The sequence below is a fragment of the Ruegeria sp. ABV3_008 genome, from assembly GCF_056161185.1.
Genome location: NZ_JBSWYP010000006.1, coordinates 168434 through 222812, shown reverse-complemented (window position 1 = coordinate 222812; position 54379 = coordinate 168434). Strand labels below are relative to the sequence as shown.

The 54379-nt window shown below is 59.7% G+C and carries 64 protein-coding genes (2 of these 64 cut by a window edge); 34 read left to right on the top strand and 30 right to left on the bottom strand.

Features of this window, described 5'->3' with window-relative positions; genetic code table 11:
• Together ACXAH8_RS12725 and ACXAH8_RS12720 are read left to right on the top strand one after the other, a co-directional pair.
• Positions 1-2391 carry the 3' portion of a chromosome segregation SMC family protein gene (locus tag ACXAH8_RS12725; protein WP_475218935.1) on the top strand. 1065 nt of this gene lie to the left of the window's left edge, so 2391 of the gene's 3456 nt are visible here — the last part of the coding sequence; its start codon lies beyond the left edge, outside the window; its stop codon occupies positions 2389-2391.
• A gap of 55 nt (positions 2392-2446) precedes the next feature.
• The gene (locus ACXAH8_RS12720; protein ID WP_475218933.1) at positions 2447-2803 is read left to right on the top strand and encodes a hypothetical protein; all 357 of its coding nucleotides are present in this window, start codon (positions 2447-2449) and stop codon (positions 2801-2803) included.
• Positions 2804-2827: 24 nt separating this feature from the next.
• On the opposite strand, the gene ACXAH8_RS12715 is transcribed toward ACXAH8_RS12720, so the two are convergent.
• The 4 genes from ACXAH8_RS12715 to cobD all read right to left on the bottom strand — a co-directional run bounded on the left by ACXAH8_RS12715 (position 2828) and on the right by cobD (position 6496).
• Positions 2828-3313, bottom strand: a complete 486-nt coding sequence (locus tag ACXAH8_RS12715; RefSeq protein WP_475218931.1) for a LysM peptidoglycan-binding domain-containing protein — start codon at positions 3311-3313, stop codon at positions 2828-2830.
• 132 nt (positions 3314-3445) lie between these two features.
• Positions 3446-4609: a lytic murein transglycosylase gene (locus tag ACXAH8_RS12710; protein WP_475218929.1), complete on the bottom strand. Its 1164-nt coding sequence runs from the start codon at positions 4607-4609 to the stop codon at positions 3446-3448.
• A 10-nt stretch (positions 4610-4619) separates the two neighbouring features.
• On the bottom strand, positions 4620-5540 hold the full coding sequence (gene cbiB, locus ACXAH8_RS12705; RefSeq protein WP_475218927.1) for an adenosylcobinamide-phosphate synthase CbiB: 921 nt from the start codon (positions 5538-5540) through the stop codon (positions 4620-4622).
• The gene (cobD, locus tag ACXAH8_RS12700; RefSeq protein ID WP_475218925.1) at positions 5537-6496 is read right to left on the bottom strand and encodes a threonine-phosphate decarboxylase CobD; all 960 of its coding nucleotides are present in this window, start codon (positions 6494-6496) and stop codon (positions 5537-5539) included. The genes cbiB and cobD overlap by 4 nt, the downstream gene beginning before the upstream one ends.
• Positions 6497-6677: 181 nt before the next feature.
• Between cobD and ACXAH8_RS12695 the strand changes: the two genes are divergently transcribed.
• Positions 6678-7040 carry a response regulator transcription factor gene (locus ACXAH8_RS12695; protein ID WP_170556374.1) on the top strand — a complete coding sequence of 121 codons (363 nt, stop codon included), beginning with the start codon at positions 6678-6680 and terminating at the stop codon, positions 7038-7040.
• Here the strand turns inward: ACXAH8_RS12695 and ACXAH8_RS12690 are convergent.
• Entirely contained in the window at positions 7022-8011 is a 990-nt protein-coding gene (locus tag ACXAH8_RS12690; protein ID WP_475218921.1) for a glutathione S-transferase family protein, read from the bottom strand. The genes ACXAH8_RS12695 and ACXAH8_RS12690 overlap by 19 nt on opposite strands.
• A gap of 212 nt (positions 8012-8223) precedes the next feature.
• Between ACXAH8_RS12690 and ACXAH8_RS12685 the strand changes: the two genes are divergently transcribed.
• A complete protein-coding gene (locus ACXAH8_RS12685; RefSeq protein ID WP_170380466.1) occupies positions 8224-8577 on the top strand; it encodes a hypothetical protein in 354 nt (117 codons plus the stop codon).
• A 96-nt stretch (positions 8578-8673) separates the two neighbouring features.
• Here ACXAH8_RS12685 and ACXAH8_RS12680 read toward each other — a convergent pair whose 3' ends face one another.
• On the bottom strand, positions 8674-9201 hold the full coding sequence (locus tag ACXAH8_RS12680; protein WP_475218919.1) for a L,D-transpeptidase family protein: 528 nt from the start codon (positions 9199-9201) through the stop codon (positions 8674-8676).
• Between the two features lie 3 nt (positions 9202-9204).
• Entirely contained in the window at positions 9205-10377 is a 1173-nt protein-coding gene (locus ACXAH8_RS12675) for a MalY/PatB family protein (RefSeq protein ID WP_475218916.1), read from the bottom strand.
• 94 nt (positions 10378-10471) lie between these two features.
• On the opposite strand from ACXAH8_RS12675, the gene def (ACXAH8_RS12670) reads away from it, so the two are divergent.
• Genes def (ACXAH8_RS12670) through speB form a run of 6 tightly spaced genes read left to right on the top strand, consistent with a single transcriptional unit; the run spans position 10472 to position 13802 of the window.
• A complete protein-coding gene (gene def, locus ACXAH8_RS12670) occupies positions 10472-10990 on the top strand; it encodes a peptide deformylase (RefSeq protein WP_475218913.1) in 519 nt (172 codons plus the stop codon).
• Positions 10987-11481 (top strand): peptide deformylase, encoded by a 495-nt coding sequence (def, locus tag ACXAH8_RS12665; RefSeq protein ID WP_475218910.1) that lies wholly within the window; start codon positions 10987-10989, stop codon positions 11479-11481. Before def (ACXAH8_RS12670) ends, def (ACXAH8_RS12665) begins: the two co-directional genes overlap by 4 nt.
• A gap of 44 nt (positions 11482-11525) precedes the next feature.
• Entirely contained in the window at positions 11526-12440 is a 915-nt protein-coding gene (gene fmt, locus ACXAH8_RS12660) for a methionyl-tRNA formyltransferase (RefSeq protein ID WP_475218908.1), read from the top strand.
• Between the two features lie 6 nt (positions 12441-12446).
• Positions 12447-12683, top strand: coding sequence for a hypothetical protein (locus tag ACXAH8_RS12655; RefSeq protein WP_170380460.1), 237 nt, complete (start codon positions 12447-12449; stop codon positions 12681-12683).
• A 1-nt stretch (position 12684) separates the two neighbouring features.
• The gene (locus ACXAH8_RS12650) at positions 12685-12921 is read left to right on the top strand and encodes a GlsB/YeaQ/YmgE family stress response membrane protein (RefSeq protein WP_475218906.1); all 237 of its coding nucleotides are present in this window, start codon (positions 12685-12687) and stop codon (positions 12919-12921) included.
• Positions 12922-12980: 59 nt separating this feature from the next.
• Positions 12981-13802 (top strand): agmatinase, encoded by an 822-nt coding sequence (speB, locus tag ACXAH8_RS12645; protein WP_475218904.1) that lies wholly within the window; start codon positions 12981-12983, stop codon positions 13800-13802.
• 2 nt (positions 13803-13804) lie between these two features.
• On the opposite strand, the gene ACXAH8_RS12640 is transcribed toward speB, so the two are convergent.
• From ACXAH8_RS12640 to ACXAH8_RS12610, 7 genes are all read right to left on the bottom strand, one after another.
• Complete coding sequence (locus ACXAH8_RS12640; protein ID WP_475218902.1) at positions 13805-14395, bottom strand: COG3904 family protein; 591 nt, start codon at positions 14393-14395, stop codon at positions 13805-13807.
• Positions 14396-14443: 48 nt separating this feature from the next.
• On the bottom strand, positions 14444-15067 hold the full coding sequence (locus ACXAH8_RS12635) for a trimeric intracellular cation channel family protein (RefSeq protein WP_475218900.1): 624 nt from the start codon (positions 15065-15067) through the stop codon (positions 14444-14446).
• Complete coding sequence (gene rnhA / locus ACXAH8_RS12630) at positions 15064-15531, bottom strand: ribonuclease HI (protein ID WP_170380455.1); 468 nt, start codon at positions 15529-15531, stop codon at positions 15064-15066. Before rnhA ends, ACXAH8_RS12635 begins: the two co-directional genes overlap by 4 nt.
• Positions 15524-16117, bottom strand: coding sequence for a class I SAM-dependent DNA methyltransferase (locus tag ACXAH8_RS12625; RefSeq protein ID WP_475218898.1), 594 nt, complete (start codon positions 16115-16117; stop codon positions 15524-15526). The genes rnhA and ACXAH8_RS12625 overlap by 8 nt, the downstream gene beginning before the upstream one ends.
• On the bottom strand, positions 16114-16566 hold the full coding sequence (locus ACXAH8_RS12620) for a DUF3429 domain-containing protein (RefSeq protein WP_475218896.1): 453 nt from the start codon (positions 16564-16566) through the stop codon (positions 16114-16116). The genes ACXAH8_RS12625 and ACXAH8_RS12620 overlap by 4 nt, the downstream gene beginning before the upstream one ends.
• Positions 16563-17513 carry a 4-hydroxy-3-methylbut-2-enyl diphosphate reductase gene (gene ispH / locus ACXAH8_RS12615; protein ID WP_475218894.1) on the bottom strand — a complete coding sequence of 317 codons (951 nt, stop codon included), beginning with the start codon at positions 17511-17513 and terminating at the stop codon, positions 16563-16565. Before ispH ends, ACXAH8_RS12620 begins: the two co-directional genes overlap by 4 nt.
• Before the next feature lie 187 nt (positions 17514-17700).
• Positions 17701-18276 (bottom strand): LabA-like NYN domain-containing protein, encoded by a 576-nt coding sequence (locus tag ACXAH8_RS12610; protein ID WP_039541714.1) that lies wholly within the window; start codon positions 18274-18276, stop codon positions 17701-17703.
• A 138-nt stretch (positions 18277-18414) separates the two neighbouring features.
• Here ACXAH8_RS12610 and folK point away from each other — a divergent pair, with 138 nt between their 5' ends.
• The 9 genes from folK to rnc all read left to right on the top strand — a co-directional run bounded on the left by folK (position 18415) and on the right by rnc (position 25656).
• The gene (folK, locus tag ACXAH8_RS12605; protein ID WP_475218891.1) at positions 18415-18984 is read left to right on the top strand and encodes a 2-amino-4-hydroxy-6-hydroxymethyldihydropteridine diphosphokinase; all 570 of its coding nucleotides are present in this window, start codon (positions 18415-18417) and stop codon (positions 18982-18984) included.
• A gap of 96 nt (positions 18985-19080) precedes the next feature.
• Complete coding sequence (gene rpoZ / locus ACXAH8_RS12600) at positions 19081-19434, top strand: DNA-directed RNA polymerase subunit omega (protein WP_475218889.1); 354 nt, start codon at positions 19081-19083, stop codon at positions 19432-19434.
• 26 nt (positions 19435-19460) lie between these two features.
• Entirely contained in the window at positions 19461-21593 is a 2133-nt protein-coding gene (locus ACXAH8_RS12595; RefSeq protein WP_475218886.1) for a RelA/SpoT family protein, read from the top strand.
• 16 nt (positions 21594-21609) lie between these two features.
• Positions 21610-22308, top strand: a complete 699-nt coding sequence (locus ACXAH8_RS12590; protein WP_170641414.1) for a DUF2062 domain-containing protein — start codon at positions 21610-21612, stop codon at positions 22306-22308.
• Positions 22301-23047, top strand: coding sequence for a pyridoxine 5'-phosphate synthase (locus ACXAH8_RS12585; protein ID WP_425085635.1), 747 nt, complete (start codon positions 22301-22303; stop codon positions 23045-23047). Before ACXAH8_RS12590 ends, ACXAH8_RS12585 begins: the two co-directional genes overlap by 8 nt.
• Entirely contained in the window at positions 23044-23667 is a 624-nt protein-coding gene (locus tag ACXAH8_RS12580; RefSeq protein WP_475218884.1) for a LysE family translocator, read from the top strand. Before ACXAH8_RS12585 ends, ACXAH8_RS12580 begins: the two co-directional genes overlap by 4 nt.
• Positions 23664-24083 carry a holo-ACP synthase gene (gene acpS / locus ACXAH8_RS12575; RefSeq protein WP_170641408.1) on the top strand — a complete coding sequence of 140 codons (420 nt, stop codon included), beginning with the start codon at positions 23664-23666 and terminating at the stop codon, positions 24081-24083. Before ACXAH8_RS12580 ends, acpS begins: the two co-directional genes overlap by 4 nt.
• Before the next feature lie 56 nt (positions 24084-24139).
• On the top strand, positions 24140-24979 hold the full coding sequence (gene lepB / locus ACXAH8_RS12570) for a signal peptidase I (protein WP_475218881.1): 840 nt from the start codon (positions 24140-24142) through the stop codon (positions 24977-24979).
• Positions 24976-25656 (top strand): ribonuclease III, encoded by a 681-nt coding sequence (gene rnc, locus ACXAH8_RS12565; RefSeq protein WP_170662543.1) that lies wholly within the window; start codon positions 24976-24978, stop codon positions 25654-25656. Before lepB ends, rnc begins: the two co-directional genes overlap by 4 nt.
• A gap of 128 nt (positions 25657-25784) precedes the next feature.
• Here rnc and ACXAH8_RS12560 read toward each other — a convergent pair whose 3' ends face one another.
• Positions 25785-27161: a multicopper oxidase family protein gene (locus ACXAH8_RS12560; RefSeq protein WP_475218878.1), complete on the bottom strand. Its 1377-nt coding sequence runs from the start codon at positions 27159-27161 to the stop codon at positions 25785-25787.
• A 157-nt stretch (positions 27162-27318) separates the two neighbouring features.
• Here ACXAH8_RS12560 and era point away from each other — a divergent pair, with 157 nt between their 5' ends.
• The 3 genes from era to ACXAH8_RS12545 all read left to right on the top strand — a co-directional run bounded on the left by era (position 27319) and on the right by ACXAH8_RS12545 (position 28980).
• On the top strand, positions 27319-28227 hold the full coding sequence (gene era, locus ACXAH8_RS12555; RefSeq protein WP_170681249.1) for a GTPase Era: 909 nt from the start codon (positions 27319-27321) through the stop codon (positions 28225-28227).
• Positions 28224-28553 carry a DUF1491 family protein gene (locus tag ACXAH8_RS12550; RefSeq protein ID WP_170474105.1) on the top strand — a complete coding sequence of 110 codons (330 nt, stop codon included), beginning with the start codon at positions 28224-28226 and terminating at the stop codon, positions 28551-28553. Before era ends, ACXAH8_RS12550 begins: the two co-directional genes overlap by 4 nt.
• A 103-nt stretch (positions 28554-28656) precedes the next feature.
• Positions 28657-28980 (top strand): SemiSWEET transporter, encoded by a 324-nt coding sequence (locus ACXAH8_RS12545; protein WP_170662549.1) that lies wholly within the window; start codon positions 28657-28659, stop codon positions 28978-28980.
• 7 nt (positions 28981-28987) lie between these two features.
• Here ACXAH8_RS12545 and trhA read toward each other — a convergent pair whose 3' ends face one another.
• Positions 28988-29656, bottom strand: coding sequence for a PAQR family membrane homeostasis protein TrhA (gene trhA / locus ACXAH8_RS12540; RefSeq protein ID WP_475218875.1), 669 nt, complete (start codon positions 29654-29656; stop codon positions 28988-28990).
• Between the two features lie 122 nt (positions 29657-29778).
• A complete protein-coding gene (locus tag ACXAH8_RS12535; RefSeq protein WP_475218872.1) occupies positions 29779-32076 on the bottom strand; it encodes a fatty acid cis/trans isomerase in 2298 nt (765 codons plus the stop codon).
• 114 nt (positions 32077-32190) lie between these two features.
• Here ACXAH8_RS12535 and recO point away from each other — a divergent pair, with 114 nt between their 5' ends.
• On the top strand, positions 32191-32916 hold the full coding sequence (gene recO, locus ACXAH8_RS12530; protein ID WP_475218870.1) for a DNA repair protein RecO: 726 nt from the start codon (positions 32191-32193) through the stop codon (positions 32914-32916).
• Here the strand turns inward: recO and ACXAH8_RS12525 are convergent.
• From ACXAH8_RS12525 to ACXAH8_RS12515, 3 genes are all read right to left on the bottom strand, one after another.
• Complete coding sequence (locus tag ACXAH8_RS12525) at positions 32900-33292, bottom strand: META domain-containing protein (RefSeq protein WP_475218865.1); 393 nt, start codon at positions 33290-33292, stop codon at positions 32900-32902. The genes recO and ACXAH8_RS12525 overlap by 17 nt on opposite strands.
• 43 nt (positions 33293-33335) lie before the next feature.
• A complete protein-coding gene (locus ACXAH8_RS12520; RefSeq protein WP_475218863.1) occupies positions 33336-33884 on the bottom strand; it encodes a hypothetical protein in 549 nt (182 codons plus the stop codon).
• A 208-nt stretch (positions 33885-34092) separates the two neighbouring features.
• Positions 34093-35784, bottom strand: a complete 1692-nt coding sequence (locus tag ACXAH8_RS12515; RefSeq protein ID WP_475218861.1) for an acyl-CoA dehydrogenase family protein — start codon at positions 35782-35784, stop codon at positions 34093-34095.
• 144 nt (positions 35785-35928) lie between these two features.
• Here ACXAH8_RS12515 and ACXAH8_RS12510 point away from each other — a divergent pair, with 144 nt between their 5' ends.
• Positions 35929-36693 carry a sulfite exporter TauE/SafE family protein gene (locus ACXAH8_RS12510; RefSeq protein ID WP_475218859.1) on the top strand — a complete coding sequence of 255 codons (765 nt, stop codon included), beginning with the start codon at positions 35929-35931 and terminating at the stop codon, positions 36691-36693.
• A gap of 4 nt (positions 36694-36697) precedes the next feature.
• Here the strand turns inward: ACXAH8_RS12510 and ACXAH8_RS12505 are convergent, their stop codons facing one another.
• The 3 genes from ACXAH8_RS12505 to ACXAH8_RS12495 all read right to left on the bottom strand — a co-directional run bounded on the left by ACXAH8_RS12505 (position 36698) and on the right by ACXAH8_RS12495 (position 39506).
• A complete protein-coding gene (locus ACXAH8_RS12505) occupies positions 36698-37195 on the bottom strand; it encodes a hypothetical protein (protein ID WP_475219038.1) in 498 nt (165 codons plus the stop codon).
• A 78-nt stretch (positions 37196-37273) separates the two neighbouring features.
• Positions 37274-37564, bottom strand: a complete 291-nt coding sequence (locus tag ACXAH8_RS12500; RefSeq protein WP_170380432.1) for a hypothetical protein — start codon at positions 37562-37564, stop codon at positions 37274-37276.
• 343 nt (positions 37565-37907) lie between these two features.
• Positions 37908-39506 (bottom strand): phosphoenolpyruvate carboxykinase, encoded by a 1599-nt coding sequence (locus tag ACXAH8_RS12495; protein WP_475218857.1) that lies wholly within the window; start codon positions 39504-39506, stop codon positions 37908-37910.
• A 348-nt stretch (positions 39507-39854) separates the two neighbouring features.
• Here ACXAH8_RS12495 and ACXAH8_RS12490 point away from each other — a divergent pair, with 348 nt between their 5' ends.
• The 7 genes from ACXAH8_RS12490 to ACXAH8_RS12460 are packed head-to-tail and all read left to right on the top strand — an operon-like array spanning position 39855 to position 45277.
• Positions 39855-40559, top strand: coding sequence for a response regulator (locus tag ACXAH8_RS12490; protein ID WP_475218855.1), 705 nt, complete (start codon positions 39855-39857; stop codon positions 40557-40559).
• Between the two features lie 32 nt (positions 40560-40591).
• Complete coding sequence (locus ACXAH8_RS12485) at positions 40592-42310, top strand: ATP-binding protein (RefSeq protein ID WP_475218852.1); 1719 nt, start codon at positions 40592-40594, stop codon at positions 42308-42310.
• A gap of 3 nt (positions 42311-42313) precedes the next feature.
• Positions 42314-42784 (top strand): HPr kinase/phosphorylase, encoded by a 471-nt coding sequence (locus ACXAH8_RS12480; protein ID WP_475218850.1) that lies wholly within the window; start codon positions 42314-42316, stop codon positions 42782-42784.
• Complete coding sequence (gene rapZ, locus ACXAH8_RS12475) at positions 42781-43662, top strand: RNase adapter RapZ (RefSeq protein WP_475218848.1); 882 nt, start codon at positions 42781-42783, stop codon at positions 43660-43662. The genes ACXAH8_RS12480 and rapZ overlap by 4 nt, the downstream gene beginning before the upstream one ends.
• Positions 43659-44051 carry a PTS sugar transporter subunit IIA gene (locus ACXAH8_RS12470; RefSeq protein ID WP_170474049.1) on the top strand — a complete coding sequence of 131 codons (393 nt, stop codon included), beginning with the start codon at positions 43659-43661 and terminating at the stop codon, positions 44049-44051. The genes rapZ and ACXAH8_RS12470 overlap by 4 nt, the downstream gene beginning before the upstream one ends.
• Before the next feature lie 16 nt (positions 44052-44067).
• A complete protein-coding gene (locus ACXAH8_RS12465; RefSeq protein WP_170380425.1) occupies positions 44068-44337 on the top strand; it encodes an HPr family phosphocarrier protein in 270 nt (89 codons plus the stop codon).
• 40 nt (positions 44338-44377) lie between these two features.
• Entirely contained in the window at positions 44378-45277 is a 900-nt protein-coding gene (locus tag ACXAH8_RS12460; RefSeq protein ID WP_170768407.1) for a lysophospholipid acyltransferase family protein, read from the top strand.
• A 74-nt stretch (positions 45278-45351) separates the two neighbouring features.
• Here ACXAH8_RS12460 and ACXAH8_RS12455 read toward each other — a convergent pair whose 3' ends face one another.
• The gene (locus tag ACXAH8_RS12455; RefSeq protein ID WP_170380423.1) at positions 45352-46227 is read right to left on the bottom strand and encodes a 3-hydroxybutyryl-CoA dehydrogenase; all 876 of its coding nucleotides are present in this window, start codon (positions 46225-46227) and stop codon (positions 45352-45354) included.
• A gap of 173 nt (positions 46228-46400) precedes the next feature.
• On the opposite strand from ACXAH8_RS12455, the gene ACXAH8_RS12450 reads away from it, so the two are divergent.
• Positions 46401-47228, top strand: coding sequence for a DUF6473 family protein (locus tag ACXAH8_RS12450; RefSeq protein WP_475218842.1), 828 nt, complete (start codon positions 46401-46403; stop codon positions 47226-47228).
• Positions 47229-47287: 59 nt separating this feature from the next.
• Here the strand turns inward: ACXAH8_RS12450 and ACXAH8_RS12445 are convergent, their stop codons facing one another.
• The 6 genes from ACXAH8_RS12445 to ACXAH8_RS12420 form a co-directional block, all read right to left on the bottom strand.
• Positions 47288-48217, bottom strand: a complete 930-nt coding sequence (locus ACXAH8_RS12445; RefSeq protein WP_170380422.1) for an electron transfer flavoprotein subunit alpha/FixB family protein — start codon at positions 48215-48217, stop codon at positions 47288-47290.
• Positions 48217-48975: an electron transfer flavoprotein subunit beta/FixA family protein gene (locus ACXAH8_RS12440; protein WP_170556409.1), complete on the bottom strand. Its 759-nt coding sequence runs from the start codon at positions 48973-48975 to the stop codon at positions 48217-48219. Before ACXAH8_RS12440 ends, ACXAH8_RS12445 begins: the two co-directional genes overlap by 1 nt.
• Positions 48976-49322: 347 nt before the next feature.
• On the bottom strand, positions 49323-49895 hold the full coding sequence (locus ACXAH8_RS12435) for a cob(I)yrinic acid a,c-diamide adenosyltransferase (protein WP_170380420.1): 573 nt from the start codon (positions 49893-49895) through the stop codon (positions 49323-49325).
• Positions 49896-49897: 2 nt separating this feature from the next.
• Positions 49898-50098 (bottom strand): twin transmembrane helix small protein, encoded by a 201-nt coding sequence (locus tag ACXAH8_RS12430; RefSeq protein ID WP_170380419.1) that lies wholly within the window; start codon positions 50096-50098, stop codon positions 49898-49900.
• A gap of 79 nt (positions 50099-50177) precedes the next feature.
• Positions 50178-51005, bottom strand: coding sequence for an SDR family NAD(P)-dependent oxidoreductase (locus tag ACXAH8_RS12425; protein ID WP_475218839.1), 828 nt, complete (start codon positions 51003-51005; stop codon positions 50178-50180).
• Between the two features lie 69 nt (positions 51006-51074).
• Complete coding sequence (locus ACXAH8_RS12420; protein ID WP_475218837.1) at positions 51075-51701, bottom strand: SH3 domain-containing protein; 627 nt, start codon at positions 51699-51701, stop codon at positions 51075-51077.
• Between the two features lie 202 nt (positions 51702-51903).
• Here ACXAH8_RS12420 and parC point away from each other — a divergent pair, with 202 nt between their 5' ends.
• Together parC and ACXAH8_RS12410 are read left to right on the top strand one after the other, a co-directional pair.
• A complete protein-coding gene (gene parC, locus ACXAH8_RS12415) occupies positions 51904-54252 on the top strand; it encodes a DNA topoisomerase IV subunit A (RefSeq protein WP_475218835.1) in 2349 nt (782 codons plus the stop codon).
• Positions 54253-54349: 97 nt separating this feature from the next.
• Positions 54350-54379, top strand: the start of a protein-coding gene (locus tag ACXAH8_RS12410; RefSeq protein WP_170380416.1) for a hypothetical protein. It continues 561 nt past the right edge of the window; only the first 30 of its 591 coding nucleotides appear in the window; it begins with the start codon at positions 54350-54352; the stop codon falls past the right edge of the window.

Genomic DNA, 54379 nt, shown 5'->3' with positions numbered 1-54379 from the left:
GCGGAAGGTCATGATGAGAAGGTTACCGAGGCCGCTAATGTGGCGCGCGAAGCGGCCTCCATCCTGCAGGAACGCGAAGACTACCTGTCTCAACAGACCGAGGATATGGCCCGCCTGGTCGCACGCCACCAGTCTGCGCAGCGATTGGTTGAGGACAGCCGCAAGACCCTAGCCCGTTCTGAGGGCGAAGAGCAGAAAGCGCGGCTGGCGGTGGACGAAGCCAAGTCTGCCCTGACGCGCGCGGATGACGCTTTTGAGGCGGCGCAAGAGGGTGAGGAAGAGGCTCGCGAGGCTGCCGAAGCGGCCGAGGAAGCGCTGGCTGCCGCTGATGAGATGCGGACCGAGACGCAGGCGCGTGAGGCCGAGGCACGGGCCCAACGCTCCGAGGCCGAGGGCGAGTTGGGGGCCATCCGGGCCGAAACCACCGCGCTGGCCAAGCTGGTCGAACGGGACACCGCCGAAGGCGGGCAGGTGCTGGACCTGCTGCGCGTCGCGCCGGGCTTTGAAAAGGCGCTGGGGGCGGCTTTGGCCGACGACTTGCGCGCGCCGTTGGTTGAGGGCGATGGGCCATCGGGTTGGGTTAAGGTCGCGGGCTACGACGCGGATCAGCCTCTGCCAGAAGGGGCCGAACCTTTGGCGCTGCATGTCTCGGGGCCAGATCGCCTCAGCCGCCGGATCGCGCAGATCGGCTTGGTGGATGCAGAGCTTGGCGCGCGGTTGCAGGCGTCCTTGAAACCGGGGCAGCGGCTGGTGTCGCGTTCGGGTGATCTGTGGCGCTGGGACGGATTCCGCGCCTGGGCCGAAGATGCCCCCAGCGCTGCCGCCCTGCGATTGGAGCAGCTGAACAAGCTGGAAGCCCTAAAACAGGAACTCGCCCGCACCGAGGCACAGGCCGAAGGGGCCCGCGCCGCGCATGAGGCCCTGTCGCAGCAATTGGCCGATGTCACCGAAGCCGACCGTCGCGCGCGTGAGGCACGCCGCGCTGCCGATCAGCGGATGGCCGAATCCGCCCGCGCCTTGTCGCGCGCCGAAGCGGATCGCAATCTGGCGCAGGGTAAGCTGGAAACTCTGACCCTGTCTGTGGATCGCCACAAAGACGACGCCATGTCTGCCCGCGCGCAACTGCGTGAAGCCGAAGCGGCGCTGGCCGAACTGGGCGACCTCGACAGTGCCCGTGCGCAGGTTGAAGACATCAAGCAAACGGTCGAGGCCGCGCGGATCACCATGCTGACACACCGCTCGACCCATGATGAACTGCGCCGCGAGGGTGAGGCTCGGACACGTCGCAGCCAGGAGGTGACGAAAGACCTCAGCGGTTGGAAGCACCGGTTGGAGACCGCCGAAAAGCGGATTTCTGAACTGGCCGACCGCAAGGAGGGGTCCGAGGAGGAACTCTCTGAGGCCATGGCTGCGCCCGCCGAGATCGCCGAAGCGCGGGAAGAGCTGAATGAGATGATCGAAGCCGCCGAAGCCCGCAGGGCCGAAGCGGCCGACAAGCTGGCTCAGGCGGAAACCCAGCAGCGAGAAGTGGTTCTGGCCGAGCGCGAAGCCGAACGTCTGGCCTCGGAGGCGCGTGAAACCCGTGCGGCGGCCGAGGCGCGCTGTGATGCGGCCAAGGAAAGCGTCACGGCTGCGGCGGAACGGATTGCCGAGGATCAGCAGCTGACCCCGAACCAGTTGCTGAACCAGTTGGACGTGAACCCCGATCAGATGCCCGCCGCCGACGCGCTGGAGGCCGAAGTCAATCGCCACAAACGCCAGCGTGACGCGATGGGTGCGGTGAACCTGCGGGCCGAAGAGGACAGCAAAGAGGTTCAGGAGGAGTTCGATACTCTAAACAGCGAAAAGGCTGATTTGGAAGAGGCAATCAAAGCCCTGCGCAGCGGCATTGCCAGTCTAAACCGCGAAGGGCGTGAGCGTCTGCTGACCGCGTTTGAACAGGTGAATTCGAACTTCGCCATGCTGTTCAAGCATTTGTTCGGCGGCGGCGAGGCCAATCTGGTCATGGTCGAAAGCGACGATCCGCTGGATGCGGGCCTTGAGATCATGTGCCAGCCGCCGGGCAAGAAACTCTCGACCCTCAGCCTGCTGTCGGGTGGGGAACAGACCCTGACCGCGACCGCGCTGATCTTTGGCGTCTTCCTCGCCAATCCGGCCCCGATCTGCGTGCTGGACGAGGTCGACGCGCCGCTGGACGATGCCAACGTCACCCGGTTCTGCGACCTGCTGGACGAGATGTGCCGGCAGACCGACACACGGTTCCTGATCATCACCCACCACGCAGTAACCATGGCGCGGATGGACCGGCTATTCGGCGTCACCATGCAGGAGCAGGGCGTCAGCCAACTGGTCTCGGTCGATCTGAAAAAAGCCGAGCAGATGGTCGCCTGACCCCCTCACCGCAACGTTATGCCTGTTTCACGACGCTTCGGGCTAGGGTGGCGGTATGATACGTTTCTTCCTGCTTGCCCTGCTCTCCGCCACCCCGCTTTATGCCGCCGAATGGGCCGTAAAGCCCGGAGACGTGCCTTTGACCTCTGAAGAGCTGAACGGTTTGGCAGGCCGAACCTTGACCTTTTTTGACGACGGTCAGTCAAAATACTCGGCCGGAGGGGCCTATTCCTACACCTACGCCAGCGGAGAATCCGCCTTTGGCACCTATTCCATTGCCGAGGATGGCAGCGTCTGTATCGCCTATCGTAACGGGTTCAGCCGGTGTGATCTCTATGTGCGAAGTGGTGAGCGGCTGATTCTGATTGATCAAAAGGGTGATCGGTATCCAGTTAGATCCGAAGCGCAATAGCCGTCTGCCGCTACTCACGCGCGATCAGACAATCGGAATCCTCAACTCCTGACCGGGGAAAATCACATTCGGGTCGCTGATAAAATGCGCGTTCGCCCTTTGGATCACCGAGACCTGCCCGGCATTGCCGTATTGCGATACAGAGATCGCGGTCAGAGTATCTCCCGGCGCGACGGTGTAGTTTCGATACCCGACATATCCCGGCAGAATGCGCGGACCGTAAAAGATCGGAACATGGACGGTCGGAATCCCGCCCTCACCACCGGCGCTATCATCCTTGACCGTCAGGATCAGACGGTCGAGTTGGAAATTCGGATTGTCAGGGACTTCCAGCGTGGCCTGAAACTGGCGAAGCGCAATTGCCCCAGCCGTCGCGGCTCCATTGAATTCCACATGACCTTCGGTGACCGAGATGGAAAGGTGTCCTTCAAAGCCAACGGCGTTGCCGGCGATCATGATTGTCTGGCCGACGATGTCGAAGGGTTGGGGCTGAAGTATCTCAATATTCATCAATGAACTCCTTCGCAATGGATAAGGAAATCATACCCCGAACAGGCTTTGGGACAAAATCGGACCGGTGGAAAATGGCCCATTACGCCCCACTTGCTGACGTTCTGTTCAGCCAGCAGTGGGGCGCTCGTCCTAGAGTCTGTTCAGTAGGTCAGCCGTAGGCCAGGCATCCGCAGGCAGGCCCAAACGCGCCTGCTCCGCCTGTACTGCGGCCCGAGTACCAGCCCCTAATATCCCGTCGATTTTGCCCACGTCATAGCCACGCGATTGCAGTTTGCTCTGCAATTGCTTCATCTGTGCGCCGTTCAGGCCTGCCGCAGGATTGCCCGCGTCGTAGATCTGCGCGCCTTCTAGCCTTGTGCCGAAATAGGCCGCCGTAAGGACATAAACAAAGCTCTGGTTCCATTCGAAATAGACGTCGAAATTCGGATAGGCCAGAAAGGCCGGCCCCTTGTGCCCCTGCGGCAGGATCAGCGAGGCAGGCAGGTTGGCCAACGAGCCGCTGCGGGCCTGCACACCCATAGCCTGCCAGTCAGACACTGCACGAGGTTTGCCCGGCCCGGACAGCGACCAGTCCATCTGCGCCGGCACTGTCACCTCTTGCAGCCAGGGCTGGCCCGGTTGCCAACCCAGATGGGATAGCATCTTGCCGCCTGACATCAGCGCATCCGGGGCCGAGGTTTTCAGCGAGACTTTGCCGTCCCCGTCCCCATCCACGCCGTTTTCCAGTATGTCGCGGGGCAGCATCTGAACCATGCCGATTTCTCCGGCCCAGGCACCAGTAGTGCGGGCGGGGTCGAAATTTCCCTGACTGTACAGCTCGATGGCAGCGAAGATCTGGGGTCGGAACAACTCGGGGCGGCGGCAGTCATGGGCCAGCGTGACCAGAGCATTGCGGGTGTTGAAATCGCCCTGAAACGCGCCGTAGTCGGTCTCGAACGCCCAGAAGGCCAGCAGGACCCCGCGTGAGATACCATATTCGCTCTCGATCCGGTCGAAGACCGCGTCGTATTTCTGCGACATAGCCTTGCCCCGGTCGATCCGGTTTTGCGAGATCAGTCGGCGTGAAAAGTCGATGAAGGGTTTCTGGAACACCCCTTGCGCGCGGTCGGCTTTCAGAACGGCGTTGTCCTGCTGGACGCCCTTGAAGAAGGCGTCGATAGTCGGTTTGTCGAACCCTTGCTGAACGGCCTCGGCCTTCAACCCTTTGACGAAGGCATTGAACCCTCCGCCACATTGCGCAAAGGCGGGCGAGGCGAACAGGGCGGCGGCGACGAGGCCGGACAAAAAGCGCATGGGGCGTCCTTTAGAAGATCACGTTGATCCCAACCCACACTGAGACGAGGCCAAGCGCAAGCCCCCAGACACGCCAGAGCATGTCGCATGCGCGGAAAACCTCTTCCGTGCCGATTAGACGGCGCGCATCGCCATTGACCCAGGCCAGATCGCGCAACTGCCCGTCATAACTGCGCGGCCCGGCCAGTGCGACGTCCAACGCGCGGGCCATGGCGGCCTCGGGCCAGCCTGCATTGGGCGAGATATGGCGGCGAACATCCTGCAGGATATCCCTCCAGCGCGCCCATTGGCCTGACAGCGCCAAGATCATCAGGCAGGTCAGGCGCGCCGGGATCAGGTTCAGCAGGTCGTCGAACCGGGCCGAGGCCCAGCCAAAATCGCGGTGTTTCTCGGTGCGGTAGCCGATCATACTGTCAGCGGTATTCACGGCCTTGTAGACCAGCAACCCTGGCAGGCCCGCCACCAGAAACCAAAAAGCGGGCGCGATAACGCCGTCGCTGAGGTTCTCTGCCGCGCTTTCGATCGCGGACCGGGCGACCTGTTCCTCGGTCATGTCGCTTGTGTCGCGTGAGACGATCATGGCCACCTTCGCCCGCCCTTCAGCAAGCGAGGCGTGTAACCCTTCGCCGACGGCGCGGACATGGGTCACAAGCGACTTCTGCGCCAACAGGATCGCACAAACCAGGATCTCCACAACTCCACCCAGCTGTGCCAGTACCCAGCCGACACCATAGGCCGCCGTGACCAACAAGACCAGCGTACAGACGCCCTTGGCGCGCCGTGCTGTGCCGTGATTCAGTTGTTTGTCCAGCCATCCAATGGCATTGCCGATCACCACCGCAGGGTGCCGAATGCGGGACCAGAGCCAGTCCGGCTCGCCCAATGCCGCGTCCAGACACATCGCGCAGACCAACAGAAAGGGTATGCTCACAGCGCGGCCTCCAGCCGATCCCACCCGTGTGCAGGAGGGAGGCCAAGGCGCAGATAGCGTTGTGAATAGGGGAAGATGCGGCTCCAGATATGTGCCTGCGCCAAACGGTCTTGCCAGAGGGCTGCATCATCGACCTCGTAGAGGCGGAACAGGCTTGTGCCTCCGACCAGCCGCGCGCGTTTATCAATAACCATGGCGTCCAGCCGGGTGGCCTCGTCTTCAAGACGCACGCGGGTCTCGTTTGCCCAATCCGTGTCCTGCAGGGCTTTTGTTCCGACCCGCAAAGCAGGCCCCGAGACAGACCAAGGGCCCGTCAGGTCGTTCAGTCTGGCAATCAGTTCCGATGCACCGATGGCAAAGCCCAGTCGCATCCCGGCCAGCCCCCAGAACTTACCAAAGCTTTTCAGAACGATCACGCCGGGCTGTCCGGCCAGACGGATCAGCGAGGCACTAGGCGTCACGTCGCAAAAGCTTTCATCGATGATGGTCAAAGGCGCGGTGGCGTCGCTGGCCTGCCACACCCGGCCATCCGGGTTGTTCGGATGCACGATCACCCGCGCATCAGCAGGGCCGGTTTCCTGCACCGACCAGCCTTGAGCCCGAAAGGCGGCGGCATGTTCGTTATAGGTGGGCATCGTTATCTGCACCCGGCCTTGCGCCGCCAGTGCGGGAATGCGCGCGATCAGAGCCGAAGCTCCGGGCGCGGGCAGGATCGCTGCCTCAGCCGGGACATTCCAGAACTGGCGGGCGGCTGTGCTGAGCCGCTCGAACGCCCCATGATCGGGCAGTTCGGTCCAATCCGAGGGGGACAGCCCTGCGATCGGGTAGGGATGCGGGTTGATGCCGGTGGACAGGTCGATCCAATCGCTACGCGCGCCGCCATATTGCGCGATAGCCCCATCTAGACCGCCACCATGGTCGCGTTTCGCACGAGGATTCAATTCGGTATCGTTCATCCCACCGCATGTCCCAAATGACGTATTCGCCCCGCTTCAAGCGGATTTTCGCCGTTTTGACAAGCAAATCCGCTTGTTCAGGGCGGTTAGCAGGCAGAGTTAACACTTTGTTAAGGAAATGACGTGATCACGGGTCTTGGGGGTCGGCACCACTCACCACACCAAGTGCCGAGGTTGTAGTATGAAAGTTTTGATTGTTGAGAGTAACCCCGATCTGGGTCGGGTTTGGAAAAGGCATCTTGAACGGCAAGGTGCCGAGGTGACGCTTGTAGCCGGGCAAGAGGCCGCGATACTGGCGCTCTATGGCTCTGAGTTCGAGATAATCGTGCTGGATCTGGTTCTGGAAACCGGCAGCGCGCTGGCCGTAGCCGATTTCGCCAGCTACCGCCGCCCTGAAGCGCGGGTAATTTTTGTCACCAACACCACCTTCTTCTCGGACGGGTCGATCTTTGCCCACAGTCCCAATGCCTGCGCCTATGTGCAAAGCGGCACCCCGCCCGAGGATCTGGCGGCGATGGTAGAGCACTACGCAGCGGGGCGCTGATCCCGTCCGTGCGGTTCAAGATAGTCAAGCGTCGGGTTCACCGGGATGATCCGGTGCGGATTGATACTGTTGTGGCTGTAGTGATAGTGCCGCACGATATGGTTCATGTTCACGGTCTGCGCGACGCCCGGCCATTGATATAGCTCACGCGTATAGGCCCAGAGGTTGGGGTGATCGATCAGCCGGCGTTTGTTGCACTTGAAGTGCAGGTGATAGACCGGATCGAACCGGATCAGCGTGGTGAACAAACGCCAGTCAGCCTCGGTCACGCGGTCGCCCATCAGATAGCGGTTCTGGGCTAGCCGGTCCTCAAGCCAGTCCAACGTGTCGAACAGTGGGTGGACGGCGGCATCATATGCCTCTTGCGAGGTGGCAAAGCCGGATTTGTATACGCCATTGTTAACGTCTGAGTAGATCCGCGCGTTGACCTCTTCAATCTCGTCGCGCATCGCCTCGGGCCAGTAATCATCGCGGTTGCCCGTGATCTCGTTGAAGGCCGAGTTGAACATGCGGATGATTTCCGAGCTTTCGTTCGAGACGATCGTCTCCTGCTGTTTGTCCCACAGGATTGGCACCGTAACTCGGCCGGAATAGGCGGGGTCGGCTTTGGTATAGATCTGATGGGCGTAGTCCAGACCGTAGAGATCATCTCCGGTCGCGCCATGATCATCGGTTTCAAAACTCCAGCCCTTGTCCAGCATGTCTGGATGCACCACCGAGACTGAGATCAGATCGGTGAGCCCTTTGAGTTCCCGAAAGATCAGCGTCCGATGAGCCCAGGGGCAGGCGTGGCTGACATAGAGGTGATAGCGCCCCGGTTCAGCCTTGAAGCCACCTTTGCCGGACGCGCCAGCGCTGCCATCAGCCGTCAGCCAATTGCGGAATTGAGCGGCGCTGCGCTTGAATGCGCCGCCGGTGGATTTGGTGTCATACCAGGTGTCGTGCCAGGTTCCGTCGACCAGCAGGCCCATCTCGCGTCCTCCGTATCTGCGTTTCGGCAAAGATAGGGTGCAGAACCCGGCCTTCCTATGACAGCCCGCGCGCATACAGCCTGCACCTGCGCACATCACCGGCCTGAGATGTGCGCGCAACATCTGTGGGCGCTTTGATGTTATGTGGTCGGCTTCACTGGATTTTTACAGTTTTGCCTCCACAATAAGAGATATCGAAGGGGGGAAATTTGATGAGTACCTATGTTTCCAAGGAAATGAGCGCTGAGTTGGAGGCCGCGCGAATCGCCACTTTGAAAAAGACCAGCCGTTTGCGGGTGGAAATGGGCGACAATTACTTCAAAATTCTTAGATTGTGGAAGAATGGCTTTACAGTTGAGGCTGAAACCACGCCGCGTTTGCGCGGGTTAGTCGATATCCATGACGGCGCGAACCATCTGTATCAATGCCTGATCGTCGCGGACGAGGAAGAGGCGGGCGAAATGCGCTATGAGTTCAAGCGCAACACGGCGGCTTCCGACAAGGCGCCGCTGGATTTCTACCGAGCGCCAGATGCTCCGATTGCTCTGCTGGGGCACGAGGACTAAAGCGTTTTGCGTTTTACCTGAGGCAAGTCCATTGAAAGGCGCGTTCGACCGAAGGGAGAGGCAGCGTATGTCGCCTCAAATCAAACGCATAGCGATCTAGGGTCGAATTTCGACGGTCGTTCCGGTCGGAGTCAGGCTCCAAAGCTGTCCCATCTCGTCATTGGACAAAGCGATACAGCCAAGCGTCCAGTCTCCGGGCAGGATGAGGCCGACAACGCCATTTGGTTGCCCGTGAATGAAGATATCTCCGCCGGGGTCTATGCCCCGCTGCTGTGCGCGGGCTATGTCTTCGGGTTGAGGGTAGTCGATCCCAAGTGACAGGTGGAACGCACTGTTCGGGTTGCGCCGGTCGATGGTGAACATCCCAACGGGCGTCTTACCGTCGCCTTCCTGCTCTTTGTCTCCTTCTGGCGCGAAGCCCAGTGCGATCTCGCTCTGCAGTACGATGGCGCCGTCCAACGTTGCGGTCAGGCGACGGGCAGATTTTTCGATCAGAATGTGATCGATCTGTGCCGCGTCAGGCGCCATGGCAGGCGCGGGAGGGCGCGGCCCGTATCTCTGCCAGCCGATCCAGCCAAGGGCTGCGATCAGAAAGACTAGCGTGATCCGGGCCAGCAGGCGCATCTGCTATTGCAGATCCCCGAACGCCTGCTTCAGCCGCACGCAAGCTTCTTCGACGCGGGCGTGTTGGGTGGCAAGGTTGAAGCGTTCGAAAGTCTCGCCGCCCGCACCAAACCCGGGGCCTGACGAGGTCGCGATGCGCGCATCCTTGCGTAGGCGTCGAACAAACTCATCATGGCTCATCCCGGTGCCCGAGAAATCAACCCAGGCCAGATAGGTCGCCTGTAGGGGCATCGACCAAAGGCCGGGAATCTCGGCGATCGTGGTGTCAAATAGCCGGCGGTTTTTATCCAGATGCGCGACCTGAGCATCCACCCATTCCGCCCCTTCGGGCGTATAGGCGGCGGTGATCATGGCCACGCCAAGGGCGCTTGGTTCATAATCCATTGTATCCAGCCGGTGGCGCATCGCCGCGCGCAGCTTCGGGTCGGGGATGATCATGTTGCCGGTGCGCTGTCCCGCAATGTTGAACGTCTTCGACGCTGCAGTAAGGGTCACGGTCCAAGGCCGCGCCTCGGGTGCTGCGACATCCATTGGGACGAACTTCGCCCCCGGGTAAACCAGATCATGATGGATCTCATCCGAGACCAGAATCAGCCCGTTGCGCCCGGCGAATTCAGCCACAGAGCGCAGCTCCTCAGTCGTCCAAACCCGGCCCGACGGGTTTTGCGGTGAACACCACAGCAGCAGCTTCTCCGACCCAACCAGACGCGACTGCGCGTCGTCCAGATCAATCGCGTAGCTGTCGCCCTCGCGCACCAGCGGGCATTCCACCACGCGGCGTCCGGATTTGTTCACCTTATGGGCAAACTCATGGTAAACGGGCGTGAAGATCACAGCGCCATCGCCCGGTTCGCTCCAGACATCCAGACAGAGGGCGATTGCATTGCCCAAACCTTGCGAGGTCAGCACCCAATCGGTGTCGATTTGCCAGGCATGGCGGGTTTGCATCCACCACTGAACCGAAGCCAGATATTCAGGGTGTTTCCACGAATAGCCGAAGACCCCATGCTCAGCTGCACGGCGCACCGCATCAATCACGCAAGGCGCGGTCTGATAGTCGGAATCAGCCGTCCACATCGCCAGCCCATCATCGGGGGATACGCCGTAGAGTTGCTCCATCTTGTCCCATTTTGAACTGTGGGTGCCGCGGCGGTCGGTTGGGGTATTGAAAGTCATGTCTGCTCCATCTGTCGAGGCGAAAGCTAACTACAAATCGGGCGGGTGCAAGGGGGGCGTTGCGGCGACGGGCGGGATGCCCTAAATCAGCCTCATGAAACGCACTATTTTGATCCATCCCGATCCTCGCCTAAAAAAACTCTGCGCCCCAGTTGCCGACCTGACAGATGATCTGCGCAAGTTGGCCGATGACATGCTGGAAACCATGTATGACGCGCCCGGCATTGGTCTGGCTGCGCCGCAGATCGGAGTGCTGGATCGCCTGATCGTTCTCGATTGCGTCAAGGAAGAGGGCGAGGCCCCCCGCCCTCTGGTCATGTTCAACCCCGAGGTTGTTGCCTCGTCGGATGAGACTAACGTCTACGAAGAAGGCTGCCTGTCGATCCCGGATCAATATGCCGAGGTCACGCGCCCAAAGGTCGTCGACGTGGCCTGGATGGACCAGAACGGCAACGCGCAGCAGGAAACATTTGATGGGCTCTGGGCCACCTGCGTGCAGCATGAGATCGACCACTTGGATGGCAAGCTGTTCATCGACTACCTCAAGCCGCTAAAACGGCAGATGATCACGCGCAAGATGCAAAAGCTCAAGCGCGAGAAGGCCCGCACATGAGTGTCCGCACCTGCCTGCCATGGCCGGACAAACGCCTGCGGACCAAGGCCGAAGATGTGCCCGAGATCACCGATGAAATCCGGGCTATCTGGGACGATATGATTGACACGATGGAGGCGATGCCCGGCGTTGGCCTCGCCGCGCCTCAGATCGGGGTGATGCTGCGTTTGGCGGTCGTTGATGGCTCGACCGAGCGGGGCCGCGTGGTGCGACTGGCGAACCCGGAAATCCTGCACAGATCGGTCGAGTTGCGCGAACATGTTGAGGCCAGCCCGAATCTGCCGGGCGTGTCGGCCAAGGTAAAGCGCCCTCGGGCCGTGACCGTCAAATTCCTGAACGAACAGGGCATCATTGACCGCCGCGATTTCGTGGGGATCGAGGCGACCAGTGTGCAGCACCAGATCGACCATCTGAACGGCCGGATGTATTTCGACCGCCTCAGCAAGGTCAAACGCGACATGCTGCTGCGCAAAGCCAAGAAACAGGGGTAGGTCGGGCTTCAGCCCGGCACCCGGAAACCGTACCGGAGCGGAACATGCGACTAATTTTCATGGGTACGCCCGATTTCTCAGTCCCGGTATTGGATGCTCTGGTCGATGCGGGGCATGAGATCGCCGCCGTCTATTGCCAGCCCCCGCGCCCCGCTGGTCGGGGTAAGAAGGACCGCCCGACGCCTGTCCATGCGCGGGCTGAGGCGTTGGGGCTAGAGGTCCGGCATCCAGTCTCGCTGAAATCGCCCGAGGAACAGGCCGCGTTTGCCGCGTTGAACGCGGATGTGGCGGTGGTCGTCGCCTACGGCCTGCTTCTTCCGCAAGCCATTCTGGACGCACCCGCACAGGGTTGCCTGAACATCCACGCCAGCCTGTTGCCGCGCTGGCGCGGGGCCGCGCCGATCCATCGCGCGATCATGTCGGGCGACGCGGAAACCGGGATCTGCATCATGCAGATGGAGGCGGGTTTGGACACCGGCCCCGTCCTGATGCGTCAGGCCACACCGATTGAACCTGAGGAAACCACAGCTCAACTGCATGACCGGCTCTCGACAATGGGGGCCGCGTTGATCACTGACGCGCTGGCTCAACTGCCGGACCTCACCCCCCAGCCACAACCCGAAGAGGGCGTCACCTACGCTTCAAAGATCGACAAATCCGAGGCGCGGATCGACTGGTCCCGTACCGCGGTTGAGGTCGACCGCCAGATCCGGGCCCTGTCGCCCTTTCCCGGAGCGTGGACCGAGATGGAGGGCGCGCGCCTCAAGCTGCTGGCCTCGCGCGTGGCCGAGGGGCGGGGTACTCCGGGAGAGGTACTGACACCCGAATTGCATGTCGCCTGCGGGCAGGGCGCGGTTGAACTGTTGCGCTTGCAACGGGCAGGCAAAGGCGCGCAGGATAGGGAAACCTTTCTGCGGGGTTGGCCCATCCCGGTCGGCACCCGCCTGACGTCGGAGTAGAGACAGATGTTCATGGTCCTGATGGGCACCGTCGTGATTGCCGGGATAGTCGGCTATCTCTCTGAGAAGACGGAATTCACCCATAACGGTTACCTTCAATCCATCATCATCTGCGTCGGTGGAGCATTCCTGTTCTACTTCGTCCGCATCATGTTCGGCATAAGCTTTGGCCCGCCTGGGCTGGACGCGGTTCTATCCTCAATCGGTGCGCTAATCATCGTGCCGACCCATTGGAGGCGATGACATGTCCGTTGTCGCCCTGATCGTGATCGGAGCCGCCGCAGGGTTCCTCGCCACCCGCCTGATGCGGATCGAGGCTGACATCCCCACTACCATGCTGATCGGTATTGTTGGTGCTCTGGTCGGCGGATTCCTGTTGCGTGCACTGATCACCGTTTCCGGCTGGTTGTCCGGTTTTGTAGGGGCGGTGCTGGGCGCGTTGCTGGTGATCTGGATCTGGCAGAGTTTAAAGCGCCGCTAAGGCTTGACCTTTCCCTTGGGTCGCCGCCAGATCAAGCCGAGTTTTAAAGCAGGTGACCCATGTCTTATGATCTGAACGCTGGTGATGTTGCCCTCATGGGCATTCCACTGGATTTGCATTCCTCGTTTCTACAGGGTCCGGCCTTTGCGCCTGGTCGCATTCGCGAGGCGTTGCATTCCGGTGCGGCCAACTTAACGGCCGAGGATGGCACCGATCTGGGGGCCACGGGTCGGTTCAAGGATACCGGTGATCTGGATGTGTTCGAGATGCGCGGGCAGGAGCCCATCGACCGTATTGAGGGCGAGGCGGCCGAACGGATCGAGACCGGCGCGCGGCTGTTGTCTCTGGGCGGCGATCATTCGGTCGCTTTCCCGCTGATCAAGGCCCATGCCGAGCGGTATGAGGGGCTGAACATCTTGCATATCGACTCGCATCCCGACCTTTATGACACCCAGGATATCGGCCCTCTGGGCCATGGCTGCCCTTTCGCGCGGGTGATGGAGACCGGCAAGGTCAAACGTCTGGTGCAGGTCGGCATCCGTACCATGAACAAGCACCAGCAGGAGCAGGCGGACAAGTTCGGGGTCGAGGTGATCGACATGCGCAATTGGCGTCCCGATCTGGAGATCAGCTTTGACGGACCGGTCTACCTGTCTCTGGATCTGGATGCGCTGGACCCGGCCTTTGCACCGGGTGTGTCACATCACGAACCCGGTGGGCTCAGCACGCGTGAGGTGATTGACCTGATCCATCGGTTCGAGGGGCAGTTGGTCGGCGCGGATATTGTCGAACTTAACCCCCATCGCGACCCGTATGGCATGACCGCAATGGTGGCTGCGAAATTCGTCAAAGAGATCGGCGCGCGGCTGCTGTCGCGCTGAGTTCAGCGCGCGTCGCAGGTCGCAGTTGACCCCAGCCGCGCGACGCGCGTGGTGGCCATGTCGTAGCTGTTGGCTTCGGCGGCGGTCATCCAGTGCATTTCGTCCTCAGCGGCGACTTCTAGTGTGTACCAATAGAAATCCTCGGCCACGCCGATATCGTCATAATAGTCCAGATATCGGTCGTGTTCGGGGTCGTCCTCGGGCAGTTCGGTGGCGATGATGCCCCCTCCGCCCCAGCTATGAACGCCGACGCAAGCGCCCGGTTTCAAGGTGCGTTTGTTGCCCGCCAGAAACAGGTCCGTCCCGCCCGAGGCGACCATGCCGTCGGACGGCACCACCGTGTCAAAACCCCGGTTGCGCACCTCACGCGAGAAGATCACGTTAGCATCGTCATCCACCGATCCTTCGATGTTTTGCAGGAGAAGCGTTTTGATCTGCGGGTTGTCGGCGGCCACTGCACGAAAGGCACCAAGGGTGGTGTGGTCGATGGCTCCGGTGACGACGATCTGATCGCCTTGGGCCACGAATTGCGTCGGGCTGTAGGGTTCCGCGCAAGAGGCGAGGCAAAGCGCACTGGCGGCGAGCAAGGACAAGGCAGGTTTCACAAGCGGGCCTTCGGTTTGTTGCGGTCTTTACACGCCCTATTGGCGCGGCGGGCGGGCTTTGTAGACGGGAAGCCTCCAACCAAAGATAAGCGATCCGGCGCGCAAGGCCCAGCAGATCGCAGCACATAGCGCCAGCGCGGGCAAGCCTTCGAGCCCAAGGCGTGTCGCGACCACCGCCGTCAAGGCACCTGCAAAAGCGCATGAGACGTAAAGCTCACCCTGTTTAAGCACCAGAGGGACTTCATTACAGACCACATCGCGCATCAATCCGCCCAGACATCCGGTGGTTACGCCCATCAGCACCACGATGATGCCGGATTGATCCAGCGAAAGTGCTGCTCCGGTTCCCGCAGCAACGGCAATGGACAAAGCGAAACTGTCCAGCCAGATCAGCCAGCTATAGCGGCTTTCGACCAGATGCGCGCTGAAAAACACCAGAACAGCGGCCCCGACCGCAATCAGGATGTAGTCCGGTTGGCCGACCCAGAAGATGGGATGACGATCTAGCAGCAGGTCCCGCACGGTGCCGCCTCCGACCGCTGTCAGGCAGGCGATGAAGGCAAAGCCCACCAGATCAAGCTGCGCCCGGCTGGCCACCAGCGCCCCGGTTAGCGCAAAGACCAGAACCGAGGCATAGTCCAGCAGGGCAAGCGCGCTCACTCTTGCGCCTTTGCGGGTTTGAAGGGGGCCATGCCCGCACGGGCCAGTTCATCCGCTTTTTCGTTTTCGGGATGACCCGCATGGCCTTTGACCCATTCCCATGTCACGTCATGACGACCCTGCGCCTCGTCCAACCGCTGCCACAGGTCGACGTTCTTGACGGGTTTCTTGTTCGAGGTTTTCCAACCGTTCCGCTTCCACCCGAAAATCCATCCCGTTACGCCGTTTTTCACATAGGCGCTGTCGGTCACAACGGTGATTTTGGACGCGCGCTCCAGCGCCTCCAGCGCGCTGATAGCGGCCAGCAGTTCCATCCGGTTGTTGGTGGTCTCGGCCTCACCGCCCTTGAGTTCCCGTTCTTTCAGGACCGAGTCCCCCTGCATCGCGCGCAGTAGCACGCCCCAGCCGCCGGGGCCGGGATTGCCGGAACAGGCACCATCGGTATAGGCAAATAGCTCAGGCATGGGCGGCAAGCCCAATCCAATCCGAGACCGAGCCATCCAGCCCGGTGCCGCTGCCAAGTCGTCGTGCGGTGACGGTAAAGCCCGCCTTTTGAATATAGGTTTTCAAGTCTTCCTCGGAATAATAGCTGTAGAAGCGCCCCAAACGATCCGGCCCTTCACCCTGTCCCAGCTTCATGGCGATATAGAAGACGCCCTTGGGTTTCAACGCCCGGTGAATGGCTGCCAAATGGTTCGGGAAATCCGCGCGTTTGGCGTGTAAAAGGCTGAAATTGGCCCAGATGCCGTCGTAGACATCCTCGTCCTGCAGGTCCGAGAACGCCGCCTGGCGGGCGGACACGCCAGGATGGGCCGAGGCCAACCGGACCATCTCGGCCGAGGCATCCATTGCCTCAACCTCCAGCCCCGCCTGCGCCATGATCACTGACGAGGCACCCGGGCCGCATCCCAGATCCAACACCTTACCACCTGTTGGAACGGCCTGAATGAAACGGGTTAGTTGCGGATCCTCGGTGTTGGCCTCATCGGTCAGGTCGGCATAGCGCGCGGCCTGTTCGTCATAGACTGAGATCGTCTCACGGTCGTTCATAGATACACTCCGACGGCCAAGCACAGCAGCACGATGGCCGTCAGCAGGATACGCAATCGCATCCACCAGCGTGGCGCGAGACCCCAATACCAGAACAGGGCGTCCAGCACCAAAAGCCCGGCAAAGCCGATCATCAGATTGGTGCCGGTGCCGATCGGCCCGCCGCCTGTCATGAAGAAGGCCCAAAGGGCGGGAAGGACCGACAGTGTATAGCCCACAGTCGCCTTGCTGCCCGAGGTCTTGGTGGCGAAGCCCCACAAGACACCGGACATGAAACTCAGGATAACCGAGCCATAGAACAGCTGGATGTAAGGCCCTACGAAACGAGAGCCCAGCTCGCGCATGCCCAGATCGTGCAGGTCCGAGTTCAGATAAGTCAGCGCCCCCCAAATGAACGGGATCAGCCCCGCCAACCCCAGATAGAGCGCGGATTTGGGAACGCCGTTCATGCTGGTTGCCTCAACACGCGGGGGACTTTGAACTCGACGTTTTCGACGGCGGTTTCAACAAGGTCGACGGTTACCTCGTAGTGATCGCTGAACGCGTCGATGACCTCATTCACCAGTACCTCAGGGGCTGAGGCCCCGGCAGTGATGGCAATGCTTGAAATCCCTTCAAGCGCGCGCCAGTCGATATCGGTGGCGCGTTGGACCAACTGCGCATAGTTGCATCCGGCGCGCGAGGCGACCTCGACCAATCGCCGGGAGTTGGACGAGTTCGGCGCACCCACCACCAGCAGCGCATCCGCTTTTGGCGCAACGGCTTTCACGGCCTCTTGCCGGTTGGTGGTGGCGTAGCAGATGTCTTCTTTGTGCGGGCCGACGATCTTGGGGAAACGCTCTTCAAGCGCTGCGATGATATCCTTGGTGTCATCGACCGACAGGGTGGTCTGGGTGACAAAGGCCAACTGATCCGGGTCGCGGACCTGAATCGTGGCGACATCTTCGACGGTTTCGACCAACAGCACCTCACCTTCGGGCAGTTGTCCAATGGTGCCGATGGTCTCGGGGTGTCCATTGTGGCCGATCATGATCATCTGAAGGCCATTGTCCGAGTGGCGCTGTGCCTCGACATGAACCTTCGAGACCAAGGGGCAGGTGGCATCGACATAGATCATCTCGCGCTGGGCAGCGGTGGCAGGGACGGATTTGGGGACCCCATGAGCCGAGAAGATCACTGGCCGGTCATCGGGGCATTCGTCCAGCTCCTCGACAAACACGGCCCCTTTGGCGCGCAGCCCGTCTACCACGAATTTGTTGTGGACGATCTCGTGCCGAACATAGATCGGAGCGCCCCATTTCTGTAGCGCCATCTCGACGATCTTGATGGCGCGGTCCACGCCCGCGCAGAACCCGCGCGGCGCGGCCAAGTACAAAGTCAATGGCGGCTTGGTCATGTCGCTGTCTCCTTGCGCCACAGGTAGGTCTTTTCACGGCCTTGGTCCAGACAGGGCGGCGTCATTGATCTGACATGAATCACTGATAGCCGTTAGGTGTTTCAGTACCAAACCTTAGTTAAAGAAGCGCGGCCAGGGTTTCATACCCTGACCGCGCTAATTTCATCCCCAATTGTGACGCCGTGGGTTAGTGCCCGCCGGCGGCAGCAACACTGCGTGGTTCGGTCGGCATTTCCCGAGGCGGGCGGCCGATCACGTCGCGCAGGTCTTCCAGTTCAATGAAGTTGTCGGCCTGGCGGCGCAGCTCGTCCGAGATCATCGGCGGCTGGCTGCGGATGGTCGACACGACCGAAACACGTACGCCCTGACGTTGCAGGCTGGCAATCAGCGGGCGGAAATCCCCATCGCCCGAGAACAGCACAATATGATCAACGCGTGGTGCGAGTTCCATGGCATCGACGGTGAGTTCGATATCCATATTACCCTTGACCTTCCGACGCCCCATGCTGTCGGTGTATTCCTTGGCCGGTTTGGTCACCATGGTGAAGCCATTATAGTGCAGCCAGTCAACCAATGGTCGGATCGGAGAGTATTCGTCATTCTCCAGCAGCGCTGTGTAGTAGAAAGCACGCAGAAGCTTGCCACGGCGCATGAATTCCTGCCGCAGAAGCTTGTAGTCGATGTCGAAGCCAAGTGCTTTGGCGGCGGCATAAAGATTCGAGCCGTCGATGAACAGCGCTAGCCGTTCGTCCTTATAAAACATAAATAGGTCCTTCCGGTATAATCCAGCCCGCTGCGCGTTTAAGAGTGAGTGGTGTAAAATTAAGCGTGCTGGTGTGCCTATAATTAGGGCTTTTAATGCGCATCGCAAGTATGCATTTGGCCGAATATGGGGGTATTAATGGGTAAAACCACGTCAAATGCAGTTGTCGCGATGGGCGCAAATCTCAATCTGAGCGGACTAGGGCCCAAGGTGACACTTCGCAATGCAATAACGGCGCTCGCGGATTGTGGGTTGGTGATTCGCGCCGAAAGCCGGTTTTTTGAAACCCCCTGTTTCCCTCCGGGTGCGGGCCCCGACTACGTCAATGCCGCCCTTCTGATCGAGACTGACCTTACACCTGCGCAGCTGCTGGAGGTTCTGCATGAGGTCGAGCATGAATTCGGTCGTGAGCGGGTGCAGCGCTGGGGGATGCGGACGCTGGATCTGGATCTGGTGTGCTACGATGATCAGTTATTGCCCGATCCCGCCACCTTCGATTGCTGGCTGACCCTGCCTGCGGATGCGCAGCGTCAAGAGGCGCCAGAGCAGCTGATTTTGCCCCATCCCCGCCTACAGGACCGGGCGTTTGTGCTTGTGCCCATGGCCGATGTGGCCCGGGACTGGAACCATCCGGTTCTGGGTCAGACCGTCCAGCAGATGCTCGAGGCGCTGCCAGCGGAAGACATCGCCGCGGTCACACCTTTGTAGATTGGTGGATTTGCGCTATTTCCTGCTTGTCAAGGCGCTCAAACGGTCTTAGATACAACGCTTCCTGATATGGATTCAGCAACGGAGTAGCGTTCCATGGCCCGCGTGACGGTTGAAGACTGCGTAGACAAGGTTCCCAACCGGTTTGAACTGGTGATGCTTGCCGCCCATCGTGCGCGTGAGATTTCCGCCGGTGGACCGATCACTGTGGACCGTGACAACGACAAGAACCCCGTTGTCTCGCTTCGTGAAATCGCCGACGAAACCCAGAGCGCGGATGAACTGCGCGAGCGTCTGATCGAAGCCAACCAGACCCAGATCGAGGTTGATGAGCCGGAAGAAGATCAGATGGCTCTTCTGATGGGTGCTGAATCAGAAAAACCTGCCGAAGATGACATGTCGGAAGAAAAACTCCTGCGCGCTCTGATGGAGGCTCAAGGGCAGGGGTAAGCCCTCAAAATGAAGGTGCGGACCGGATGATTTCTGCTGACGACCTGATTGCGCTGGTCCGCAATTATAACCCAAAGACAAACGCTGAACGCATCGCCGAGGCTTATGAATTCGGCCAGCAGATGCATGAAGGGCAGTTCCGCCATTCCGGCGAGCCCTACTTTACCCATCCCGTTGCCGTTGCCGCCATCCTGACCGAACAGCGCCTAGATGATGCGACCATTATCACGGCGCTTTTGCACGACACGATCGAAGACACCAAAGCCAGCTATGGCAAAGTGGCGGAGCTGTTCGGGGATGAGGTCGCCAAACTGGTCGATGGCGTCACAAAACTGACCAACCTGCAACTCTCCAGCCGCGAAACCAAACAGGCCGAGAATTTCCGCAAGCTGTTCATGGCCATGTCCAAGGACCTGCGGGTCATTCTGGTTAAGCTGGCCGACCGTTTGCACAATATGCGCACCATCAAGGCGATGCGCCCCGAAAAGCAGATTGTCAAAGCACGCGAGACGATGGATATCTACGCGCCGCTTGCGGGTCGGATGGGGATGCAGTGGATGCGCGAGGAACTCGAAGACCTCGCCTTCCGAGTGCTGAATCCGGAAGGGCGTCAGTCGATCATCCGTCGCTTCATCACCCTGCAGCGTGAAACCGGAGACGTGATCCACCGGATCACCGGCGACATGCGCCATGAGCTGGAGAAAGGGGGCATCGAGGCTGAAGTCTTTGGCCGCGCCAAGAAGCCCTACTCGATCTGGCGCAAGATGCAGGAAAAGGATCAGGGCTTCTCGCGCTTGTCCGATATCTACGGGTTCCGGATCATCACCGAAACCGAGGAAGACTGCTACCGCACCCTTGGCGCGATCCACCAGCGCTGGCGCGCGGTGCCCGGCAGGTTCAAGGACTATATTTCTCAGCCTAAATCGAACGGCTACCGCTCGATCCACACCACTGTTTCGGGTCGTGACGGCAAACGGGTCGAAGTTCAGATCCGTACCCGCCAGATGCACGATGTGGCTGAAACCGGCGTGGCCGCGCACTGGTCTTATCGCGACGGCGTCCGGACCGAGAACCCGTTTGCGGTCGACCCCGCCAAGTGGATTTCGAACCTGACCGAGCAATTCGACATTGAGGAAGATCACGAAGACTTCCTCGAAGCCGTCAAGCTTGAGATGTACTCGGACCAGGTGTTCTGCTTCACGCCGAAAGGCGATGTCGTAAAACTCCCTCGCGGTGCGACGCCGATTGATTTTGCCTACGCCATCCACACCCGTATTGGGCACGCATGTGTCGGGGCAAAGGTCGACGCGATCCGCGTGCCGCTCTGGACCCGGCTGAAGAACGGGCAGTCGGTCGATATCATCACCGCCGATGGCCAGACCCCTCAGGTCACTTGGCTTGAGATAGCGGTGACCGGCAAAGCCCGCACCGCGATCCGCCGCGCCCTACGCGAAGTTGACCGCGAACGGTTCATCAAGCTGGGCAAAGAGCTTGCGCGCTCAGGGTTCGAGCATGTCGGCCGCAAATCCACCGATAAGGCGCTGGATACAGCCGCCAAACACCTGCGTCTGAAAGACCGGCATGAGTTGCTCGCGCGTTTGGGCAGTGCCGAACTGACAGCCCATGACGTGGTCAGCGCCGTCTATCCGGAACTGACGCAGGACGACGGCGATGCGATCCCGCTGCGGCGCGCCGTGATCGGTCTTGAGCCAGGTCAGAAATTCGACCGCGCCCCCTGCTGTCAGCCCCTGCCGGGCGAGCGGATTGTCGGCATTACACATCGAGGTAAAGGCGTCGAAGTTCACGCCATCGACTGCAACCGTCTGGGCGCATATGAGAATGAGCCCGAGCGTTGGGTCGATCTCCACTGGCATTCCGGTACCCACCCGGCGGTCTATGGCGCGACACTTGACCTCACCATCGGCAACGATGCGGGCGTACTGGGGCGTATTTGCACATTGATCGGCGAAAAAAAGGCCAATATCTCAAACCTTGAGTTCGTCGACCGCAAACCGGATTTTTACCGACTGCTGATCAATGTCGAACTGCGAGACCTTGAGCAATTGCATTCGCTGATGCTGATGCTCGAGGCAGAAAGTGACGTGGCCGCTGTCGAACGGTACCGAGAGCGTGAAAATGCCGCCCTGCCGGCCGGTTAAGATGAGGTGATCAGGAGTGGTTTTCAAGCGCCGAGATCGACGCTCTCCCATTCAGGCCGCATCTGAGTTTGTCTATCCACGTGGCGGATGGACTCGCGCCTTTCACTATGTCAAACATCGCGTTCGCCGTTTGCCGGACTCGCCCGAGCGGATCGCACGCGGTATCGGGGCAGGGGTATTTGCAGCATTTACCCCCTTCTATGGCCTGCATTTTCTGGTCGCTGCCATCGGCGCGCGCCTGCTCAACGGCAATATCGTGGCCGCCCTCAGCGGCACGTTCTTCGGCAATCCGCTGACCTATGTTCCGATAGGCGTCATCTGCCTGCAGACGGGGCATTTCCTTCTGGGTACCGAATTCGAGAAAAGCGAAACCCGCGGCCTGATGGGGAAATTCGCGGATGCGATGGGCGATCTGAAGAACAACTTTCTCGCCATGTTCACTGACCGCGTCGCAGATTGGCACGGCCTGGGCCTTTTCTACCGCGAGGTATTCTACCCCTATATGATCGGCGGCATTCTTCCCGGTCTGCTGGCGGGGGTAATCTGCTTTTACCTCAGCCTGCCGCTGATCCGCACCTATCAACAGCGCCGCCGCGCACGGATCAAAGCCAAATTCGAAGAAATCAAACGTCTTGCCGAAACCGAGGCTGACACTTCGGTGGAAAAGGCACTAGCTTCAGCTCAAACCGTGAAAAAGGAATCGCGCGATGTCTGACACTTATCTGCGTCTTGGTGTGAATATCGACCACGTCGCAACTGTGCGTAACGCACGCGGAGGGGCTTACCCCGACCCGCTGCGCGCCGCCAAGCTGGCTGAAGAGGCCGGGGCTGATGGCATCACGGCGCATCTGCGCGAAGACCGCCGTCACATCTCGGACGCTGATATCGACGGGTTGATGGACGTCCTCTCGGTTCCGCTGAACTTTGAGATGGCGGCCACTGACGAGATGCAGAAGATCGCCCTTCGGCACAAACCTCATGCGGTCTGTATCGTGCCGGAAAAGCGCGAGGAACGCACCACCGAAGGCGGGCTCGAAGTCGCGCGCGAGGAAAACAAACTGGCCCATTTCATTGCTCCGCTTCGCGATGTCGGTTGTCGCGTGTCGATCTTCATAGCCGCCGACCAACGCCAGATCGAGGCCGCCCATCGCATCGGCGCCGAGGTAATCGAGCTACACACAGGCGCCTATTGCGATGCCTTCGCCGAAGGCCGCATGGAAGACGCCGAGCGTGAGCTGGAAAGCCTGCGCCAAATGTCGACGTTTGCCCATTCGCTGGGCCTCGAAGTCCATGCGGGCCATGGGTTGACCTATGAGACGGTGAAACCTGTAGCGGCCTTCCCCGAGGTGCGCGAGTTGAACATCGGCCACTTCCTGATCGGCGAGTCGATCTTTCTGGGCCTCACCCCCGCCATTCAGGAAATGCGCCGCCTGATGGATGAGGCGCGGGCTTGATCACGCCTGCTTTCATAGCGATCTGGTTTGCCTGGTTGATGGCGGGTGGTTCACCCGGCCCAGCCACCATGGGCATTGCCGGTACAGCTATGACTGAAGGTCGCCGCGCAGGGCTGGTCTTTGCGCTTGGCATTTGCGTGGGCTCCGCTGCTTGGGGTATCGCCGCCGCGCTGGGCCTGTCGGCGATCATGCTCGCCAATGTCTGGGTCTTCGAGGTGATCCGTTACTTTGGTGTCGCCTATCTGGGCTGGCTGGCTTTCAAGGCCCTGCGCCGCGCGATGACCGCCGGTGAGGTACCATTGGGTAAGCCAGTCACCGGGTCGCTGCGCACGATCTTTGCGAAAGGTGCAGCCATTCACCTGACGAACCCCAAAGCCATCCTCAGCTGGGGATCGATCTATGCGATCGTGGCCCCAAATGATGCCAGCCTTTGGGTGTTGTTGGGATATTTTGGCCTGCTCTATGCAGGATCGTTGCTGATCTTCATCGGTTACGCCTTCCTGTTTTCCTCGGCGCGTATGGTCAGCGCCTACCGGCGCGCTCGCCGCTGGTTCGATTTTGCCTTTGCGGGGTTCTTCGGCGTCGCCAGCTATAAGATTTTGACGGTGCGGTTGTCGTGATCCTCGGCGTTGGCACAGACCTCGCGAATATCGAGCGGATTCAGCGCACGCTCGACCGTTTCGGCGACCGTTTCCGCAATCGCGTGTTCACCGAGACCGAGCAGCGCAAAGCCGAACGTCGCCACGACACTGCGGGTACCTATGCCAAACGCTGGGCCGCGAAAGAGGCTTGTTCCAAGGCATTGGGCACCGGTCTGCGCATGGGCATCGCGTGGAAGGACATGGCGGTCAGCAATCTGCACACGGGCCAGCCCGTGATGCATGTAACCGGCTGGGCCGCCGACCGGCTGCGCCAGATGACGCCGGAGGGTCATGAGGCGATCATCCACGTCACCCTGACCGATGACCACCCCTGGGCGCAGGCCTTTGTGGTGATCGAGGCGCGCCCGCTTCAAGAAGCCGGTACGCAGCCTTGACTTGCCCCCGCATGGCCCGCATGTAGCACCCAACACACCAAGGAGTAGAGAGCAGTATGGCCGAGGACGTCAAAACCGGAAATCCCATCTGGGAGACGATCAAAACCATTGTCTACGCCCTGTTGATCGCAGGCGTTTTCCGCACCCTGTTCTTCCAGCCCTTCTGGATCCCCTCCGGCTCAATGAAGCAGACCCTGCTGATCGGCGATTTCCTGTTCGTCAATAAGATGGCCTACGGTTACTCCTACGCCTCCTGCCCCAGCCTGATCATCCCCAGTGTCGGTCTGGATATCGACGCCGAGGATATCTGCGGCTGGCTTCCGGGTGACGACAATACCCGCATCTGGGGCGGAGAGCCCGAGCGCGGCGATGTGATCGTCTTCCGTCACCCTGTGACGGGGCGTGACTACATCAAGCGCCTCATCGGTCTGCCGGGCGACCGCGTTCAGGTCCGTCAGGGGCAGATCATTCTGAACGGCACACCTGTCCCGCAACAAGCCGATGGTGTGTTTACCGAAGTGGCGGCTCCGCAAGGCCCGCAACGCTTGCGTCCACGATGCTCCAACGGTCCGGTCGGTATCGGTGGCGTCTGCGAGAAAGAGCGCTTTGTTGAGACCCTGCCCAATGGAGTATCCTATGACGTGCTGAGTATCGGCAATCAGGGGTCCGACAATACCGGCATCTACACGGTGCCCGAAGGCCACTATTTCTTCATGGGTGACAACCGCGATAACTCTGCCGACAGTCGCCTGCCGCAATCTGCTGGCGGTGTAGGCTATGTTCCTTACGAAAACCTGATCGGTCGCGCCGATCGGATCATGTTCTCGTCGGCCGGCCGGTCTATGCTGTTCTTCTGGACATGGCGCAGCGACCGCTTCTTTAAGGCGGTCAATTGAAGGTATCGGCCGACATAAAGGCATTTCAACACCGCTTGGGGTACGAATTCTCGAACCCCGAACTGTTGGTGCGGGCACTAACCCATGGTTCGGTTTCGTCCGCCACCCGGCCCGATAACCAACGGCTCGAATTCCTGGGCGACCGCGTTCTGGGCCTCGTAATGGCAACAGCATTGCTGGAGGCGGACAAAAAAGCCTCCGAAGGCCAACTGGCCCCTCGTTTCAACGCGCTGGTGCGTAAAGAGGCCTGCGCTGATGTCGCCCGCCAGATTGATCTGGGCGCCGTGCTCAAACTCGGCCGGTCCGAGATGCTGTCCGGGGGGCGCCGCAAACAGGCGCTTCTGGGCGACGCCATGGAGGCAGTGATTGCCGCCGTCTACCGCGACGCCGGGTTCGAAGCCGCTCGCGATGTCATCCTCGCCCTCTGGGGCGATCGCATCCATACAGTCGAATCCGACGCCCGCGACGCCAAAACCGCGCTCCAGGAATGGGCACAGGCCCGCGGCCAGAAACCGCCTAGTTATATCGAGGTCAAACGCAGCGGCCCCGACCACGCCCCGGTTTTCACCATCGCCGCCCGCCTGCAGGACGGGGCCGAGGCACAGGCTACCGCCGGATCAAAACGTCAGGCCGAACAGGCGGCGGCAAAGGCCCTTCTGGACGCGCTGCCAAAATAGCCCCGTTCATCTTCCAAAACCCGATCCGCTCTTCATCTGGCTAAAAATATCCCGGGGGTGAGGCCGGATGAAATCCGGACGAGGGGGCTGGCCCCCTCCCAGTTGGATTGGCGCAGCCAATCCAATCCCTAGACCACGCGGATATACCCGGTCAGACCGGTTTTCTGATGCTCAATCACATGGCAATGAAAGGCCCAGTCGCCGGGATTGTCCGCGACCAGAGCGATCTCGACCACCTCATCCTTCAGCAGTAGCATTGTATCGGTCAGCAAGGGCGGCAGCTTGCGTAGGTTCGACTTCAACGGTGTGAACACAAGCCCATGCAAATGGATCGGGTGCAGGTTCGGCGATTCGTTTCGCAGCCGAAGAACATAGCTTTTGCCCATCTCCAAAACGGCCAGAGGGCCAATGCCCTTGGCGGCATCGCCTTCCCAAGGGGTCCGGTTGATTGACCAGAAATTATATCCCAGAGAGCCACAGAACCCGTTATTCGGCTCTCCCCCCTCGGGCGTCCAGCCAAAGACGAACTCATGTAGCTCAGCCTTGGCCAAATCAGGCCGTACTACCGGGTTTGGGGGCAGTGGTTTCAACTCCCGCAAGTCCCGCGCAACATCCGCGCCTACGGCCCGAAGACGCGCCATCAGGCGATGCGGCTGACCCGGCAGTTTTGCGACCAGATCCACCATCTGTCCCTCGCCTGAGGGCATCGCCACCGCGAAATCCACCCGTTGGCCCGGTCCGACCAGCAGAGGGTCCTCGGCGCTAGGCAGGGGAACCTCGACATCAACCGGATGCCCGTCCCATGCGATGATCCGAGCCCCGGCGCCCTCAAGATGCAGCCGATAGATCCGGGTCGTATCCGTGTTCACCACCCGCAGTCGTACCAACCCGCCCGAGACGTGGTCATAGACAGGCGCATCCAGCCAGTTTGCGGTTTGTAAATTGCCGAATGTCCCGGCTCGCGCAGCGCCGCGCTGGGTGTACGAGGGCAAGAACTGGTCCTCGTCATCCAGCCGGAAATCACGCAGATTGACGACCTGTTCGCTGTCAAATCCGGGATCTTCGGCCTCGGCAATAACCATCACGCCGGTCAGGCCATGGGCCATCTGCTCCATCGTCATGCAATGGGGGTGGTACCAATAGGTTCCGGCATCGGGGGGCGTGAACTCATAGTCGAACAGTTCATTCGGCCCCATTGGCATCTGGGTCAGATAGGGCACGCCGTCCATCGCATTGGGAATACGCAGCCCGTGCCAATGCATCGCGGTGTAGTCCAGTGTCGAGTTGCGCACCGGCAGGCGCATCGCCTCGCCCTGACGACCCTTCAGCACCGGCGGCGGCGCATCAGAGGACAGGCTGACCATCCCGGTCGTCACCTGATCGCGCAGTGCAAAACTGGCCGATTGGATGATCAATTCAGGCGCGGCCGAGGCCAGGCCGAACCCTCCCAACCCGATTGCTCCTGCGGCGGCGCTGCTGCCCAAAAGGAACTCGCGACGTTTCATGATTTGCCTCTTTGATGAAATCCTCGCCTGGCTGTCATCGGCGTGGCGTTTGGCTACAGTTTCACTGCGTTCCGCGGACCGCAATGCGACAAATCCCTCTGGCCTGCGCGGGCATTCTGCTATAGGGGTGCGCACTTGCAAACAGGATCGCAACCACATGACCACACGCGCCGGATTTATCGCCCTGATCGGAGAGCCAAACGCAGGCAAATCCACCCTTTTGAACCGCATGGTCGGGGCCAAGGTCTCGATCGTGACGCATAAGGTGCAGACCACCCGCGCCCGCATCCGTGGCGTGGCGATGGAGGGCGACGCGCAACTGGTCTTTGTGGACACGCCCGGCCTTTTCAAACCCCGCCGCCGTCTGGACCGTGCCATGGTTGCCGCAGCGTGGGGTGGGGCGGCTGATGCGGATGTCGTTGTCCTGATGATCGAGGCCCATCGCGGCATCACCGAAGGCGTCGAGCGGATCCTCGAAGGTCTCGAAGAGATCGGGCAGGGCCGCACCATCGCGCTGGCCATCAACAAGATCGACAAGGTGCCCTCCGAGAAGCTATTGGCGCTGACCAGCGACTTGAACGCTCGCTACCCTTTTGCTGAGACCTTCATGATCTCGGCTGAGAAAGGCCACGGCGTCGACGATTTGCGCAAATGGCTGGCGGGTGAGCTGCCCGAAGGTCCTTGGCTCTATCCCGAAGACCAAATCGCCGATCTGCCCCTGCGCATGATCGCCGCTGAGATGACACGCGAAAAGCTGACCCTGCGCCTGCATCAGGAACTGCCATATCAGCTGACCGTCGAGACGGAGAACTGGGAAGAGCGCAAAGACGGCTCGGCCCGGATTGATCAGATCATCTATGTCATGCGCGACGGCCACAAAGGCATCGTGCTGGGCAAAAAAGGCGAAACGATCAAGGCTGTTAGTCAAGCCGCGCGGGCCGAACTGGAAGAGTTCCTCGACCGCAAGATTCACCTGTTCCTGCAGGTCAAAGTCCGGCCCAACTGGCTGGAGGAATCGGAGAGGTACTCGGAGATGGGTCTGGATTTCAAAGACGGCAACGCATGACCCGTCTGACCGCAGACTTCTGGGTCCATGCCTATCTGGCACGGCTGCGGTTTCAGGAAATCCCGGCCTTTGTGGTGGCGCATGGCGACAACACGGCGGGTGCGGTGCTGGTCAAGCTCAACACGCTTGATGGGCAGGCGGTGGCCTTCCAACGCAGCTTTGACCTGATGAGCGGCGCGCGCAAATGGGTAGAACTCTCTAGCGGTGCCGAGGGTGATGTGGACGAGGCCATCCAACGCCAGCGCAGCTTTGACCCTGATCTCTGGGTGATCGAGGTCGAAGACCGGCAGGGGCGGCATTTACTGGATGAAGAGGGGCTGGAATAGCCCCACTTACAGGGACTTGGACAGGCGGCTCAAACCGTCTAGTTTGAAGGGCAGGTCGGCAAGTCCGATCGTTGAGAAAACCGCAAAAAGGTCAGGTGTTGGCGTGGCTGAAACACTCGCTGAGAAACTTGAGAAATCGAACCTGGGTCATTGGATGCAGCGATTCGAAGGCTTCATGGTCTTCATTGGTGTCGTCGGCCCCTTTGCCACGCTGCCGCAGCTGATCAAACTGTTTTTCACCCATTCACAACACGCCACCGGCCAGTCGCTTTTGTCCTGGTCGCTTTATGCTGCGCTGTCATTCTTGTGGTTTGCCTACGGGTTGGTGGTCGGGAAGCTGCCGATTTACGTGGGCAATGGGATCTCGATGATCCTCAACCTGTTGATGGTGGTTGGTATCCTGATGCACGCGGGACTGACGTTCTGAGCGGGCACTAGCCCAGCACCAGCGGCTCTAGCGACACCCGCAGCGATACTGCGGCGAAGAACAGAACACTGCCTGCCAGTACGAAGACATGCCATATCGTGTTGTGATAGGGCATCCAGTCGGACAGGTAGAAGATAACGCCTGCTGTGTAGACGACCCCTCCGGCAATCATCAGGGCGAGTACCGAGGGTGGCAGCTCATCCAGCAAGGCATGCCCGCTCCAGACGGCGGCCCAGCCCATTCCCAGATACAAGACGAGCCCGATCCAGCGAAAGCGGTGCGGGTCCACCATTTTCAGCACTGATCCCAGCGTGGCTGAGGACCAAAGGCCGATCATCAACCCCGGGGCTTGCGCTCCGGACAGCAGCAGGAAGGGCGTGTAAGTGCCTGCGATCTTCACATAGATGCCCGAGTGATCAAGTCTACGCAAAATTTCGGACCACCGATCGCTGACGATCATATTGTAAAGCGCAGAAAAGCTGAGCATCAAGATCAGCGTCACTCCGTAGATCGACGCACCCATGACCGCGTCCGGGTCGGCGCGATAGTACATCGTCATGACAATCAGAATGGGAACCGCGATGAGGGCCAGAAACAAGCCCAGAACATGTACAACCCCGTCACTGATGCGCTCGGCCCGGCTATAGGCTGGCCGGATATGTGCAAAAGATCGCATAGCAAAAGGGTAGGTCCGCTGTCGCCTTTGGGCAAGTCTGCCGGGTTGAACTTCTCGTGTGGGTGTCACAGCATTCGGCGCTGGCGGGTGTTTTTCATCCCCTCTTCATCAATCCGCAATGCTCAGGTCGGATCTTCGCCGGGCTTTGGGTCCTTGTATCGGTTGAGGTCCAGAATGCCCGCCTGAATTGGCTTGTCTTGCAGAAAACGGGCGTGGATCTGATCGCTGATGGCCCAGAAATCTTCGCTGGTCCGACGCACGCCGAAATCGGCAACCAGCTGCATCCAGTCCTCTTGCGTGGCGACCGCTTTCACAGCCTGAACAAAGTCGGGCAATTGCGCTTCAGGCAGTTTGAAGAAGAAGTTTGGGTAGCTTCCGATCATCTCAGGCAGAATGGTCAGAACGTCTTTTTCGGGCTCTCGCCGGGCGGATTCGTCAAACAGGAAGGCTATGTTGGTATGGGCTTTGTCGTGGATCAGCGTGAAAACCTCGTCCTTCTCGTCGCTTGTCTCGACCACCAGCATGGAAAGGTCGGGCAGGAACTTGACCCAAGGCCCGGTCTGGCTGGCCAGAGCTGTCAGAGCGTCCTGCGCGCAATCCGCACCATCGCATCGGTTGATCGGGTCTGAGCGCGGCCATAACCCATTGCTGCGGGCCAGCAGCTGCAAAAGAAACTCCTGCTTCGGGGTGTTCGTTTCAAATGTGATCCCCGTGGGCATCGTGTCGTCGATGCGGCGGGTGTGCCAGAACGTGTGCAACCTGGCCAGAACGCCCCGATACCAGTTTTCGTGCATGCCCGGCCGTAGATTGCGCGGCATGAAGGTCAGGAAGTTGTCCTCACTCTCCATGCGCAATTCGTCCATGTAGATGCGGGTCGCCAGTTGGTGTTCGACACGTCCGAACACGTCATATCCAGCGACCAGATTATAGTAGATCCGTTCAAACACCGGATAGTCGATGACCCAGGCGGTTTCCGGGATATCGCCATAAAAACCCGTCAGGGCCGAGGCGTTGTCGAAGTGCCGAAATACGGTGATCAGGGCGTTCGGGTTGGTGCCCTCGCCATCCCAGATCGCGTCATAGCCCCAACCGGTTTGATGCGCGGGGCTGTTGCGATAGCGGGTATCGCGGAACTCAAGGTACTGGGCCTGGTTCTGATGCGAGAACATGTGCAGGTCGCCTAGGCTTTGATCCACCTGCGCGACGGGCAGCTCAAGAAGCGTAGCGCCCTCGGCCAGAAAGCTTGGGTCGGTGATCGCGAGGTCTGCGTCGGGGTCAAGGAAACTGACCCAGAACCGGTCCTCGATGACGTCAACGGCAGTCTCTCCGTGACAGACAGGGCCTCGGATAAAGCTGCGGACAAAGAACAGCGCATCGTCCAAAAGGAATTGGTACCGGCTACGCGCGGGGATCGCCGCGAAGGTCGAGAACGGGTCTCCGCCTTCGGCATCGCCATAGGAGGGCAGGTCGGTCAGCGCCCAGTTGGGCTGCAGGAACAGGGCCTGAAACCGCGCCATGCGATCAGGGCTTAGCGTATAGACCAGGTGTTCTTTATGGACGATGGTCTCATCGACGTGTTGCAAACGGTAGTAGAACGGCCCCTCGCCGGGATCATCAAACGGGCGGCGGGTGGCGATGATGCCGATCTCTTCTCCGCTGGGTGTTCTGGACCGGACCATTTGAAAGAACCGCCGTGGGTCATCGCCTTCGAAATGCAGGCGGGCCAGAAAGAGATGTTCGAACAGATACCGGTTCATCAATTGCGCGCGCGGGTCGGGGGCGTTCAGAAATGCTTCCCACGCGGTAACCTGCGATTGGATATCATCCGGCAATGGCGTGACCGCCTCGGGCAAGGCTGCTCCGCTCTGCACCCAATCCATCAACAGTTCATGCTCCGAGGCCGTCAGTGGCGCGGTCCCATAGGGCATTCCGGCCGTCGGATGACTTTCGCGGAAGGCGTCGAACTCCTGATCGGTTGGGCAGACCAAGTGGCGGTCAAGCGCCAGCCCCAACGAGTCGGGCAGAGGCGCGTTTGCGGGCAGAGGGTTCTCGGCCCCCAAGGCCAGATAGCGTTCCAGTAAGCTGGTCTCGCCTTGTACCTGCGGAAGAACTGCATGGAATCCCAAATCCCGCCACCCCTCAACCGTTGTAGCATCCTGCCCCAAACGGGTGGGTTGGGCATCTTCCAGACGCTGCGAATGGTAAACCGCCAGCTTGTTGCCGCCGCGTAGCAGCCCCTCGGGCGAGGTCAGCTTGACCTGACAGGGCGCGTCGTAGCAGCCGTGGCAAACCACGCATCGCTTGTCGAGAACCGGCTTGACCTGCGACCAGTCTGCCTGCGCAAAGGCGGAAAGGGGGGCGATGATCCATGCGATCAGCGTTACCCAGAATTTTGCTCGCCGTGGCGTCCTCTGTCCCATTGCTCCACTCTTGGCACTCCCATCCGGTTTGTCGAGTCCCCCATCCCGCTTGCGCCCGCCGCGCAGTTACGCTCTTGTGAGGCGACCGATTTCCAACCCCGACCGGAGTTTGCCTTGGACTGGCGCGATCACGGCATCTTACTGACCACGCGCCGCCACGGTGAAACGGCCGCGATTATCGAGGTCTTCACAGAGGCTCATGGCCGTCATGCGGGTGTGGTGCGCGGGGGAACCAGCCGTAAGATTGCGCCGATTCTCCAGCCCGGCGCGCAGCTGGACGTGCTTTGGCGGGCGCGGCTTGAGGAACATATTGGCACCTTCCAGGTCGAACCCCTACGCTCGCGCGCGGCGGCGGCGTTCTCTGGTCGGCTGGCGCTGGCGGGGCTTAACGCCGTAGTGTCGCTGTTGTCCTTTTGCCTGCCCGAGCGCGAGCCGCATCCCGCAATCTACAGCCAGACCGAGCAGTTGATGGATCTGCTCGGGCAGGATGAGATCTGGCCACTGGCCTATCTGCGGTGGGAACTTGCGCTGCTTGAGGAGCTGGGCTTTGGCCTCGACCTGTCCTCTTGCGCTGTGACAGGCGCGACCGAGGGGTTGGTCTATGTCTCGCCCAAAACGGGTCGGGCCGTCAGCGTTGAAGGCGCAGGGGAGTGGGCCGACCGCCTGTTGCCCCTGCCGCCATGTCTGCGAGGCGAAGGAACAGCCCCGGATGCCGAGATCGTGCAGGGGCTGAACACGACGGGGTACTTCATGGAACACCGTGTTGCACCTGCATTGGGTCATCATCCGCTGCCCGAGGCGCGGGCGCGGTTCGTCGAGAGGCTTACTCGGCGGCTTTGAACACCATCTCGTTCCCGTCCTCATTGCGCAGAATAAGAACATCGCCCGAAACCTCGGATTGGGTCATCGCCAACAGGGCGGCGAAATACATTCCCTCGGCCTCAAGCGCGGCACAGGCGGCGCGGGTGGCGGCAAGGTCCTTGATCTCGAACCATGGATAGGGCGCGTTCAGCGTGCCATTGTAGCTGTTGCAGGGGGCATTGCCCGCGATTTTGCCCTCTTCGGGGAATTGCAGCAGGGCGCTGGCTTCAAAGGGCTGCCCGTCAATCTCCTGCAGCACCCAGGACCGGTCAGATGCGCCATAGGCCGCCACGGTTTCGTCGCGATCGCATTGAAATAGGGCCATAAAGGGCAGAACGAGGGTCAGGCGTAGCATGGGCACAATCTAGCGCGACTTCGGTTTGTGCTGAACCGGAATCTCAGCTGCCCGCGCTTGCCGAGATCAGCTCTTCGCGCACCTCCAGCCGGGGCCGCCAGTTGTAGCGGTCGTCTTCCGAGATCTCGCCCCAGAACAGGTCGCCGCTCTGCCGCCAGGGATCTAGGATCACGCCGTCCTTCAGGCTGTCTCCCCGCGCGCTGATCGCGGCCGAATGGTGGATGATGCGGAACGTGGTCGGAGGAGAGGTGGCCCAATGCACATCCAGCGTTCGAAAGTCCTCTTGCTGCAGGCGCCGGGTCATGGCCTGCGCCCAGTCATTGCACAGCCCGTAGTCGCGAAAGCCGTTGATGACCTTGGCGTTGTGAACGATCGGCGAATCCGTCACGTTCCAGTCCCGCTTCAACTGCTGCGAATAGCTGTATGAGATTTCAGCGGCGCGGCGGGCCTCGGCCGGGTCGACATTGGGGCCCAGATTGCGGATCTCAAGCGCCAGCCCATCGACATCCGCCCGTGTAACAGTCGAAGACGGAGCGCAAGCCCCAAGGGTCAGCATCACCAAGGCAGCAAGCAGCGCGGTCAGGCGTATCACGTTCGTCTCTCCGTCCGGGTTTCGAGAGGTCGTGTAAGTGATCTGCGCGGGATCGGGAAGGGGGAAGTTGCAGTGAAGAGTGTTCAGAATTGGTTCTGTTGGCTTTGTGGGACACACGGTTAGCGCCGCGCACAATATAAGCAATTCAAGAAAAAAACCCGGCGCGGGCGCCGGGTTCAGTTGGGGAAATGAAGTTGCCGAATTTCGGTCAGCCCAGCAGACGCCGTGCAATGACCTGTGCCTGAATTTCGGCAGCCCCTTCGAAAATGTTCAGGATACGTGCGTCGCACAGGACGCGGCTGATCTTGTATTCCAGCGCAAAGCCGTTGCCACCGTGGATCTGCAGCCCGTTGTCGGCTGCAGCCCAGGCCACACGTGCGCCCAACAGCTTCGCCATGCCGGCCTCAAGATCGCAGCGTTGGCCGTGGTCTTTTTCCCAGGCCGAGAAATAGGTCAGCTGCCGCGCGATCATGATCTCTACCGCCATCATCGCCAGCTTGCCGGAAACGCGCGGGAAGTTGATCAGCGATTTGCCAAACTGCTTGCGGTCCTGCGCATATTGCATCGCGATATCCAGCGCACTTTGCGCAACGCCGATGGCGCGGGCGGCGGTCTGGATGCGGGCGGATTCAAAAGTCTCCATCAACTGCTTGAAGCCTTTGCCTTCTTCGCCGCCCAGAAGGTTTTCACCCTTCACATGGAAGCCGTCGAATCCCAGCTCGTATTCCTTCATGCCGCGATAGCCCAGCACCTCGATCTCACCGCCGGTCATGCCGGGGGTGGGGAAAGGGGCTTCGTCCGTGCCCGGTGTCTTTTCGGCCAAGAACATCGACAGGCCCCGGTGATCGGTGCGGTCAGGATTGGTGCGTGCCAGCAGGGTCATCACATGGGTGCGCGCCGCGTGAGTGATCCACGTTTTGTTGCCAGTGATTTCATAGTCGCCATCGGCGTTCTTGACCGCACGTGTGCGCAGGCTGCCGAGATCCGAGCCGGTGTTGGGTTCGGTGAACACGGCGGTCGGCAGAATCTCAGCGCTGGCCAGCTTCGGTAGCCAGTTTGCTTTTTGCTCATCCGTGCCGCCTGCGATGATCAGCTCGGCCGCAATCTCGGAGCGTGTGCCCAGAGAGCCGACGCCGATATAGCCACGCGATAACTCCTCGGACACCACGCACATCGAGGCTTTGGACAGGCCGAACCCGCCGAACTCTTCGGGGATGGTCAGGCCGAAAACGCCCATCTCGGCCAGTTCTTCGATGACCTCGATCGGGATCAGTTCGTCCTTCAGGTGCCAGTCATGGGCGTGCGGTTCGACCTTTTCGACAGCATAGCGACGGAACTGGTCGCGGATCATCTCAAGTTCTTCGTCCAGACCCGACGCGCCGAACATGGTGGCTCCGGCCTGGTCTTCCATGAGAGCGACTAGGCGCGACCGCGCGGCTTGCGTATTGGCCTGCGCCATCAGCGTCTGGATCTCAGAAGTCTGGAACCCGGACAGAGCGTCCCAGCCCAGCCCCAGATCCTGCAAGCGTACAACTTCGCCTTGGTTCATGGGGATACCACCAGCGACCTGATGCAGATACTCACCAAAGGCGATCTGGTGCAGCAGTTGCTCAATCTCGCCAAACTTGCCGTCCGCCTCAAGCGCTTCGGCCCAACGTTGCATCTGCGCGAGGGACTGATGATAGGTCGCCAGCCATGCCAGCCCGTGGGCGGCTGTCTGGTTCGCCTCGATCAACGCGCCCGAGACGCGACCGTCCGCCTCGACCATGGACCGTACCGAATCGCGCGCGCGCTCAAATACAGCTTCGACCGCTGGTACAGCGGCCTTTGTCAGGGCCAGAAGGTCCGGCAAAATCGCAGCTGTCGTCATCTGGGTCATATCCTGTCCGTCATGGGCCATGAATCACGTCCTCTTTTGCGTCGTCTGGTCATATCATGCTGCACGTGCAGCGCAACAAAAATACTTATTATACTGCGAAAAAGTTCAAATATTACCTCGGCATTTTTGCAGTGCAGAGAACGCACAGGGTGATATCTAGACGGCATGACACTGTTTTCCACACTCTCTCCGACCGATCTTGCCCTTGCCGCCGCGATTGCCTGTCTTGCCGGGTGGGTCAAAGGCATGGTCGGTTTTGCGATGCCGATGGTTCTGGTTTCCGGGCTGAGCATGTTCCTGTCGCCTGAGCTTGCTGTTGCCGGTCTGATCTTCTCGACCGTTGTGACCAATGGTGTTCAGGCGCTGCAGGAAGGGGGGCGGGCGGCCATTGCCTCGATCCGGCGTTTCCGGGTTTTTCTGAGCGTTGGTTTGATCTTTCTACTGATCGGAGCGCAGTTGGTGACGCTGGTTCCGGCCTCGACCTTCCTGATGTTGATCGGCATTCCGGTGACAGCCTTTGCACTGCTGCAGATCCTCGGGGTTACCTTTTCCCTCAAGGAAGCATCAGCGCGTATAGAAGCGATCTTCGGCGTGATTGCAGGTTTTGTCGGTGGGATATCGGGTGTGTGGGGCCCTCCGACCGTGGCTTATCTGACGGCCCTGAACACCCCAAAGCAAGAGCAGTTGAGAGTGCAGGGTGTGATCTATGGTTTGGGCGCTGTTGCTTTGACAGTGGCACATATCGGGTCAGGGATACTGAACCGAGAGACAGCGCCGTTCTCGGCCGTTTTGGTCTTGCCAGCCCTTGCAGGGTTGTGGCTGGGAATGCGGTTGCAGAACCGCATTGATCAGGCTCTGTTTCGGAAAATCACCTTGTTGGTGCTTCTGGTTGCTGGGCTAAACCTTGTCCGTCGTGGATTGTTCGGTTAGCGGATCACGCCCTCTTGTCCGCTAAGCGAAACGCGAAATAGAGGCCGAGCATAAGGAAGAACAGGCCCGAGACGTCTCCGATCAGAAAGGCTATGTACTCAGCGGTCGCACTGCCGAAGGCCAGGTTCGTCAGCCCCGAGACCAGAAATGAGGTCACAACGCCGACGCCCATGATGCAGATCCAGCAGGGCTTGCGGTCGGCGCGCGGGAACAAATCCCATCCGAGCCACTTGAAGAGATAGAAGACCGCGGGAACCGTTGTTACGGCGATTGCCATCGCCATAATACGACTGGGTAAGAACACATCGCTGCCGCCGAGTGCTGCGAAAACGATGAAAACACCTGGAAGAAGGGCAAAGATCGCCCTCCAGCCCAATAGCCACGCGGATAAAACGCGCACGCCATGTGGCAGGAACAGCAGACTTGCCCGACTTGGATATTCGGGAAAGAACAAGTTCTGCAAAGGCATCAGGACCTCAAAAGTGAGTAAGGATGCGATCACATAGGCCAAAGAGGCAAAAAATGTTTCCGAGGCCCACTTGCGCACGTCGATCAGCCGTTGATCTGCCGGGGCGCGGCGTCACCGTGGTGCATGTACGATATACCGTCCGCGATTGGCTGTGCCGCTTTGCGACAGATAACCCTTTTCGACCAGCGACTTCAACGCGCGGAAAAAGGTGGGCCGTGAAACGCTCTGGACCAGAGTGTGTTCGATCAAGCCGAATGTCCGGACTTCTTGGTCGGCTTTCGATAGCTCTTCGGCTGCGTAATAAATGTCGCGCTCGACCGGAGATAGCTGTTCAAGGCCCAGTGTACGCTCCATGCTTTGCATGAGTTTGCGAAGTTCGGTGAGTTTCGAGATTTCGGTCATATCTTACCTGTCTTTTTCGTGCCAACGCGGCCAAAGCCGAAACCTGGAAATATGTCCAAACACCAAGGTGTCTGGCTGGTTTCATATTGACACTTTACCCCATCTACTTAGACTAGCGTCGTGATTAGGTTGCCCAATTCGCTGGTGTGAGTGTCCGCGCATGAGCTGCCCAAAGGTTTTTTTAAGATTCGGCCCGGTGCAAAAGCTCCGGGCCAATTTAATGTAGCGACTGTAGCGTATCGGAAACTTCGGAACAACGCATTTGTATACGCTGTTTCCGCTCGGTAACCGGAAGGTGAACGTTCACGCACAGAAAAGGGCGCCGAAGCGCCCTTGATTCAGGTCAGCCGATGGCAACAGCCTTGATGTCTTCGTCGATGAACGGAATGTACTGTTCAAAGTTTTCAGCAAACATCTGCACCAGCTTCTCCGCCTGCTTGTCGAACGCAACCTGATCATCCCAAGTGCGGCGCGGATCCAGCAGAACCTCTGGCACTCCGGGAACCGAGACAGGCACGTCGAAGCCGAAATTGGCGTCCTTGCGGTACTCCGCATCGGCCAGCGAGCCGTCCAGCGCGGCGGTCAGCAGGGCGCGGGTTGCCTTGATCGGCATCCGGCTGCCAATCCCGTAGGCGCCACCGGTCCAGCCGGTGTTGACCAGCCAGCAGGTCGCGCCGTGCTGGGCGATCTTGTCGCGCAGCAGGTTGCCATAGGCCTCAGGGCGGCGCGGCATGAAAGGCGCGCCAAAGCAGGTGGAGAAGGTCGGCTGCGGTTCGGTCACGCCACGTTCGGTACCTGCTACCTTAGAGGTGAAGCCCGACAGGAAGTGGTACATCGCCTGCGCTGGTGTCAGCCGCGCGATCGGAGGCAGTACGCCAAACGCGTCACAGGTCAGCATGATGATGTTCTTGGGATGACCGCCCAGAGCGCTGCTGGATGCGTTCGAAATATACTCGAGCGGGTAGGCACAGCGCATGTTCGCTGTCAGCGAGTCATCGTCGAAATCCAGTTCCTTGGTTTCGGGATCGAAGACCATGTTCTCGATCACCGTACCGAATTTCGAGGTTGTCGCGTAGATCTCGGGCTCAGCCTCGGCGTTCAAGTTGATGGTCTTGGCATAGCAGCCGCCTTCAAAGTTGAACGTACCACGATCAGACCAGCCATGTTCGTCGTCACCGATCAGAATGCGTGCCGGATCGGCGGACAAGGTGGTCTTGCCGGTGCCGGACAGGCCGAAGAAGACGGCAGTGTCGACCGGGTTGCCAACGGCGTGGTTGGCCGAGCAGTGCATCGGCATCACGCCTTTTTCCGGCAGCATGTAGTTCAGCAGCGTAAAGACGGACTTTTTGTTCTCGCCCGCATATTCGGTGCCGCCGATCAGGATCAGCTTGCGGTCGAAGTTCAGCGCGATGACTGTCTCGCTACGGCAATTGTGCTTGGCGGGATCCGCCTGGAAGCTGGGGCAGTTGATGATGGTAAAGTCAGCCGTGAACTCATCCAGATCTTCACGATCCGGGCGGCGCAGCAGATGGCGGATGAACAGGTTGTGCCACGCCAGCTCGGTGACCATGCGCACGTTGATCGAATAGGTCGGATCGGCCCCGCCAACGAGGTCCTGCACAAAATAGTCGCGGCCTCTCATATGGGCCAGCATGTCTTCGTACAGTGCGTCAAAGCCTTCGGGGCTCATGGCGGCGTTGTTTTCCCACCAGATGCTGTCGGCGACGCTGTCGGTTTTGACGACGTGTTTGTCCTTGGGCGAACGGCCAGTGAACTTGCCGGTGGTGACCAGAAAGGCCCCGCCATTGCCAAGGGTGCCTTCGCCGCGCTTCAGCGCTTCTTCGATCAGCGCCGGTTCCATGAAGTTATAATAGACATTGCCCAGACCCTCGATGCCCTGATCTTCGAGGCGGAATTGCGGGTTAACCCGTCCAGATGTCATGTGTGTCTTCTCCTGTGGCGGCGCGGAGGCAGTTCGGCCCGGTGCGCTCTTGGGGCAATCATGCCGGACGAGTCCGGCGGACAGGCGTCCTCTTATCATGGTCGTTTGGGGCATGAACAGGAGGCTTTGACGCAGTTAGCGCAACCAAGTTAAGGTTTAGCGCCATCACAAATTTCCTGTCGGAAAACCGGGCAGCATTTTGCGGTCGGCAAGGCATTTTTGCCGCAGAACTGCCGCAAGAATGGCTTGATTCGTGGTTACGGATTGATTCGGCGCCTTAAAACCGCCAACAATATCCTACAAAAAAGCGTATTATTGCGTATGTGAGCAGGAATAGGGGTGACCCCAATGTCAAAGATTGCACTAGTGGATGACGATAGAAACATTCTGACGTCGGTATCCATGACGCTCGAAGCCGAGGGTTTCGAGGTTGAAACGTATAATGACGGTCAGGCTGCGCTGGATGCTTTCAATAAAAAGCTGCCCGATATGGCTGTTCTGGATATCAAGATGCCGCGGATGGACGGGATGGATCTGTTGCAGCGGCTGCGCCAGAAAACCCAGATGCCGGTTATCTTTCTGACCTCCAAGGATGACGAGATCGACGAAGTTCTGGGTCTGCGCATGGGCGCGGACGACTATGTGAAGAAGCCGTTTTCGCAGCGCCTTCTGGTCGAACGTATTCGTGCCTTGCTGCGTCGTCAGGAGGCGACCGAGGGCGATAGCGCTGCGGTCAGCACCGGTGATGCGAAGGTCATGGAACGTGGTGAACTGCGGATGGACCCGCTGCGCCATGCGGTGTCCTGGAAGGGCAATGATGTTTCACTGACCGTGACAGAGTTTCTGCTTCTGCAGGCCTTGGCGCAACGCCCTGGCTTCGTGAAAAGTCGCGACCAGCTGATGGACGTGGCCTATGATGATCAGGTCTATGTGGACGACCGCACCATCGACAGCCACATCAAACGTCTTCGCAAGAAGATGCGCGCCGCCGATCCGGAGTTCTCGGCCATCGAGACGCTGTATGGCATCGGCTACCGCTACAACGAAGAATAGGCATGCGCCCCGTTTGAAGGTATTGTGGTTCCGTGCGTGACACTGACCAATCTGACGAGCTGCACGACGGTGATGTCGTCATCGGGGATGACTGGGTTATCCCGCAAGACCCCGAGTCTGCCGAACTGCGAGAGAAGCGGTCGCGGAGGAACCTGTTTTCTCTGCGCGGCTCACCTTTGGCGCGCAAGATCGTCACTTTCAACCTGATCGCCTTGGTCATTTTGGTGACCGGGCTGTTGTATCTGGACGATTCCCGGAAGGAACAGGTTCAGCAAACCGCGCGCAACCTGATGGGCGATGCGCAGCTGGTCAGCAACGTGTTCGAGGCTCAGATCCGTCAGAACGCAGCCGCAGGCGCGCAGAATCCGCGGGTGCTGGATGTGGGAGACACTCTGGCTGGGTTAAGCCTACCTGAGGGTGGCGAGGTCTTCGTGTACGACGCCAGCGGCACTTTGATTGGCTGGACGCGGGGTGCCTCAGTTGCCGTGGATCTGTCGACCATCCTGCAGTCAGAGGCGGACATCCAAACCGGAAGCACCGTCATCAGTGACGCTTTGAATGCGGTCTGGACCGGGGTTTCCCGGGTGTTCAACTGGTCGACGACTGACGAGACCCCTACACTGGCCCAACGGGTGCAAGCCATCATCCCCGATACGCTCGGCGGCAGAACACAGGTGCAAGCCGTTCAGGACGAGATGGATGAGACGGTGATCGTTGCCGCCTCTCCCATCTTGTTCAACGACGCGACGGTCGGAGCTGTTGCCATAACCGGACCGGCAGGTGAAATCGATGCGCTGGCCCGGCGCGAGCAGGAGCGGATCCTACAAATGTTTGTTGTCGCTCTGCTGGTCTCGGTCGGTCTCAGCCTTGTTCTGGCGTCGACCATTGCCAATCCGCTGGCCGATCTGGCCGCCGCGGCCGAGATGGGCAAGGACCGGGGTACAGGCGTTAATCCGGGCCGCATCCGCATCCCGGATCTGAGCGCCCGCCCTGATGAGATTGGTCGCCTCAGCTTGGCGCTGCGGGGCATGGTCACGGCGCTCTACAACCGGATTGACGCAAATGAACAATTCGCGGCCGACGTGGCACATGAGATCAAGAACCCGCTAGCCAGTCTTCAATCCGCTGTGGGAACGCTACGGATGGTCAAGCGCGACGATCAGCGTGAGAAGCTCATGGGCGTCATCGAACATGACGTGCGGCGTCTGGACCGCCTGGTGAGCGACATCTCCAACGCTTCGCGGCTGGATGCGGAGCTTGTGAAGGAGGCTGAGCAGCCCTTTGACCTGCTGAAACTGCTGGACAATTTGGGTCAGTTTCTGGGCGAAGACGCTAAGTCCAAGGGCATCGAATACGCTACTGACCTGCCCGCCGAACCGATCGTGATCAATGGGCTTGAGGCGCGTTTGGCACAGGTTTTCGTCAACCTGATCACCAACGCAATCTCCTTCTGCGAAGAGGGCGATGCGATCCGCGTTTGGGTACGTCAACGCGACCAGCGTGTGCTGGTCGTTGTCGAAGACACAGGCCCCGGCATACCGGAACAGGCCCTGACCAAGGTCTTCAAACGCTTCTACTCTGAGCGCCCCGAGGAGCATTTTGGCAACAACTCCGGCCTCGGATTGGCGATCTCAAAACAGATTGTCGAGGCACATGGTGGCGTGATCTGGGCCGAGAATATTCGACCGACCGAAGCAGATGTAACCTCGGAGCCGCTGGGTGCGCGTTTCGTCGTGGGGCTTCCTGTCTAGAACATGAGCAGTCAGACGCTTTCAGACACATCGGACAAAGACAGCGCCTGTATTCACGCGACTTGTGTCGCGGTTCAGGGGCGGGGGCTTCTGATCGTTGGGGCCTCTGGGTCGGGTAAATCCTCACTTGCCCTTCGCATGATTGCCCTTGGGGCCGATCTGGTTGCAGACGACCGGGTTGATCTGCGCCGGGACGAGGGCGCGGTGATTGCCGACGCACCACAGCGGATTGCGGGCTTGATCGAGGCGCGTGGCATCGGGTTGTTGCGCGCCGCCCTTTGCGGCCCGGTGGCTTTGGATTATGTGCTCGACATGGATCAGACGCAGCCCGCCCGCCTGCCAGAACCCGTTACTTTGCAGTTGCTGGGGCACTATGTACCCTTGTTGTTTGGCGCTGGCATTCCCAATTTGGCCGAAGCACTGATGCAACTGCTTAAAATGGGGCGCGTAGACCCGGAATGGATAAGCACATGACAGCGCAACGGCGGATCGTCCTGGTGACCGGGCCGTCCGGCGCAGGACGATCGACAGCCATTCACGTGCTTGAGGATCTGGGGTTTGAGGCGATAGACAATCTGCCCATGGGGCTGCTGACGCGCCTGCTGGAAGGCTCGGGGGATGATCGGCCCATGGCGTTGGGGATTGATGCGCGCAACCGGGATTTCTCGACCATCGGATTCATCGAACTGGCCGCCAAGCTTGGCCGTATGGAGCAGGTTGACCTGACCGTCCTCTATCTGGATTGCAGTGATGAGGTTCTTCTGCGCCGCTTCTCAGAAACCCGCAGGCGCCACCCTGTGGCGAAGGACGCGGGCCCTGAAACCGGCGTGCGTCAGGAAAAAGAGCTGCTGACCCCAATTTGCGAAATCGCCGATACCCTGATCGACACCAGCGCACTGAATGTTCACCAACTGCGTGAAGAGGTGGAACATTGGTTCGCCCCACAAGGTGGCCGCCATCTTGCGGTCTCGATCGAGTCTTTTTCTTACAAACGCGGCCTGCCGCGCGGCCTCGACATGGTGTTCGATTGTCGTTTTCTGGCCAATCCCTATTGGCGGCCCGAATTGCGTGCTGCTGATGGTCGAAACGCCGACGTGGCGTGCTATGTCCAAACTGATAAGAACTACGCTCCGTTCTTTGACCAGGTGGTCGGAATGCTGGACCTTTTGCTGCCTGCCTTTCGCGCCGAGGGCAAAGCGCACCTGTCGGTTGCTTTCGGGTGTACCGGTGGCCAGCACAGATCTGTCGCTTTGGCCGAGGCGGTTGCGAAAGCCCTTGCAGACAGGGGGCAGCAGGTGGCAATTAGGCACCGCGAGATGGAACGACGCGCATTGAATGTGAGGCCGAATTGATCGGGATAGTGATCGTAGCGCATGGAGGGTTGGCCAAAGAGTATCTGGCCGCCATGCAGCATGTTGTCGGGCCTCAGCCCGGCCTCGTCGCGATTGCGATCGAAGCCGATCATGACCGTGATGAAAAGCAGGCCGAAATCTGCCGCGCCGCAAACGACGTTGATATGGGGGGCGGTGTGGTGATCGTCACGGACCTGTTCGGCGGCAGTCCTTCGAACCTCAGCCTCCGGGCCTGTGCGCCGCAGGATCGGCGCATTTTGTATGGCGCGAACCTTCCCATGCTGATCAAACTGGCCAAAAGTCGCCACTTGCCCGTGGCCGACGCCGTGCGTCACGCGATGGAGGCTGGACGCAAGTACATCAATGCGCAAAATGTGACATTGGACTAGGACCGGACGTATTGAAATGACCAACCGAAGCTTGAAAATCATCAATGAAAAGGGCCTGCACGCCCGCGCCTCGGCCAAGCTGGTTGAGGTGGTAGAAGGTTTCGATGCCAGTGCCGAAGTCTCCAAGGACGGACTTTCTGCATCAGGGGACAGTATCATGGGCCTTTTGATGTTGGCAGCCTCGCGCGGAACCACTATTGACGTCGAGACCTCCGGGCCGGATGCTGAGGCATTGGCAGAAGCCTTGGAAACGCTTGTGAACGACAAGTTCGGCGAGGGGTTCTAAAGCCACCCCGCCGGGACAGGAAGAACGGGAAGACCAGGAATTGGCGGAAACAACGCACGACACCAAGACAGGCCCCGTTGTCGACGGGACAGATGATCAGGGTGAGATCTACGATCGTAGAACGCTGACCTATGCCAATTCGTTCGACGATGCCTGGACCGCGACGGCAATCCGCGCCATCGAATGGTGTACTGGCAAGCTGACCATTCTTCGGATGGTCAATAAATTCGAAAAGAAAAACGAGCAGTATCGTGGCCAGCGGTTCTGGGGTGGGGCGCTCAAGACGATGGGGATCACCCTCACCACGCCCGAAGAACAGATTGCGCGTATTCCCAAAACCGGCCCCGTTGTTGTTGTTGCCAACCATCCTCATGGCATGGTGGACGGCATGATTTTCGCCGAGCTGATTGGACGTGTCCGTAGCGACTACCGTATCCTGACCCGCTCGGTTCTGACTGGCCTGGATGAGGCCGCGACCTCGTTTATGATCCCCGTTCCCTTCCCGCATGATCCTGAAGCGCAAACCAAAATGCTGGAAATGCGGACCAAGGCGATGGACCACCTGAAAGAGGGCGGCGTGGTCGCCCTGTTCCCCTCGGGTGTAGTGATGTCCTCGGATGATTGGTTCGGGCCGGCGATTGAACGCGAATGGAACGTCTTCACCGCCAAAATGATACGCCGTTCAGGCGCGACCGTGGTGCCGATCTACTTCCCCGGCCGCAACTCGCGCGCCTATCAGATCGCCAACAAACTCTCGCCGATCCTGCGGCAGGGCTTGTTGCTGCATGAGATCGTCCGCTCTTGCAACAAGCCCCAATCCCCGGTGATCGGAGAGCCGATCTCGGGCGAAGACATGCAGCTGCTCGAACGCGACCCGCGCGGTTTCATGGCGTGGCTGCGCAACCACACGATGTCTTTGGGCGGCATAGCAAAGCGCTGATCCTCTCCTTCATCTGGCTAAAATATCCCGGGAGTGAGACCGGATGAAATCCGGGCGAGGGGGCTGGCCCCTTTTTAGCGCGTCGGAACCGGCACGTCGCCGCGATAGTCGTAGAATCCACGCTGGGTCTTGCGCCCCAGCCAACCGGCCTCAACATATTTCGTCAGCAGCGGACACGGGCGATACTTGGTATCCGCCAGCCCATCATGCAGCACGTTCATGATGGCCAGACAGGTGTCGAGCCCAATGAAATCGGCCAGTTCCAGCGGCCCCATCGGGTGATTGGCGCCCAGCTTCATCGACTGGTCGATGGATTGAACACTCCCCACACCTTCATAGAGCGTATAGACCGCCTCGTTGATCATCGGCATCAGGATACGGTTCACGATAAAGGCCGGGAAATCCTCGGCGCTGGCGGCGGTTTTGCCCAGTTTGTCGACAACGGCCTTACAGGCGTTATAGGTCTCTTCGTCGGTGGCAATCCCTCGGATCAGCTCGACCAGTTGCATGACGGGCACCGGGTTCATGAAGTGGAACCCCATGAACCGCTCTGGCCGGTCGGTCCGGCTGGCCAGACGTGTGATCGAGATCGAGGATGTATTCGAGGTCAGGATCGTATGCGGCAGCAGATGCGGCTGCAGATCCTCAAAGATTGCCTGCTTGATCGTCTCACGCTCGGTCGCGGCCTCGATCACCAGATCGGTCTGGCCCAGACGTGGCAATTCCAGCGTGGTGGTGATCCGCCCCAAAGCGGCTTGCACAGCCTCGTCCGAGATCTTGCCGCGGGATGCTTGACGCGCCAGATTGCCTTCGATCGTCTTTATGGCATTGTCCAAAGCGTCCTTGTTGACGTCGTTGACCAGAACGTCATAGCCGGCCAAGGCCAGAACATGCGCGATCCCGTTGCCCATCTGGCCTGCGCCAATCACTCCGACCGATTTGATTTCCATGCTCTGGTGCCTCTGCTCTCAGCTCGCCGCGACATTACCGGCAGTTTGGGGCGGGCGGCAAGAGGCATCAGAGGTCTGCAGACCAGTCAATTATGCCTCAAATCCGCGCATTAGCAATTTCGCAAGACTTGCGACGGCAAGATGGCAACCGGGTGAAAAATTGGGTGTGTGATATGAGCTATCATCAAACGGGCGCAGCAGTGCCCGAAGACAGCATCTGTCAGTATGGAGCGTCAAAACTACGGTTCCGGGGGCCGTCGCGCGCGTTGGACGGCTCCTATCTGGCGTGTATCGGAGGGGATGAGACTTTCGGCCGGTTCGTTGAGCGCCCCTATGCCGCGATTCTCGAAGGTTTGCTGGACCGCAAATGCGTCAACTTTGGCAGTCTTCTTTGTGGGGTTGAGGCGCTGTGCGGCGATTCCACCTTGGTTGAACTGGCGAATGATTCCGATCTTTGCGTGCTGCAATTGCCGGGGGCACTGGGACAATCGAATCACTTCTACCGGGTGCATCCGCGCCGCAATGACCGGTTTCTGTCTCCGACACCGGACCTGCTGACGCTTTACCCAGAGGTGGATTTTACCGACGTCCATTTTGTGCGTCACTTGATGGGGCTGCTGCATTCCTATTCAGACGCTCGCTTCGAAATCGTCGCCCACGAACTGCGAAAAAAGTGGGTCGAGACCCTTGGCGCTTTTCTACAGGCGATCCGGCCTCCGGTCGTTTTGCTGAACCTGCAGGTCGATGGCGAGATCGCCCATGAGGTTGCAGGGCCGCTGGGCTGTGAACCCGTCTTTGTTGACACCGAGATGTTGGACGCACTGCGGCCGTACAGTGCAGATGTCGTCTCGATGTCAGTCCGAATCTCCGGTGAATCGGATGATTTGGAGGATATGCTGTTCGGGACCCTTCAGCAGCCTATGGCCCAACATATGATCGGCCCGGCGACCCATCGTCGGATCGCAGAAACTCTTTCCCGCTCGATCCGAGATTTGCATTGAAAAAGGCCCGCCGGTGGGGCGGGCCTTGCAATGGTTTTCCAAGTAATCGCTTTGTTCGATCAGCCGAGTTTCTCGGTCAGTTCGGGTACGGCCTGGAACAGGTCCGCAACCAGACCGAAGTCGGCGACCTGGAAGATCGGTGCTTCTTCGTCTTTGTTGATCGCAACGATGACCTTCGAGTCCTTCATGCCAGCCAAGTGCTGGATCGCGCCCGAGATGCCAACAGCGACATACAGGTCCGGTGCAACAACCTTACCGGTCTGACCCACCTGCCAGTCGTTCGGCGCATAGCCCGAGTCCACTGCGGCGCGCGACGCGCCAACGGCAGCGCCCAGCTTGTCGGCCAGGGTTTCGATCAGTTTGAAGTCCTCTTCCGAGCCAACACCACGGCCGCCCGAAACAACAACACCAGCCGAGGTCAGCTCGGGCCGGTCGCTCTCGGCAACCTTGTCCTCAACCCAGGACGACAGGCCAGGGTTTTCGCCAACCGAGATGGTCTCAACCGCAGCCGAACCGCCTTCGCCTGCCGCATCAAAGGAAGCGGTTCGGAAGGTGACGACTTTCTTGGCGTCGTTCGACTTGACGGTCTGGATAGCGTTGCCCGCATAGATCGGACGCTCGAAGGTCGAGCCGTCAACCACGCCGGACGCATCCGAGATCACCATCACGTCCAGCAGCGCAGCAACGCGCGGCATGACGTTCTTGGCGTCGGTGGTGGCAGGGGCAACGATGTGCTCATAGCCATCGGCCAGACCTACGATCAGTGCTGCGGTCGATTCGGCCAGGCGGTGGCCCAGCGACTCGTCTTCAGCAACCAGAACCTTGGACACGCCGTCGATCTTGGCAGCAGCCTCGCCGGCAGCAGCGGCAGAACCACCCGCGGCCAGAACGGTCACATCACCCAGCGATTTCGCAGCGGACACGGCCTTGGCAGTGGCGTCCAGCGACAGTTCGCCATTGTTGACTTCGGCAAGCAGAAGTACAGCCATTACACAGCCCCCGCTTCTTTGAGTTTCGAGACCAGCTCATCAACCGAGCCGACGACGATACCAGCGGCACGCGCCGGCGGCTCATCGGTTTTGACGATTTCCAGACGCGGAGTGACGTCGACGCCGTAATCGGCAGCGGTTTTCTCATCCAGCGGCTTTTTCTTCGCCTTCATGATGTTCGGCAGCGAAGCATAGCGCGGCTCGTTCAGGCGCAGGTCAACGGTCACGATGGTCGGCATCTTGACGTTGATGGTCTGCAGACCGCCGTCAACCTCACGGGTGATCTTGGCGGTGTCGCCTTCGATGTCCAGCTCGGAGGCGAAGGTGCCTTGGCTCCAACCCAGCAGGGCCGACAGCATCTGGCCGGTGGCGTTCATGTCGTTGTCGATCGCCTGCTTGCCCGCCAGAACGATGCCTGGCTGCTCTTCCTCGACCACTTTGGCCAGGATTTTCGCAACGGCCAGAGGCTCGATATCCGTGTGGACGTCATCCGCAGCAATAACCAAGATCGCGCGGTCGGCACCCATGGCCAGAGCAGTCCGCAGCGTCTCCTGCGCCTGCTTCACGCCGATCGAAACAGCAACGACTTCGTCAGCCTTGCCTGCTTCTTTCAGGCGGATCGCCTCTTCAACCGCAATCTCGTCGAACGGGTTCATCGACATCTTTACATTGGCGAGATCAACACCGCTGCCATCCGCCTTAACACGGACCTTAACGTTGTAGTCAATCACGCGCTTGACAGGCACAAGTACCTTCATTTTTGCGTTCGCTCCTTACAAAAACGGTAAGCCGCGTCGCGACTCCACCAATGCTCTCGCGGGACTAGATAGCGCCTCAATCTCATCGACAACAGAGCAAAATCGTCACGTCATGGGCTTGAGACGTCGCGTTTTGTGTTTTTTGACGAATAGGGAGCAGAGTTTTTTTTGATGGTTAGCTGTCGATGCTGGGATTTGGTTGCCGGCGGCCAATCTGTCCAGCTGAACCAAGAAGACTGATTGTTTTGGTTAGAGGAGCGCCGAGTATATGACGTTTTGCGTCCGCACTTCGGGCCGGGGCTCCGCCCTTCCGGTCGCCGGGACGTCCACTGGACGTCCCGCCGCTTTCAGCGGTTCGCGCCCGGAACCCACAAGACATCATCCTTGCCGCTATTGTTGGCGCAGCGGGCGGCGACGAAGAACCAATCACTCAGACGGTTCAGGTATTTGACCGCGACCTCGTTGACAGGCTCCATGTTGGTCAGTTCAACAGCCAGACGCTCGGCCCGGCGTGAGACGGTGCGGCAGACGTGCAGATGCGCTGCCAAAGCCGAGCCGCCGGGCAGGATGAAGCTGCGCAGTGGTTCAAGATCGGCATTCATCGCGTCGATTTCAGCCTCGAGCCGGTCGATCTGAGCGGGCGCGATGCGCAGCGGCGGGTAGTCGGCCTCGGCGTCTTTTTCCATGTCGGGGCGGCAGAAATCAGCCCCCAGATCGAACAGGTCATTCTGTATGCGGGCCAAGGCGGCGTCGGTTTCACCCTCGGCTTCGGTCCGGGCGACGCCGACAAAGGCGTTCAGCTCATCAACCGTGCCATATGCGGCCACGCGGCCCGAGTATTTCGCAACCCGTTCGCCATTGCCCAAAGCGGTTTTTCCGTCATCGCCTGTGCGCGTGTAGATCTTGTTCAGAACGACCATCGTCAAACTCCTTGTCCGCGCAGGAAGACGTAAAGCACAATCAGCAATACGGCAATGAATTGAAAGAGGATGCGCAGGCGCATCATCTTGTTGCTCTTCTTGGCGGCATCCATGCCGCTTTTTCCGAAATTTGCGATTCCAAGGGTCAGCACGACGACAACCGCCGCCATCGCCAAGAGCAAAACGACCATCAAAGGGTCCATCGTCAGTCACCGTCCGCTTTTTCTTTGTGTGCGCCTGATCTAGCGCCTGCAGTGCCAAAAGCGAACGGGAAATATTGCCTCAGATGTCTGACAGGATGCGGTCTATAGCTTTTGTTGGCAGAATTCGCCGCAAATAGCCTGCGATATAGGTCGGAGTCGTCACGTAGTAGCGCGCCTTGGGCCGTTTCGCTTCGACCGCATGTGCCAGCTTGTTGGTGACCGCCGAGGCAGGCAGTTCGAACGTGTCTGGGCCAGAGCCTTCATAGAGCCGTTTCAGCAAAGATGCCTCATACCTGTCACGCAAGACCGAGTTCTCCCAATCCACGAAGCGCTCGAACACCGGGATCGCCTTTTCGCGGATTTTCGACGTGATCGGACCGGGTTCGATCAGGATGACCTTGACGCCGCTGCCGCGTAGTTCCAGACGCATCGTGTCAGTCAGACCTTCGATCGCGTATTTGGTGGCGACATAAGCGCCGCGCCAGGGGAACGCGACCAGCCCCAAAACCGAGGAGTTCTGGACAATGCGCCCATGACCCTGTTCGCGCATGACGGGAATGACCTGCCGCGTCAATTCATGCCAGCCGAAGACATTCGATTCGAAGATGAACCGCAAACCGTCGGTCGGCACATCTTCGATTGCGCCGGGCAACCCGTGCGCTCCGTTGTTGAACAGCGCGTCCAACTTGCCTCCAGTGGCCTCAAGAACTTCGGCCAGTCCGGCGGTGATGCTGTCTGTGTCCTGATAGTCGATTCGCGGGCTTTCAAATCCCTGCGCGCGCAGCCTGTCGCTATCACGCTGCTGGCGGCACGAGGCAAAGACGCGCCAACCGCGTGCGCGCATACCGTGTGCTGCATCCAGACCGATGCCAGACGAGCAGCCGGTAATAAGAATTGATTTCTGCATGATGGCCCCGAACCTCAACGTCCTCAACACCTAGGCTGCGAGAGGAAACAGGACAATGACGCCCGGGCGTCAGTTCGTGGTTTTGCGGACCAGTGATGCCGAAATCCATCCGACCTGTTGCCCGGGAAACACGCGTGTACGCAACCAGCCGGTGCCGGAATCACTCAGGACCTCAACCCGCTGCCCGAGCGTGGCCTTGCCGGTGATGGGATAGATCGTGCCCGGACCATCGCGCATATTCACGCGGGTGCCAGAGATTTCGCGGATGTCCTTTTCAGGTTCGGCGATAGGGGCGACGGCGGGTTCGACATCGGTTGTGATTTGCTGCATCGCCGTCACGCCGCCTTCCAAGGATGCCAGCGTCAGCGTGACATCCTGATCTTCGAACAGAGACGGATTCGCCTGCAGTCCGGCTGCAACCTGAGACAGAAGTGCCTTGGTTTCTTCTTCGCCCAGAACAGGTTCGGGTTCTGCAATAAACTCAATCACTGGGATGGGTTGAACTGCGGCGCGGGTCACCAACTCCTCAACCGGTGCGGCCGCCGGAGGCGCCACCTTGGGTGCAGGTTCGAACGTGGCCGCCATGCGCTGCGGATTGTCACTGCGCAGGCCGCGCGGCTCGAAATCGGGGCCTCCACTCATGACGTAGAAAGCCCAGCCAAGGGCGACAAAAGTAACAAGTATCAGGCGCGTCATGACGCTTCCCCCCGAAGAAATCGTAAATACAAGTATTGGCAGCAGTTTAATTCATGAGAGCATAGCATATTTCGAGGTGGGAGTCGAAAAATGGGGGAAATCCGTGGGTTGCCTCCCCCTGTTGCAAAAAGCGCGACTTGTCCCCAGTAAAATAAGTCTTGGTTGCTTTACCAAGCCGCGCTTGCGTCGTATCACATCATATATGAACGATATGATCGACGACCCCAACATGGAGGCCCCTGACAATGGGGGCGAGGTAGCCGAACCGCTACGCCGCGCAATTGGTGAGCGCTATCTGACCTATGCGCTGTCCACCATCATGCACCGGGCACTGCCAGATGCGCGTGATGGTTTGAAACCGGTTCACAGGCGAATCCTCTATGCGATGAGGGAACTGCGACTCAGTGCAACCGGAGGTTTCCGGAAGTCCGCGAAGATCTCGGGCGATGTGATGGGTAACTACCATCCGCATGGTGACGCCGCGATTTACGACGCGATGGCGCGTCTGGCCCAGGATTTCAACGTGCGCTACCCGCTGGTCGACGGGCAGGGGAATTTCGGCAATATCGACGGCGATAACCCGGCGGCCTCGCGTTACACCGAAGCGCGGATGACCATCGTGGCCGAGGCGCTGCTGGAAGGTCTGAACGAAGACGCCGTTGATTTCCGCGACAATTATGATGGGACGCTGACTGAGCCGGTCGTACTGCCCGCTCAGTTCCCGAACCTGTTGGCGAATGGTGCCAGCGGTATTGCCGTGGGCATGGCGACGAATATCCCGCCGCATAATATCTCGGAACTCTGCGACGCTTGTCTGCATCTGATCAAAACGCCGGATGCGCGCGACGACACTCTGCTAAACTACGTGCCCGGCCCGGATTTCCCGACCGGCGGCGTGATCGTCGAGCCTCCCGAGAATATCGCGCAAGCCTATCGCACCGGGCGCGGGTCCTTCCGGCTGCGCTGTAAGTTCGAAGTCGAGGATCTGGGCCGCGGCCAGTGGCAGATCGTCGTCACCGAAATCCCCTATCAGGTTCAGAAGTCCAAGCTGATCGAGAAGATAGCGGAACTGATCCAGACCAAGAAAATCCCAATCCTCGCCGATGTACGGGACGAATCCGCCGATGATATCCGTCTGATCCTCGAGCCGCGTTCCAAGAACGTGGACCCCGAGGTGCTGATGGGCATGCTTTATCGCAACTCGGACCTTGAGGTGCGGTTCAGCTTGAACATGAACGTGCTGATCGACGGGGTGACGCCCAAGGTCTGCTCGATGAAGGAAGTGCTGCGCGCCTTCCTTGATCACCGACAAGAGGTCCTGATCCGTCGCTCGCGTCACCGAATGGCGAAGATCGACCACCGGCTTGAGGTGTTGGAGGGCTTTATCGTCGCCTTCCTGAACCTCGACCGTGTGATCGATATCATCCGTTACGACGACGATCCCAAAGCCGCGCTGATGCGCGAGGATTGGGGGATTGATCACGTCCGCGCCACAGATGAATCCGACTACATCACACCCAAACCGGGTGAGGGCGAGTTGTCCGAAGTTCAGGTCGACGCCATCCTCAACATGCGTCTGCGCAGTCTGCGTCGTCTCGAAGAGATGGAACTAGTCCGAGAGCGCGACGAGCTGATGCTGGAACGCGCCAACCTCGAAGACCTGCTGGCCGATCCCGCCCTGCAATGGGCTAAGATCGCTGAACAACTCAAAGAGACCAAGAAGACCTTCGGCAAAGACTACGAAGGCGGCGCGCGCCGGACGCGGTTCGCCGAAGCGGGGCAGGTCGAAGAAGTGCCGCTTGAAGCGATGATCGACCGCGAACCGATCACGGTGGTCTGTTCCCAGATGGGCTGGATCCGCGCCATGACCGGCCACATCGACCTCAAGCGCGAATTGAAGTTCAAAGATGGCGACGGCCCCCGGTTCATCTTCCATGCGGAAACCACGGATCGGTTACTGGTGTTCGCATCGAACGGGCGGTTCTATACGGTCAGCGCCGCGAACCTGCCCGGCGGGCGGGGCATGGGTGAGCCGCTCCGCCTGATGGTGGATCTGCCGAACGAGGCGCAGATCATCGACATCCTGATCCACAAGCCGGGGCGCAAGCTGCTGGTGGCCTCGGACGCGGGTAACGGGTTCATGGTGCCTGAAGATGACGTGCTGGCCCAGACCCGCAACGGGAAACAGGTGCTGAACGTCAAAGGGGACGAGACAGCGATGATTTGTAAACCGGTCGATGGCGATCACGTCGCAGTAGTCTCGCAGAATGGCAAGTTCCTCGTCTTCCCGACTGAAGAGCTGCCAGAGATGACCCGAGGCAAAGGCGTGCGTTTGCAGAAATACAATATGGCGCGCGGCCGGCAGGGCACGTTGGAGTTGGATGGCGGCCTGTCCGACATCACCACCTTTAACTGGGAAGAAGGGCTCAAGTGGTCCATGGGCGGCGACAAAACCCGACATGAATCGGACATGTCCCAATGGTTGGCCAAGCGCGCCAGCGTCGGGAAAAAGCCGCCATATGGCTTCCCGCGTGACTATAAATTCTCGTGATCTGACGTGGGTTTCGGTTGAAATCCGCCGATACGGCTTGGCACATGCCGTATCGGTGCGCTAGATCAAAGAAAAACAGGCCTATCGAGACGAGATCATGCTGCGCATTTTGACCCTGATTACTGGA

Bases quoted from the DNA above. Each gene is read 5' to 3' on its own strand.
- ACXAH8_RS12515 (WP_475218861.1), bottom strand. From the start codon at position 35,784: ATGGCCCATGACGGACAGGATATGACCCAGATGACGACAGCTGCGATT.
- ACXAH8_RS12420 (WP_475218837.1), bottom strand. From the start codon at position 51,701: ATGACGCGCCTGATACTTGTTACTTTTGTCGCCCTTGGCTGGGCTTTC.
- ACXAH8_RS12680 (WP_475218919.1), bottom strand. From the start codon at position 9,201: ATGCGCCTGCTGGCCCGGATCACGCTAGTCTTTCTGATCGCAGCCCTT.
- ACXAH8_RS12620 (WP_475218896.1), bottom strand. From the start codon at position 16,566: ATGAACGGCGTTCCCAAATCCGCGCTCTATCTGGGGTTGGCGGGGCTG.
- ACXAH8_RS12490 (WP_475218855.1), top strand. From the start codon at position 39,855: ATGTCAAAGATTGCACTAGTGGATGACGATAGAAACATTCTGACGTCG.
- ACXAH8_RS12715 (WP_475218931.1), bottom strand. From the start codon at position 3,313: ATGAATATTGAGATACTTCAGCCCCAACCCTTCGACATCGTCGGCCAG.
- ACXAH8_RS12560 (WP_475218878.1), bottom strand. From the start codon at position 27,161: ATGAAACGTCGCGAGTTCCTTTTGGGCAGCAGCGCCGCCGCAGGAGCA.
- def (WP_475218913.1), top strand. From the start codon at position 10,472: ATGAAACGCACTATTTTGATCCATCCCGATCCTCGCCTAAAAAAACTC.
- def (WP_475218910.1), top strand. From the start codon at position 10,987: ATGAGTGTCCGCACCTGCCTGCCATGGCCGGACAAACGCCTGCGGACC.
- folK (WP_475218891.1), top strand. From the start codon at position 18,415: ATGGGTAAAACCACGTCAAATGCAGTTGTCGCGATGGGCGCAAATCTC.
- ACXAH8_RS12695 (WP_170556374.1), top strand. From the start codon at position 6,678: ATGAAAGTTTTGATTGTTGAGAGTAACCCCGATCTGGGTCGGGTTTGG.
- ACXAH8_RS12595 (WP_475218886.1), top strand. From the start codon at position 19,461: ATGATTTCTGCTGACGACCTGATTGCGCTGGTCCGCAATTATAACCCA.
- ACXAH8_RS12445 (WP_170380422.1), bottom strand. From the start codon at position 48,217: ATGGCTGTACTTCTGCTTGCCGAAGTCAACAATGGCGAACTGTCGCTG.
- lepB (WP_475218881.1), top strand. From the start codon at position 24,140: ATGGCCGAGGACGTCAAAACCGGAAATCCCATCTGGGAGACGATCAAA.
- ACXAH8_RS12430 (WP_170380419.1), bottom strand. From the start codon at position 50,098: ATGGACCCTTTGATGGTCGTTTTGCTCTTGGCGATGGCGGCGGTTGTC.
- rpoZ (WP_475218889.1), top strand. From the start codon at position 19,081: ATGGCCCGCGTGACGGTTGAAGACTGCGTAGACAAGGTTCCCAACCGG.
- ACXAH8_RS12440 (WP_170556409.1), bottom strand. From the start codon at position 48,975: ATGAAGGTACTTGTGCCTGTCAAGCGCGTGATTGACTACAACGTTAAG.
- era (WP_170681249.1), top strand. From the start codon at position 27,319: ATGACCACACGCGCCGGATTTATCGCCCTGATCGGAGAGCCAAACGCA.
- ACXAH8_RS12500 (WP_170380432.1), bottom strand. From the start codon at position 37,564: ATGACCGAAATCTCGAAACTCACCGAACTTCGCAAACTCATGCAAAGC.
- ACXAH8_RS12610 (WP_039541714.1), bottom strand. From the start codon at position 18,276: ATGTTTTATAAGGACGAACGGCTAGCGCTGTTCATCGACGGCTCGAAT.
- ACXAH8_RS12655 (WP_170380460.1), top strand. From the start codon at position 12,447: ATGTTCATGGTCCTGATGGGCACCGTCGTGATTGCCGGGATAGTCGGC.
- ACXAH8_RS12450 (WP_475218842.1), top strand. From the start codon at position 46,401: ATGAGCTATCATCAAACGGGCGCAGCAGTGCCCGAAGACAGCATCTGT.
- ACXAH8_RS12710 (WP_475218929.1), bottom strand. From the start codon at position 4,609: ATGCGCTTTTTGTCCGGCCTCGTCGCCGCCGCCCTGTTCGCCTCGCCC.
- trhA (WP_475218875.1), bottom strand. From the start codon at position 29,656: ATGCGATCTTTTGCACATATCCGGCCAGCCTATAGCCGGGCCGAGCGC.
- ACXAH8_RS12685 (WP_170380466.1), top strand. From the start codon at position 8,224: ATGAGTACCTATGTTTCCAAGGAAATGAGCGCTGAGTTGGAGGCCGCG.
- ACXAH8_RS12675 (WP_475218916.1), bottom strand. From the start codon at position 10,377: ATGACTTTCAATACCCCAACCGACCGCCGCGGCACCCACAGTTCAAAA.
- ACXAH8_RS12480 (WP_475218850.1), top strand. From the start codon at position 42,314: ATGAGCAGTCAGACGCTTTCAGACACATCGGACAAAGACAGCGCCTGT.
- fmt (WP_475218908.1), top strand. From the start codon at position 11,526: ATGCGACTAATTTTCATGGGTACGCCCGATTTCTCAGTCCCGGTATTG.
- ACXAH8_RS12425 (WP_475218839.1), bottom strand. From the start codon at position 51,005: ATGCAGAAATCAATTCTTATTACCGGCTGCTCGTCTGGCATCGGTCTG.
- cobD (WP_475218925.1), bottom strand. From the start codon at position 6,496: ATGAACGATACCGAATTGAATCCTCGTGCGAAACGCGACCATGGTGGC.
- ispH (WP_475218894.1), bottom strand. From the start codon at position 17,513: ATGACCAAGCCGCCATTGACTTTGTACTTGGCCGCGCCGCGCGGGTTC.
- parC (WP_475218835.1), top strand. From the start codon at position 51,904: ATGAACGATATGATCGACGACCCCAACATGGAGGCCCCTGACAATGGG.
- ACXAH8_RS12455 (WP_170380423.1), bottom strand. From the start codon at position 46,227: ATGGAAATCAAATCGGTCGGAGTGATTGGCGCAGGCCAGATGGGCAAC.
- ACXAH8_RS12720 (WP_475218933.1), top strand. From the start codon at position 2,447: ATGATACGTTTCTTCCTGCTTGCCCTGCTCTCCGCCACCCCGCTTTAT.
- ACXAH8_RS12550 (WP_170474105.1), top strand. From the start codon at position 28,224: ATGACCCGTCTGACCGCAGACTTCTGGGTCCATGCCTATCTGGCACGG.
- ACXAH8_RS12510 (WP_475218859.1), top strand. From the start codon at position 35,929: ATGACACTGTTTTCCACACTCTCTCCGACCGATCTTGCCCTTGCCGCC.
- rapZ (WP_475218848.1), top strand. From the start codon at position 42,781: ATGACAGCGCAACGGCGGATCGTCCTGGTGACCGGGCCGTCCGGCGCA.
- ACXAH8_RS12495 (WP_475218857.1), bottom strand. From the start codon at position 39,506: ATGACATCTGGACGGGTTAACCCGCAATTCCGCCTCGAAGATCAGGGC.
- speB (WP_475218904.1), top strand. From the start codon at position 12,981: ATGTCTTATGATCTGAACGCTGGTGATGTTGCCCTCATGGGCATTCCA.
- ACXAH8_RS12525 (WP_475218865.1), bottom strand. From the start codon at position 33,292: ATGCTACGCCTGACCCTCGTTCTGCCCTTTATGGCCCTATTTCAATGC.
- ACXAH8_RS12535 (WP_475218872.1), bottom strand. From the start codon at position 32,076: ATGGGACAGAGGACGCCACGGCGAGCAAAATTCTGGGTAACGCTGATC.
- ACXAH8_RS12625 (WP_475218898.1), bottom strand. From the start codon at position 16,117: ATGAACGACCGTGAGACGATCTCAGTCTATGACGAACAGGCCGCGCGC.
- rnhA (WP_170380455.1), bottom strand. From the start codon at position 15,531: ATGCCTGAGCTATTTGCCTATACCGATGGTGCCTGTTCCGGCAATCCC.
- ACXAH8_RS12650 (WP_475218906.1), top strand. From the start codon at position 12,685: ATGTCCGTTGTCGCCCTGATCGTGATCGGAGCCGCCGCAGGGTTCCTC.
- ACXAH8_RS12690 (WP_475218921.1), bottom strand. From the start codon at position 8,011: ATGGGCCTGCTGGTCGACGGAACCTGGCACGACACCTGGTATGACACC.
- ACXAH8_RS12465 (WP_170380425.1), top strand. From the start codon at position 44,068: ATGACCAACCGAAGCTTGAAAATCATCAATGAAAAGGGCCTGCACGCC.
- ACXAH8_RS12585 (WP_425085635.1), top strand. From the start codon at position 22,301: ATGTCTGACACTTATCTGCGTCTTGGTGTGAATATCGACCACGTCGCA.
- ACXAH8_RS12435 (WP_170380420.1), bottom strand. From the start codon at position 49,895: ATGGTCGTTCTGAACAAGATCTACACGCGCACAGGCGATGACGGAAAA.